Annotated in this window: 50 protein-coding genes; 17 read left to right on the top strand and 33 right to left on the bottom strand. The window is 67.8% G+C overall.

The window, feature by feature from the left end; genetic code table 11:
• Nucleotides 1-660 precede the first annotated feature (660 nt).
• From CY652_RS02730 to nirD, 3 genes are all read left to right on the top strand, one after another.
• Complete coding sequence (locus CY652_RS02730; protein WP_102129155.1) at nucleotides 661-2,055, top strand: MFS transporter; 1,395 nt, start codon at nucleotides 661-663, stop codon at nucleotides 2,053-2,055.
• 525 nt (nucleotides 2,056-2,580) lie between these two features.
• Nucleotides 2,581-5,145, top strand: a complete 2,565-nt coding sequence (gene nirB / locus CY652_RS02725; protein WP_102129154.1) for a nitrite reductase large subunit NirB — start codon at nucleotides 2,581-2,583, stop codon at nucleotides 5,143-5,145.
• A 38-nt stretch (nucleotides 5,146-5,183) separates the two neighbouring features.
• Nucleotides 5,184-5,537, top strand: coding sequence for a nitrite reductase small subunit NirD (nirD, locus tag CY652_RS02720; protein ID WP_102129153.1), 354 nt, complete (start codon nucleotides 5,184-5,186; stop codon nucleotides 5,535-5,537).
• Between the two features lie 87 nt (nucleotides 5,538-5,624).
• Here the strand turns inward: nirD and CY652_RS02715 are convergent, their stop codons facing one another.
• Both CY652_RS02715 and CY652_RS02710 read right to left on the bottom strand, forming a co-directional pair.
• Nucleotides 5,625-6,416 (bottom strand): YqcI/YcgG family protein, encoded by a 792-nt coding sequence (locus CY652_RS02715; protein WP_258002162.1) that lies wholly within the window; start codon nucleotides 6,414-6,416, stop codon nucleotides 5,625-5,627.
• A gap of 136 nt (nucleotides 6,417-6,552) precedes the next feature.
• Nucleotides 6,553-7,482, bottom strand: coding sequence for a sterol desaturase family protein (locus tag CY652_RS02710; protein WP_102129152.1), 930 nt, complete (start codon nucleotides 7,480-7,482; stop codon nucleotides 6,553-6,555).
• A gap of 443 nt (nucleotides 7,483-7,925) precedes the next feature.
• On the opposite strand from CY652_RS02710, the gene CY652_RS02705 reads away from it, so the two are divergent.
• Nucleotides 7,926-9,116 carry a pyridoxal phosphate-dependent aminotransferase gene (locus CY652_RS02705; RefSeq protein WP_102129151.1) on the top strand — a complete coding sequence of 397 codons (1,191 nt, stop codon included), beginning with the start codon at nucleotides 7,926-7,928 and terminating at the stop codon, nucleotides 9,114-9,116.
• A 109-nt stretch (nucleotides 9,117-9,225) separates the two neighbouring features.
• Here CY652_RS02705 and CY652_RS02700 read toward each other — a convergent pair whose 3' ends face one another.
• From CY652_RS02700 to CY652_RS23760, 4 genes are all read right to left on the bottom strand, one after another.
• The gene (locus CY652_RS02700) at nucleotides 9,226-10,269 is read right to left on the bottom strand and encodes an alpha/beta hydrolase (RefSeq protein ID WP_102129150.1); all 1,044 of its coding nucleotides are present in this window, start codon (nucleotides 10,267-10,269) and stop codon (nucleotides 9,226-9,228) included.
• 73 nt (nucleotides 10,270-10,342) lie between these two features.
• Complete coding sequence (locus CY652_RS02695) at nucleotides 10,343-10,768, bottom strand: organic hydroperoxide resistance protein (protein ID WP_102129149.1); 426 nt, start codon at nucleotides 10,766-10,768, stop codon at nucleotides 10,343-10,345.
• A 198-nt stretch (nucleotides 10,769-10,966) separates the two neighbouring features.
• Nucleotides 10,967-11,533 (bottom strand): TetR/AcrR family transcriptional regulator, encoded by a 567-nt coding sequence (locus CY652_RS02690; protein WP_102129148.1) that lies wholly within the window; start codon nucleotides 11,531-11,533, stop codon nucleotides 10,967-10,969.
• A 242-nt stretch (nucleotides 11,534-11,775) separates the two neighbouring features.
• Nucleotides 11,776-12,054, bottom strand: coding sequence for a hypothetical protein (locus CY652_RS23760; RefSeq protein WP_146010007.1), 279 nt, complete (start codon nucleotides 12,052-12,054; stop codon nucleotides 11,776-11,778).
• 107 nt (nucleotides 12,055-12,161) lie between these two features.
• Here CY652_RS23760 and CY652_RS02685 point away from each other — a divergent pair, with 107 nt between their 5' ends.
• The 3 genes from CY652_RS02685 (at nucleotide 12,162) to CY652_RS02675 (ending at nucleotide 15,068) form a co-directional block, all read left to right on the top strand.
• The gene (locus CY652_RS02685) at nucleotides 12,162-13,040 is read left to right on the top strand and encodes a LysR family transcriptional regulator (protein WP_102129147.1); all 879 of its coding nucleotides are present in this window, start codon (nucleotides 12,162-12,164) and stop codon (nucleotides 13,038-13,040) included.
• A gap of 390 nt (nucleotides 13,041-13,430) precedes the next feature.
• Complete coding sequence (locus CY652_RS02680; protein WP_180970380.1) at nucleotides 13,431-13,985, top strand: GNAT family N-acetyltransferase; 555 nt, start codon at nucleotides 13,431-13,433, stop codon at nucleotides 13,983-13,985.
• A gap of 429 nt (nucleotides 13,986-14,414) precedes the next feature.
• Nucleotides 14,415-15,068, top strand: a complete 654-nt coding sequence (locus tag CY652_RS02675; RefSeq protein WP_102129145.1) for a DUF4937 domain-containing protein — start codon at nucleotides 14,415-14,417, stop codon at nucleotides 15,066-15,068.
• A gap of 127 nt (nucleotides 15,069-15,195) precedes the next feature.
• Here the strand turns inward: CY652_RS02675 and CY652_RS02670 are convergent, their stop codons facing one another.
• From CY652_RS02670 to CY652_RS02660, 3 genes are all read right to left on the bottom strand, one after another.
• Nucleotides 15,196-15,411 carry a DUF3820 family protein gene (locus CY652_RS02670; RefSeq protein WP_102129337.1) on the bottom strand — a complete coding sequence of 72 codons (216 nt, stop codon included), beginning with the start codon at nucleotides 15,409-15,411 and terminating at the stop codon, nucleotides 15,196-15,198.
• A gap of 540 nt (nucleotides 15,412-15,951) precedes the next feature.
• Nucleotides 15,952-16,140, bottom strand: coding sequence for a hypothetical protein (locus CY652_RS02665; protein WP_102129144.1), 189 nt, complete (start codon nucleotides 16,138-16,140; stop codon nucleotides 15,952-15,954).
• 141 nt (nucleotides 16,141-16,281) lie between these two features.
• On the bottom strand, nucleotides 16,282-17,436 hold the full coding sequence (locus CY652_RS02660; protein WP_102129143.1) for an iron-containing alcohol dehydrogenase: 1,155 nt from the start codon (nucleotides 17,434-17,436) through the stop codon (nucleotides 16,282-16,284).
• Nucleotides 17,437-17,466: 30 nt separating this feature from the next.
• Between CY652_RS02660 and CY652_RS23755 the strand changes: the two genes are divergently transcribed.
• The 3 genes from CY652_RS23755 (at nucleotide 17,467) to CY652_RS02650 (ending at nucleotide 19,486) form a co-directional block, all read left to right on the top strand.
• Entirely contained in the window at nucleotides 17,467-17,700 is a 234-nt protein-coding gene (locus tag CY652_RS23755; protein ID WP_146010006.1) for a DUF2309 domain-containing protein, read from the top strand.
• A gap of 51 nt (nucleotides 17,701-17,751) precedes the next feature.
• Nucleotides 17,752-18,369, top strand: a complete 618-nt coding sequence (locus tag CY652_RS02655; RefSeq protein ID WP_102129142.1) for a GNAT family N-acetyltransferase — start codon at nucleotides 17,752-17,754, stop codon at nucleotides 18,367-18,369.
• A 106-nt stretch (nucleotides 18,370-18,475) separates the two neighbouring features.
• The gene (locus CY652_RS02650; protein ID WP_102129141.1) at nucleotides 18,476-19,486 is read left to right on the top strand and encodes a zinc-dependent alcohol dehydrogenase family protein; all 1,011 of its coding nucleotides are present in this window, start codon (nucleotides 18,476-18,478) and stop codon (nucleotides 19,484-19,486) included.
• A gap of 64 nt (nucleotides 19,487-19,550) precedes the next feature.
• Here CY652_RS02650 and CY652_RS02645 read toward each other — a convergent pair whose 3' ends face one another.
• Together CY652_RS02645 and CY652_RS02640 are read right to left on the bottom strand one after the other, a co-directional pair.
• Nucleotides 19,551-20,753, bottom strand: a complete 1,203-nt coding sequence (locus CY652_RS02645) for an arabinose transporter (RefSeq protein WP_102129140.1) — start codon at nucleotides 20,751-20,753, stop codon at nucleotides 19,551-19,553.
• A 256-nt stretch (nucleotides 20,754-21,009) separates the two neighbouring features.
• A complete protein-coding gene (locus tag CY652_RS02640) occupies nucleotides 21,010-21,885 on the bottom strand; it encodes a LysR family transcriptional regulator (RefSeq protein ID WP_102129139.1) in 876 nt (291 codons plus the stop codon).
• Nucleotides 21,886-22,064: 179 nt separating this feature from the next.
• Here CY652_RS02640 and CY652_RS02635 point away from each other — a divergent pair, with 179 nt between their 5' ends.
• Nucleotides 22,065-22,499: a VOC family protein gene (locus CY652_RS02635; RefSeq protein WP_102129138.1), complete on the top strand. Its 435-nt coding sequence runs from the start codon at nucleotides 22,065-22,067 to the stop codon at nucleotides 22,497-22,499.
• Between the two features lie 33 nt (nucleotides 22,500-22,532).
• On the opposite strand, the gene CY652_RS02630 is transcribed toward CY652_RS02635, so the two are convergent.
• The 4 genes from CY652_RS02630 to CY652_RS02615 form a co-directional block, all read right to left on the bottom strand.
• A complete protein-coding gene (locus CY652_RS02630; protein WP_180970378.1) occupies nucleotides 22,533-23,597 on the bottom strand; it encodes a LacI family DNA-binding transcriptional regulator in 1,065 nt (354 codons plus the stop codon).
• Between the two features lie 212 nt (nucleotides 23,598-23,809).
• Nucleotides 23,810-24,616, bottom strand: coding sequence for an NAD-dependent epimerase/dehydratase family protein (locus CY652_RS02625; RefSeq protein ID WP_102129136.1), 807 nt, complete (start codon nucleotides 24,614-24,616; stop codon nucleotides 23,810-23,812).
• Nucleotides 24,613-25,416: a GntR family transcriptional regulator gene (locus tag CY652_RS02620; RefSeq protein WP_102129135.1), complete on the bottom strand. Its 804-nt coding sequence runs from the start codon at nucleotides 25,414-25,416 to the stop codon at nucleotides 24,613-24,615. Before CY652_RS02620 ends, CY652_RS02625 begins: the two co-directional genes overlap by 4 nt.
• Before the next feature lie 107 nt (nucleotides 25,417-25,523).
• Nucleotides 25,524-27,272, bottom strand: a complete 1,749-nt coding sequence (locus tag CY652_RS02615) for an IlvD/Edd family dehydratase (RefSeq protein ID WP_102129134.1) — start codon at nucleotides 27,270-27,272, stop codon at nucleotides 25,524-25,526.
• A 112-nt stretch (nucleotides 27,273-27,384) separates the two neighbouring features.
• On the opposite strand from CY652_RS02615, the gene CY652_RS02610 reads away from it, so the two are divergent.
• Nucleotides 27,385-28,380, top strand: a complete 996-nt coding sequence (locus CY652_RS02610; protein ID WP_102129133.1) for a 2-hydroxyacid dehydrogenase — start codon at nucleotides 27,385-27,387, stop codon at nucleotides 28,378-28,380.
• 69 nt (nucleotides 28,381-28,449) lie between these two features.
• Nucleotides 28,450-29,379, top strand: a complete 930-nt coding sequence (locus CY652_RS02605) for a dihydrodipicolinate synthase family protein (protein ID WP_102129336.1) — start codon at nucleotides 28,450-28,452, stop codon at nucleotides 29,377-29,379.
• 137 nt (nucleotides 29,380-29,516) lie between these two features.
• Here CY652_RS02605 and CY652_RS02600 read toward each other — a convergent pair whose 3' ends face one another.
• The 6 genes from CY652_RS02600 to CY652_RS02575 all read right to left on the bottom strand — a co-directional run bounded on the left by CY652_RS02600 (nucleotide 29,517) and on the right by CY652_RS02575 (nucleotide 37,290).
• A complete protein-coding gene (locus tag CY652_RS02600; RefSeq protein WP_146010005.1) occupies nucleotides 29,517-30,341 on the bottom strand; it encodes a hypothetical protein in 825 nt (274 codons plus the stop codon).
• Nucleotides 30,342-30,513: 172 nt separating this feature from the next.
• A complete protein-coding gene (locus CY652_RS23750; protein WP_146010004.1) occupies nucleotides 30,514-31,428 on the bottom strand; it encodes a hypothetical protein in 915 nt (304 codons plus the stop codon).
• A gap of 169 nt (nucleotides 31,429-31,597) precedes the next feature.
• Complete coding sequence (locus CY652_RS02590; RefSeq protein WP_102129130.1) at nucleotides 31,598-32,764, bottom strand: mandelate racemase/muconate lactonizing enzyme family protein; 1,167 nt, start codon at nucleotides 32,762-32,764, stop codon at nucleotides 31,598-31,600.
• A 145-nt stretch (nucleotides 32,765-32,909) separates the two neighbouring features.
• Nucleotides 32,910-34,202 carry an MFS transporter gene (locus CY652_RS02585; protein WP_102129129.1) on the bottom strand — a complete coding sequence of 431 codons (1,293 nt, stop codon included), beginning with the start codon at nucleotides 34,200-34,202 and terminating at the stop codon, nucleotides 32,910-32,912.
• A 105-nt stretch (nucleotides 34,203-34,307) separates the two neighbouring features.
• Nucleotides 34,308-35,618 carry an MFS transporter gene (locus tag CY652_RS02580; protein WP_102129128.1) on the bottom strand — a complete coding sequence of 437 codons (1,311 nt, stop codon included), beginning with the start codon at nucleotides 35,616-35,618 and terminating at the stop codon, nucleotides 34,308-34,310.
• Nucleotides 35,619-35,742: 124 nt separating this feature from the next.
• Complete coding sequence (locus CY652_RS02575; protein ID WP_102129127.1) at nucleotides 35,743-37,290, bottom strand: UxaA family hydrolase; 1,548 nt, start codon at nucleotides 37,288-37,290, stop codon at nucleotides 35,743-35,745.
• A gap of 261 nt (nucleotides 37,291-37,551) precedes the next feature.
• On the opposite strand from CY652_RS02575, the gene CY652_RS02570 reads away from it, so the two are divergent.
• Complete coding sequence (locus tag CY652_RS02570) at nucleotides 37,552-38,490, top strand: SMP-30/gluconolactonase/LRE family protein (RefSeq protein ID WP_102129126.1); 939 nt, start codon at nucleotides 37,552-37,554, stop codon at nucleotides 38,488-38,490.
• A 309-nt stretch (nucleotides 38,491-38,799) separates the two neighbouring features.
• Nucleotides 38,800-39,705: a ketopantoate reductase family protein gene (locus CY652_RS02565; RefSeq protein ID WP_102129125.1), complete on the top strand. Its 906-nt coding sequence runs from the start codon at nucleotides 38,800-38,802 to the stop codon at nucleotides 39,703-39,705.
• 79 nt (nucleotides 39,706-39,784) lie between these two features.
• Here the strand turns inward: CY652_RS02565 and CY652_RS02560 are convergent, their stop codons facing one another.
• Nucleotides 39,785-40,990, bottom strand: coding sequence for an L-dopachrome tautomerase-related protein (locus CY652_RS02560; protein ID WP_102129124.1), 1,206 nt, complete (start codon nucleotides 40,988-40,990; stop codon nucleotides 39,785-39,787).
• A gap of 343 nt (nucleotides 40,991-41,333) precedes the next feature.
• Between CY652_RS02560 and CY652_RS02555 the strand changes: the two genes are divergently transcribed.
• A complete protein-coding gene (locus CY652_RS02555) occupies nucleotides 41,334-42,185 on the top strand; it encodes a VOC family protein (RefSeq protein WP_102129123.1) in 852 nt (283 codons plus the stop codon).
• A 311-nt stretch (nucleotides 42,186-42,496) separates the two neighbouring features.
• Complete coding sequence (locus CY652_RS02550; protein WP_102129122.1) at nucleotides 42,497-43,624, top strand: ATP-binding protein; 1,128 nt, start codon at nucleotides 42,497-42,499, stop codon at nucleotides 43,622-43,624.
• 107 nt (nucleotides 43,625-43,731) lie between these two features.
• Here the strand turns inward: CY652_RS02550 and CY652_RS02545 are convergent, their stop codons facing one another.
• From CY652_RS02545 to CY652_RS02495, 11 genes are all read right to left on the bottom strand, one after another.
• Nucleotides 43,732-44,628, bottom strand: coding sequence for an ABC transporter permease (locus CY652_RS02545; protein WP_102129121.1), 897 nt, complete (start codon nucleotides 44,626-44,628; stop codon nucleotides 43,732-43,734).
• Nucleotides 44,625-45,470: an ABC transporter ATP-binding protein gene (locus CY652_RS02540; protein WP_102129335.1), complete on the bottom strand. Its 846-nt coding sequence runs from the start codon at nucleotides 45,468-45,470 to the stop codon at nucleotides 44,625-44,627. Before CY652_RS02540 ends, CY652_RS02545 begins: the two co-directional genes overlap by 4 nt.
• Before the next feature lie 32 nt (nucleotides 45,471-45,502).
• Nucleotides 45,503-46,555 (bottom strand): ABC transporter substrate-binding protein, encoded by a 1,053-nt coding sequence (locus CY652_RS02535; RefSeq protein ID WP_102129334.1) that lies wholly within the window; start codon nucleotides 46,553-46,555, stop codon nucleotides 45,503-45,505.
• A 73-nt stretch (nucleotides 46,556-46,628) separates the two neighbouring features.
• Nucleotides 46,629-47,516 carry a TauD/TfdA dioxygenase family protein gene (locus tag CY652_RS02530; RefSeq protein ID WP_180970376.1) on the bottom strand — a complete coding sequence of 296 codons (888 nt, stop codon included), beginning with the start codon at nucleotides 47,514-47,516 and terminating at the stop codon, nucleotides 46,629-46,631.
• A gap of 149 nt (nucleotides 47,517-47,665) precedes the next feature.
• Nucleotides 47,666-48,931, bottom strand: coding sequence for an acyl-CoA dehydrogenase family protein (locus tag CY652_RS02525; RefSeq protein ID WP_102129119.1), 1,266 nt, complete (start codon nucleotides 48,929-48,931; stop codon nucleotides 47,666-47,668).
• Nucleotides 48,932-49,101: 170 nt separating this feature from the next.
• Nucleotides 49,102-50,445, bottom strand: coding sequence for an LLM class flavin-dependent oxidoreductase (locus CY652_RS02520; protein ID WP_102129118.1), 1,344 nt, complete (start codon nucleotides 50,443-50,445; stop codon nucleotides 49,102-49,104).
• A 292-nt stretch (nucleotides 50,446-50,737) separates the two neighbouring features.
• Nucleotides 50,738-52,792, bottom strand: coding sequence for a family 2A encapsulin nanocompartment cargo protein cysteine desulfurase (locus CY652_RS02515; protein WP_102129117.1), 2,055 nt, complete (start codon nucleotides 52,790-52,792; stop codon nucleotides 50,738-50,740).
• On the bottom strand, nucleotides 52,767-53,699 hold the full coding sequence (locus tag CY652_RS02510) for a family 2A encapsulin nanocompartment shell protein (RefSeq protein WP_102129116.1): 933 nt from the start codon (nucleotides 53,697-53,699) through the stop codon (nucleotides 52,767-52,769). The genes CY652_RS02515 and CY652_RS02510 overlap by 26 nt, the downstream gene beginning before the upstream one ends.
• Nucleotides 53,700-53,897: 198 nt before the next feature.
• Nucleotides 53,898-54,158 (bottom strand): helix-turn-helix domain-containing protein, encoded by a 261-nt coding sequence (locus CY652_RS02505; protein WP_102129115.1) that lies wholly within the window; start codon nucleotides 54,156-54,158, stop codon nucleotides 53,898-53,900.
• Nucleotides 54,155-55,117 carry a serine O-acetyltransferase EpsC gene (gene epsC, locus CY652_RS02500; RefSeq protein WP_102129114.1) on the bottom strand — a complete coding sequence of 321 codons (963 nt, stop codon included), beginning with the start codon at nucleotides 55,115-55,117 and terminating at the stop codon, nucleotides 54,155-54,157. The genes CY652_RS02505 and epsC overlap by 4 nt, the downstream gene beginning before the upstream one ends.
• Nucleotides 55,118-55,207: 90 nt before the next feature.
• On the bottom strand, nucleotides 55,208-55,675 hold the full coding sequence (locus CY652_RS02495; protein ID WP_102129113.1) for a rhodanese-like domain-containing protein: 468 nt from the start codon (nucleotides 55,673-55,675) through the stop codon (nucleotides 55,208-55,210).
• Nucleotides 55,676-56,505: the final 830 nt, after the last annotated feature.

Genomic DNA, 56,505 nt, shown 5'->3' with positions numbered 1-56,505 from the left:
ACAGGCGGACACCGTTGTCCTTTTCCTTTTGCGCTTCCTGTTCGGCATCGCGTGCGGGCCCCGCTCGGGAAACGCTTCGACGAACCGGCGCCGGCTCCGTTGCCGCGCGTGCTCCTCCGGATCAGCAATATCCGGACCAGCCAACCCGCTGCCGGCCGGGGCCGCGCCGCACGACGACAGTGCTGCGCCGCACCACCGCGGTGCCCGCTGCGCCGGAACGCATCGCGCGGCGGCGAGTGTACTCGCTTCGGGCCGGTTTCGTCGCGCCCGACCATGCGACGACCCGCGCCGCCGCGCCCGCCGCGCGCAGCAAGCATCCGGGATGCGCTCGCCGCTCCCGGGCATTTCGTCGCGAGCCGGATGGCATGGCTATTGCATTGCATCGCGCAAGAGCCAAAGGCGGCTCTTGCATGGTCACTTACCTTTTTGACACCCGCCTGCTTCAAGCGGGTTGTGGGCAACGACGCCCCGAAACGTCACCGGGCGATACCGCGTACAGCGGCATCGCGCGAGCGTTTCGGGGCTTTTTTTTCGCCCGGCCGTGCCGCCGCCCCGCGCCGGAAACGCGGCGGCGGCCGCGGCGCCATGCCGATGCCGCAGAACCGCTGGCCGGGGCGCGCCAGCCGTGTCGATCACCAGCGCCTACCCGTGGGGAAACCGATGAGAAATCTGCTGAACACACTCGCAAGCGGAAACTGGCGCGCGCTGCTCGCCTGCTTCCTCTACTTCGACACGGGTTTCACCGTGTGGGTCATGCTCGGGCCGCTCGCGCCGTTCATCCACAAGGACATTCCGATGTCGCCGGCCGAGCTCGGCTTTCTCGTCGCGGTGCCGGTGCTCGGCGCGGCCATTCTGCGCGTGACGCTCGGCAACCTCTGCCAGGCCGCCGACGGACGCCTCATCGCGCTCTTCGGCGTGGCGCTCTCCGCCGTGCCCTCGGTCGTGCTGCTGCTGTTGCCGGGCACGCCCTCCTACACGCTGCTGCTCGTGCTCGGCGTCTTTCTCGGCGTAGGCGGCGCGAGCTTCGCCGTGGCGCTGCCGATGGCCGGCAGCAACTATCCGCCGGCCGTCCAGGGCCTCGTGCTCGGGCTCGCCGCCGCGGGCAACATCGGCGCCGTGCTCGACGGCTTCATGTTTCCCGGCCTCGCCGCGCATGTCGGCTGGACTCGCGCTGCCGGCGCCGCGCTGCCGCTCCTCGGCATCGCGGCCCTCGCGCTGTTCTTCTTCGCCAAAGACCTCGCGCCGAAGGCCGGCCACGCGGGCAAGGCCTTCGCGAGCTTCTGCGTGACGCTCGTCGGCCTCGTCGCGCTCGTGCTCGCCGTGCACGCGGGCGTGTTCGGCCACGGCCAGACCGGCGTGCTGCTGTTGCCGCTGCTGGGCGCGCTGCTCGCCATCGCGGTCCTGCCGCGCCACTATCGCGCGGTGCTGGCCGAGGTCGACACGTGGGTCGTCATGCTCGTCTACAGCATCACGTTCGGCGGCTTCGTCGGCATGTCCTCGTACGTGACGACGCTGCTCGTCTCGCTCTACCAGATGCCGAAGCTCGAAGCCGGCCTCTTCATGTCGCTGCTCGCGTTCACGGGCGCGATGGTGCGGCCCGTCGGCGGCCTGATCGCCGACAGCATCTCGGGCGTGCGCGCGCTGGTGCTGCTGCTCGCCGGCATCGCCCTCTGCGACTTCGCGTTCGCGCTCGCGACGCCGCCGCTCACGGCCGGCATCGCACTGCTCCTGCTCACCTATCTGCTCTTCGGCCTCGGCAACGGCGCGACGTTCCAGCTCGTGCCGCAGCGCTGGAAGGGCCGCACCGGCCTGATGTCGGGCATCGTCGGCGCGGCGGGCGGCATCGGCGGGTTCTATCTGCCCGTCGTCATGGGCATCGCGCGGCAAAGCACGGGCAGCTACCAGATGGGCTTCGCGACGTTCGGCGGCATCGCGGCCGTCGCATTCGTGCTCGTGGTGGCGCTGCGCGCGCGCTGGCTCGAATGGGCCCTGCCCGCCGTGCAGGAGGCGCTGGCGCCGGCCTCCACCGCCGTGCGGGCCGACGGCAGCGTCTGATCGTCCGGCCGTCGAACGAAGCAACGAGCAACGAAGGCAGGACACAAGCGCGGCGCCCGTCTCTGCCTGGCCGGGCTCATGCGGTCCGTCCTCCGGGACGCGGTCGCACGGGGACGGTGCCGCACCGCACTGACGTTGTGCGCGGATGCCTCGCGGCGCGGCATGCCGCAGCGGCCGCCAGGCGACATACGTTGCAATACGTTGCGACAGGTCGCGGCATCGTCGCTGCCTTGTCGCGACAATGCCGCGGCCTTGTCGCGATGCGCAGGCGCCCCGCCGCACTTCGCGTCGGGCCGTGCCTTCGGGCCGCCGATCCGCCGCGCCGGCGGCGGCCGAAAATGGCACGGCCCTTGCATGACAGAACGCGCGGATCAAGGACGATCCGCATCGAATACGGCAAGCGTCGGCTTGCATCGCAGAGACATCAGGGCAAAGGCGTCCCCCGATCCGGTCTTCGACCGGCTTCGCGGGACGCCTTTTTCATTGCCGCCGGGAACCGTATTACTCACGCACGGAATCGCAGACATGAACGTCATCGTCATCGGCCACGGAATGGTGGGCCACAAGCTGCTCGAATGCCTCGCCGGGCAGGCGGGCTCCGCCCTGGACATCACCGTGCTCGGCGAGGAGCCGCGCCCCGCCTACGACCGCGTGCACCTGTCCGAATTCTTCTCGGGCCGCAGCGCCGAAGATCTTTCGCTCGTCGAGCCCGGGTTCTTCGAGCGCGACGGGCTGCGGCTCAGACTCGGCGCGAAGGTCGTCGCGGTCGATCGCGCGGCGCATACGGTAACGCTCGCGAGCGGCGAAACGCTCGGCTACGACCGGCTCGTGTTCGCGACGGGATCGAGCCCGTTCCTGCCGCCGATCGAAGGCAACGACCGCGCGGACTGCTTCGTGTACCGGACCATCGAGGACCTCGAGGCGATGCAGGCGTGCGGCGCGCGCGCGACGAGCGGCGTGGTGGTGGGCGGCGGCCTGCTCGGGCTCGAATGCGCGAAGGCGCTGCGCGACATGGGGTTGAACACGCACGTCGTCGAGTTCGCGCCGCGCCTGATGGCGGTCCAGATCGACGAAGGCGGCGGCCGCATCCTGCGCAGCCGCATCGAGGAACTGGGCGTGCAGGTCCACACCGGCAAGAGCACGCAGCGCATCGTCGCCGGCGAGCAGCACACCCATCGCATGGCATTCGCCGACGGCACGCACCTCGAGACCGACATGATCGTCTTCTCGGCCGGCATCCGCCCGCGCGACGAGCTCGCGCGCGCCTGCGGCCTCGAAACCGGCCCGCGCGGCGGCATCGCCGTCGACGACGCCTGCGCGACGAGCGACCCCGACGTCTACGCCATCGGCGAATGCGCGTCGTGGAACGGCCAGGTCTTCGGGCTCGTCGCGCCCGGCTACGAGATGGCGCGCGTGGTGGCAAAGCGCCTGCTCGGCGAGGAAGCCGCGTTCGCCGGCGCCGACCTGAGCACGAAGCTCAAGCTGATGGGCGTCGACGTGGGCAGCATCGGCGACGCGCACGGCAAGACGCCGGGCAGCCGCGCCTACCAGTACGTCGACGAGCGCCGGCAGATCTACAAGAAGCTCGTCGTCTCCGAATGCGGCACGAAGGTACTGGGCGCCGTGATGGTCGGCGACGCCCTCGAGTACGGCACGCTCCAGCAGATGATGCTCAACGCCATCGCGCTGCCCGACGCGCCCGAGCACCTGATCCTGCCGCAGGCGGACGGCACCGCAAGAACCGCCCTCGGTCCCGACGCGCTGCCCGACGGCGCGACGATCTGCTCGTGCAACAGCGTCACGAAGGGCGTGCTGTGCGAGGCCGTGCGCGCCGGCGCGACGAGCATCGGCGCGCTCAAGCAGGCCACCTGTGCCGGCACCTCGTGCGGCGGCTGCGTGCCGCTCGTCACGAGCATCATGAAGGCCGAGATGAAGAAGCAGGGGCTCGCGGTAAACAACCACCTCTGCGAGCACTTCCCCTACTCGCGCCAGGAGCTCTACCACCTCGTGCGCGTGGGCGAGATCCGCACGTTCGGCGAACTGCTCGAGCGCCACGGCAAAGGGCTCGGCTGCGACATCTGCAAGCCGGCCGCGGCCAGCGTCCTCGCCTCGTGCTGGAACGAGTTCGTGCTGAAGAAGGAGCACGCAAGCCTGCAGGACTCGAACGACTACTTCCTCGCCAACATCCAGCGCGACGGCACCTACTCGGTGGTACCGCGCATGCCCGGCGGCGAGGTGACGCCCGACGGGCTGATCGCCGTGGGCCAGGTGGCGAAGAAGTACGGGCTCTACACGAAGGTCACGGGCGGGCAGCGCGTGGACCTGTTCGGCGCGCGCGTGGAGCAGTTGCCGCTGATCTGGGAGGAACTGATCGCGGCGGGCTTCGAGTCGGGACACGCCTACGGCAAGGCGCTGCGCACGGTGAAGTCGTGCGTGGGCTCGACGTGGTGCCGCTACGGCGTGGGCGACTCGGTGGGGCTGGCCGTGGCGCTGGAAAACCGCTACAAGGGGCTGCGCGCGCCGCACAAGATCAAGTTCGGCGTGTCGGGCTGCACGCGCGAGTGCGCCGAGGCGCAGGGCAAGGACGTCGGCGTGATCGCGACGGAGAAAGGCTGGAACCTCTACGTCTGCGGCAACGGCGGGATGAAGCCGCGCCACGCGGAACTGCTGGCATCCGATCTCGACGAGGCGACGCTCGTGCGCTACATCGACCGCTTCCTGATGTTCTACGTGCGCACGGCGGACCGTCTGCAGCGCACGAGCGTCTGGCGCGACAACCTGGAAGGCGGGCTCGACTATCTGGCCGACGTGGTGGTGAACGACCGGCTGGGGATCGCGGAAGAACTCGAGGCGCAGATGCGGCACGTGGTCGAGACCTACGCGTGCGAATGGAAGACGGCCGTGACGAATCCCGAGACGCGCCGGCGTTTCCGCCACTTCGTGAACAGCGACGCGCGCGACGACACCGTGACCTTCGTCGAGGAACGCGGCCAGATCCGTCCGGCGACCGTCGAGGAACGCGAGGCGGCGCGCGCCGCGCAGACGCCGGCGGACGCCGCCGCTGCCGCCGAAGAAACCGTCACCGGCTAAGGCCGGCGCATCCAACCATGCTTTCGAGGAAACCCATCATGCCCGGACCCGCCGCAGAGGACCGCTGGACCACCGTCTGCCGCTACGACGACATCGTGCCCGACACGGGCGTCTGCGCGCTCGTCGACGGCCGCCAGGTCGCCGTGTTCCGCCTCGGCGACGACGGCGGCCGCGTGTTCGCCATCGCCAACTTCGACCCGGCCTCGCAGGCCTCGGTGCTCTCGCGCGGCCTCGTCGGCAGCCTCGGCGAGCGCATTGTCGTCGCCTCGCCGATCTACAAGCATCACTACGACCTGCGCACGGGCGAGTGCCTCGAGGAGTCCGGGTACTCGGTCGACGCCTTCGCCGCGCGCGTGGTCGACGGCGACGTCATGGTCCGGCTGAATGCTTGATTGAGCGCGCCTGAACCCGCCCGGGCACCCGCCGCCGTGCCTCGTGCATCCTGTGCCCCGTGCCTCGCGCGCGGGCACGGCGGCAGATCAGCCGTTGCCCGAACCCGGGCGCGGCGCGAACGGACAGACGCCCGTCTCGGGCGTGTTGTCGTCGGACAGGCAATACTGCTTCCATTCGCGATTGTCCGGATCGCCGTAAAAGCCGATGTCGGGATGGACCGGCATGCCGTCGTAGGCGAGCATGCGCGCGTGGATCTGCCGCCTGACGGCCGCGCTGATGGGCTCGCCCGTCTCCGGATCGGTGAACAGCTCGCGCGGCTGGAACAGCAGCACCATGCCGTCGCCGACCACGCGGCTGCGGCGCTGCCGGTAAGTCGGGCTCGTGCCGACGACGAACATCTTGCGGCCGCCGAACGAGAACTCCCAGAGCGGGTCGTCGGGATGGGCCGGCGCCATCGGCGCGCCGTCGGCGTCGTGCAGCGTCTGCAGCGCGTGCCAGAAACGCTTCAGGAATTCCTCGTGCGTCGTCAGCGACGGATCGGGCGCGAAGAACAGCGCGAGACTGAAGCGCACGCGGGCGGCCTCGCGCCCGACCTCGACGAAACGGCGCATCGTCGCGCGCAACGTCTCTTCATCGCCGGCCTCGCAGAACGCGTAGAACATCTCGCCCCGGCGCTCCGCCGTCTGGCCGAAAAAGCAGGGATAGTCGCGCTGCTCGAGCGTGGTCCGGTAAGTACCGTAGGCGTCGAGCCACCAGGCTTGAAGGCAGCCGGAGTCGCGCGCCTCGTCGTTCAGGATGCGCCCCGTCCAGGCATCAGGCGGCGGCAACGGCAGCGATGAGGGGGAATCGGAAGGGGGCGGCGGAACGCGCTGGGTCACGATGGCGGACTCCGGTCTGAATGCGGTTGGACAGGCTTATCGATCGGGCGACCGTACGCGAGACGGGGCGAGCGGACGAACGGGCCGGAAGGAAGAACGGCGGGCGCGGGCATCGGCTTCGTGTGCGGCGGTGCCGTCAGCGCAGGCGTGCGAGCTGGACCATGCGCCGCAGGCCGGCGGCGTGCTGCTGCCACCAGGTGCCCGTCGCGAATATCGGGTCCGCGCCGGGGTCGCCCGTATCGCGCGCGGCGCGCGTGAAGTTCGCCGTGCGGAACAGCATGTCCCACCACGGAAAAACCGTGCCGAAATTGCAGCTCCGGCGCCCCGCCACCTCGGGACAATGATGGGCGCGGTGGAACGGCGGCGCGATCACGAGCCGCTCGCCGAGCCAGCCGTAACCGATGCGCGTGTTCGCATGCGCGAGGCTGCCGACGAGACGGAAACCGAGAATCACGAACGGAAACTGCATCGACGGCATGCCGATGGCGATGGCGACGACGAAGAGCCAGACGTAGGTGATGATGTCCTCGGCCAGATGCGAGCGGTCGTCGGACCAGAACGTCATCTGCACCTCGGCGTGATGTAGCGTGTGCAGGCCGTACCACCAGCCGAACCGGTGCGATAGCAGATGCCGCCAGTAGTCGGCGCAGTCGAGCACGATGAAGCCCGCGAAGAATCCCGCGAGCGGCGAACCGGCGAACCGCGACACGGCCGGGACGAGCGACGGCGCCGGCAGCCCGTGAGCGTGCAGCGCCGTATCGGCAAGCGACCGGAAGAAGTCGTATTCGAAGAACGCGACGAGCGGAAACAGCACGATCCGCACGATGAACGTATAGGTGATGTCGGAAGCCATCGGCTGCCGGACGGGCCACGTCAGGAGCGGCCAGCGCTTTTCGAGCGGCGTGCAGATCAGGTAGCTGATGCCGATCTGCGCGACGCCGCAGGCGGCAAAAAAGAGCCACAGCTTCGCCGCCTGCGGCCACGCGGCCCACCCCGCGGCCTTGAGCAGCAAATCGAACGCGGCAACCCCGGTCGGGCCGCCGGGAAATGTCGCCGGATCGGTCATGACGAACGCACCCCGTCTGCGATGCGCCGGTTCCGCCGATCCCCGGGAACGCCGGCCGGTACACCTGGTTCAGACTCGCGCGCCCGGTCGCGGACCGTCGACGCATCGCCGTGACGACGCCCCTCCGCTCCCTCACGCGGGCTCGCGCAAGGCTTCATCGTAAGGCTGCGGCGTTAACGCTTTGCTGACACAAAACTGGCGCTGCCGCCAGACTGGCCCGCGCGAGCCGGAACGCATCGAAACCGGCGGCTCCAATCGGGAATCCCGCCCGGATTTCCGTCGATTCCCTCCGGCGGCGGACCAGTTTCGCCGTCGGACGCGATACCATTGCCCCCTGCCGCGCGGGACCTTCCTGCAGACATCGCCCTCGCCGACGGCCGGCCGGGGCATGCCGGAGCGTGCGATCCTCCCTGCCCCGGCCGCGCACCACATCATCGCCAATCATGAAATATTCGAACCTGGTCGAACGACTGCAGGGCCGGCGCACGCTGGCCTGGGAAATCCACTATGCGGCCCAGCAGGCGGCCGCCCGCGGCGAGGACGTCATCATCCTGAGCGTCGGCGATCCGGAGTTCTCGACGCCCGAAGTCGTCGTCGAGCGCGCCGTCGCGGCCCTGCGCGAGGGCGACACCCATTACAGCGGCGTGGCGGGCCGCGAGCCGCTGCGCGCGGCCATCGCCGCCGGACACGCGCGCCGCACCGGCCGCGCGGTCGGCATCGAGCACGTGATTCCCTGCGCCGGCGCGCAGAACGGCCTCTTCGCCGCGTCGCTGTGCCTCTGCGAGGCCGGCGACGAGGTGCTCGTGCCCGAGCCCATGTATCTGACCTACGAGGCCGTCGTGCGCGCCTCGGGCGCCACGCTCGTCCCGGTGCCCGTCGACGCGGACAACGGCTTTCACCTCGACTGCGACGCGCTCGAAGCCGCCGTCACGCCGCGCACGAAGGCGATTTTCTTTGCGACGCCCTGCAATCCGACCGGCGTGGTCATGCCGCGCGCGCACCTGGAGCGCATCGCGCAACTCGCGCGCCGGCACGACCTCTGGGTCGTCTCGGACGAGGTCTACGCGGACCTCGTCTTCGAGCGCGAACACGTCGGCATCGCCTCGCTCGACGGCATGGCCGGGCGCACGGTGACGATCGGCAGCCTGTCGAAATCGCATGCGATGGCGGGCTGGCGCATCGGCTGGGTGATCGGGCCCGCCGAGCTGATCGCGCATCTCGGACGCCTCGCGCTCTGCATGCTCTACGGCCTGCCCGGCTTCATCCAGCAGGCCGCGCAGACGGCCTTCGAGCACCAGGCGCGGATTGTCGGGGACATGCGCGCGCTCTACCGGCGGCGGCGCGACCTCGTCCATGCGCGCCTGAGCCGGGTGGACGGGCTGCGCTGCCTGCTGCCCGAAGCCGGCATGTTCGTGATGATCGACATTCGCGGCACCGGGCTCGATACGCACACGTTCATGTGGCAGCTCTTCCGCGCGCAGGGCGTCTCGCTGCTCGACGCGAGCGCGTTCGGCAAGACCGCAGAGGGCTACGTACGGCTCGGGCTCGTGGTCGAGGACGATCGGCTCGCGCAGGCGTGCGAGCGGATCGCGGCATTCGTCGCCGGCCTGAAGGAAGCGCCGCGGACGACCTGAGCCCCGGGCCCCGGCGCGCGGGCAAAACGGAAAGCGCGCGGCAGGGCATCGAGCCCTGCCGCGCGCTTTTTCACGCGCAAAGGCGGAACCGCTTTCGAACGCCCGCCGGTTACTGCGCGAGCCGCGTGCGGATTTCGTTGGCCATCGCCTTCAGCGCGGCCTTCGTCGGCGCGTCCCCGGCCAGCGCGTTGAGCAGGCCGAAGTCGTGGATCGTGCCGTTGAAGCGCGCGGTGGCTGCATCAACGCCGGCCGCGTCGAGCTTGCGTCCATACGCCTCCCCTTCGTCACGCAACACGTCGAACTGCGCAACCTCGATCAGCGCGGGCGGCAGCCCCTTCAGCTCGGAGAGCGGCGCGCGCAGCGGCGAAGCGTAGATCTCGTTGCGTTGCGCCTCGCTCTTCGTATAGGCGTCCCAGAACCATTCCATCATCGGGCGCGTCAGGAAATGGCCTTCCGCATAGGCGCGGTACGAGCCGTCGTTGAAGTTATGGTCCGTGACGGGCCACAGCAGCCCCTGGAAGCGGATGGCCGGACCGCCCTTGTCCTTCGCCATCAGCGCGACCACGGTTGCCATGTTGCCGCCGACGCTGTTGCCCACCACAGCGAGCCGGCTGCCGTCCACGCCGATCTCGTTGCCGTGCTCGGCGACCCACTTCGTCGCCGCGTAGGCCTGGTTGATCGCGACCGGATACTGCGCCTCGGGCGACGGCGTGTAGTCGACGAACACCGCCACCGCGCCTGACTGCACGACGAGGTCGCGCACCAGACGCTCGTGCGTCGGGAAGTCGCCGAGAATCCAGCCGCCGCCGTGGAAGAACATGAACACCGGCAGCGTGCCCGTCACGCCCTGCGGACGCACGATCGTGACCGGCACGGAGAGGCCGTCTTCCTGGATGGTCCGGTTCGACACGTCGATGCCGGACAGGTCGACCTTGACGCTGTTCTGCGCGTCGGTCAGCACCTGGCGGGCCTGCGCCGGCGGCAGCGTGTTGATGGCCGGACCCTTGCCGCTGTTGAGCGCGGCGAGCAGCTTCGAGGTGGTCGCGTCCGGTTGAATCGGCACGCTGACCGCGTCGGCGAACGCCGCGGGCGCGGCGGACAGCGAGGCGGCGACGGCGGCCGCGACGAGTAAAGGCTTGAAGATGGCTTTCATGAGAGATACCCCAATTCGGATTCGGAATCCGGCGGACACGACGAACGTCCCCGCCGGCGTAGGTCCCGTCGGTTCAGACGAGCGTGAGCGTGACGTCGATGTTGTTGCGCGTCGCGTTCGAGTACGGGCACACGATGTGGGCCTTCTCGACGAGCGCCTGGGCGGCTTCGCGCGCCATGCCCGGCAGCGCGATCTTCAGTTCGACCTCGATGCCGAAGCCGTTCGGAATCGCGCCGATGCCGACGCTGCCGTTCACCGACACGTCCTGCGGAATCGCGATCTTGTCGCGCGCCGCGACGAACTTCATCGCGCCGAGGAAGCACGCGCTGTAGCCGGCCGCGAACAACTGCTCGGGGTTGGTGCCCGCGCCGCCGGCACCGCCGAGTTCGCGCGGCGTGGTCAGCTTGAGGTCGAGACCGCCTTCGGGCACGACGGCGCGGCCGTCGCGCCCGCCCGTTGCCGTGGCGTGGGCGCGATAGAGGACTTTTTCGATCGACATGGTGAAATTCCTTCCTGTAAGTTGAACGTCAATCTATCTACTCAAAGATAGAGTCGGTGAGAAAAAAACGCCTGCAAAACAGCACTTGAACGCTTACCGCAACATCGAATTACCAAATCGGCATGAATTTTATCTATCAATAGATAGATAACCCGACAAAATGAATGGGCGGCGAACCGCCCGACCTGCTTCGACACCTTATTTCGCCACTTTCCAGAGCGCCTCGACGTCCTCGAGGCGTGCCTTCGTGTGGAACAACCGGCTCGCGAGCACGCTGCCCTGGAAAGCCGCGAACAACGTGCGCGCCGCGTTCTCGGGCTTGCCGTTGACCGCCAGTGTCCCCTCGCGGCCGCCCTGCTCCAGAATTTTCGCCAGCCAGCTCTCGTTGGCCTTGAAAAACGTCTGCACCGCCTGCCGGATGTTCTCGGGCAGCGACTCGATGTCGGCGGCCAGCATGCCGCAGAGGCAAATCTGGTCGCCGTCGCCGAGCGTCCGGCCGAACAGCTTCGCGTACTTGCCGAGCTTCACGTCGGCCGGCAGTACCGGATCGATCGCGTGGATCGACGCCAACACGCTGCTGCTGTATTCGTTCACCGCTTCGAGCACCAGATCGTCCTTCGACGGGAAGTAGTAGTGGATGCTCGAGGTCTTGACGCCCACCAGACCGGACAGATCCCGGTAACTGAACCCGTTGTAGCCGCGCAGCATCATCAGCGTGATGGCGTGGTCGAGGATCTGTTCGCGAACGGTAGAGGTCGTGTCCATGGGCGAGACTTTATCTACTGGAAGGTAGATTGTCAAGGGTGGGAGGTTAAAATTTTTGGGTGGGCGGCTTTTGTGGTGGGTTCTGGCTTGAGTGGTGCGGTAACCGCTGCCTGGGGACGGGTTGATCCAGGGGTGCTGGTCGGCTATGAAGTGCCATTTGACGTCCCCCCAGGCCTGACAGCCGCCCCGTACGAGCCGAAGCCGCTTCCTTCCGAAACGCATTCTTTGCCTGAGACGGCCCGTTATCGTGAACAGGCATGAACTGCCTGCATCACTGCGTTTTGCTCCGGCGGATTCTGGAAAAACGCCTCCATAAGCGTGTATTCATCGTTCATCCCCCGCTCGAAGCATGCCTGATTCACATCGCCAGATACCGTCCGAACCCACAGGCCTGCGGTTATCACGACGGTTAGCAGAAGCCAGGTAAATATGATTGCATTGACCCAATGCTTCGTTTCCGTATCGCTTTCGATTAACCGACCACCTTCCCCATCCTTGATTCCTTCGCTCTTTTCTTCCATCCCGGCCTCCACTTGACCTGTCTGTCCAATATTCGGGCTGTGGGATGGATATGAAAAGTTGAATATAATGAATCTTGTATTCATATTTTCTGAATGATAGTGGCAGCATGAGAGAGATAAGCCTGGATCGCCTGCGCACGCTGGTAACGATTGCGGATAACGGATCGTTTGCGGAGGCTGCGCGCATCCTGCATCTGGCTCCGCCGACCGTCAGTCTTCACGTTCAGGAACTGGAAGACCGTATTGGTGCTCCATTGCTGTCGCGCAAGCGGGGAAACATCCGGCCTACGTCGGTTGGCGAGGCACTGTTGTTCAGGGCGAGACGCCTTCTGGCTGAAACCGAACAGGCCCTGGACGATCTTCAGCGACAAGTACAAGGCTTGGAGGGCCGCGTACGGCTTGGAGCATCAACCGGAGTGCTGGCGCACCTCCTGCCCCAGGCGCTGGAGGTCCTGGCACGACAACACCCTTCAATCGATGTCCAGGTCGCCGTACTCACTTCTCAGGACACCCTTACTGGCCTGGCAGACGGCGCATTGGATATCGGGCTGGTCGCATTGCCTCAACCGGCAGTCGCTGGCCTTGTTATCAAGCCCTGGCGGCGGGACCCCATCAGGGCTTTCCTGCCAGCAACATGGCAATGCCCGACCTTCGTAACGCCGAAGTGGCTTGCCGGCAGGCCGCTCATTCTCAACGATTCAACCACCCGATTGTCGCGCCTGACCGCTGAATGGTTTGCCAGGGCAGGAGAGCGGCCCGAGGCCCGGATTGAACTCAACTACAACGATGCGATCCGGAGCCTGGTTGCCGCGGGCTATGGCGCCGCCCTTCTTCCACAGGAGAGTGACAGGCCCCCGGCGCAAGAAGCACGAGTGATCACCCGAGCGCTTCGTCCCGCAATGTGGCGGCAGCTCGGCATAGCGCACGTTGCGCAAGTAGATCGCTCAACGCAATACGCTCTGGACGTATTGTGGAGCTTGCGTTAGCTGCCTCGAAATCGATAGCCGATCGCCATTGGAAGCGATCATTCATGGATTGTGGTTTCGAAGGACCCAATTGGGTTGGTCGCAGCCGGCCGCCTTGCGCTCAGGAGTGGCCGACGCCGTGCGGCCAAAAGCAGTCGTTCAAACCATGATGCTGAGTTTGCTGACAAATCCAAAAACATCTGCCACCATATAAACCATGGAACTTAGCAACTTCTCCGCTCACTTTCACCAACGCCGCTCGCAATGTCTCATACGCGGCGGTTTGTTGCGTTCCTAGCACTTTCTCGAGATGTCCCAGTCTCGATTGGGGCAAACAGCAAGCAAGGCGCCGAAAATACGGCGCCTTTTTTATTTCTACTTTGCAGAGAACTGACTGTGCAACCTATCCTGATGGATCTGCCTGAGGCGATTTACACTGAGCGATTGATTATTCGTGCCCCTCGACAAGGTGATGGTCAGCAGGTCTTTCAGGCCACAGTCGAGTCGCTCGAAGCACTTCGAGAATTTCCCGCGCTGTTACCTTGGGCAATGTATGAGCCGTCCATCGAGGCCGCCGAGCTGTTTTGTCGAACGGGGGCCTCCAGCTTCATTGCAAGACGTGATTTTCCACTGTTGTTTCTGCTTCGCGACTCTGAAGTGCTGGTTGGCTGCGGGGGGCTTCATAAGCCAAACTGGACGAACCGAACGTTTGAAATCGGTTGGTGGGGACGGACTCCGTATACCGGGCGCGGGTTGTTTAGCGAAGCCGTCGATGCAGTTTTGAACTTCGCGCTCTCGACCTTCAAGGCATATCGCGTCGAAGCTTTAACCGATGACCTGAACGAAAAAAGCTGGCGACTTTGTGAGCGAATCGGCATGGATCTTGAAGGCGTCCTTCGCCATGAACGAGTCGCGCCAGACGGGACGCTCCGCAACACGCGTATTTACTCGAAACTTCAAGGATGATGCAAGGCTAGATTAGTATCAGCGAGCGCCGGGGCATTCGGACTGGCCCCGACCAGGAGCGGACGATCGATACCGAGGTCCAGATCGCGGAAGATCACTGCAGGTTACTCATATAGCAACGCGATATTGCGGGACACGATGAGCCACGACGAACTCCTTCAAATTTCCCGGCAACTTTCACCGGCCGATATATGTGCGGAACTTCTTGCTCTCAGCATTGTTGAATATAGCTATAATGTTGGGCTCGACGGAAACGACCGGCACCATCATCGATTTCAGAACAGAGGCGGCTATTGATCGCGCTGCGGTCGCAACACTCGTTGATGCACTGCAATCTCGCATTCCGGGTCTATCCATCACGCTCAAATCGTCGTAACGACAGACTGTTATCTCTTCTGAACTGGACCGCTTACAAAAGGGGCGCTGCGTATGCTGATCAAGTTGATCACTTGTGATGTGCCGGTCGGCCTCCGGGTCGAGTTTTCAGAGGCCCAAGGCGCGTGGCAAGCAATTTCTGACACGAGAGGATTTGTCTGTCAGTTTGGTGGGTTCAGTGCAAACCGGGCACATATCCTGAGTCTTTGGGAAAGTCGACAGGCTTATGCTTCTTTCATGAGTTCCTCGCATGACGACGTAGCGGGCAAGAACCAGCAGCATCGTTTCTATAACTCGATTCGCATTGACCTGTTTTCTGAAATTCTGCGTATGCCTGGTACGGACATAGATTCGATTGCCGGCGCACTTTCCCGAGCGATGCATTTACGTATCGCAGATTGTTCAGTTCAAAAAGCTAAGCAACCTCATTTTGTTGAGGTGCAAAAGGATGTGTGGCACCCCGGTATGGTGGCGAGCGGGATGCAGGCCGGATCGTTTGCGCAACACACAACTGATTCCAACCGATTTCTTGTCGCGTCGCTCTGGGCTAGCGAAGAAGCGCATCGAAAATATGTGCAGGACACGTTTCCGAGGCTATACGAGCGGGCTGCCCCACGAGATGACTTGGCGGATATCGCGGGAGAGTTTCTCCAGCTTGAGTACGGTTGGACGCTACGTCCGTCTACTGGGTTGGTTAAAGCTACCTGAACGTCTGCTTCCGAGAAAACTGAAAGACCGCTCAGGGCCTCTTACCGCCGACACCACCGGCGACAAACACCTGATCGATGCGGTCAAAGCTGGCGCGGCGCGCTATGCCGATGGCGCCTTATTGGCACTATCCGCGTTTTCGCAGCGGATCGAGCAAGCCCCTCAGACCGTTATGGTCCATCTCGTGCATCAGCGCGAGCAGGCGGCCGAGTTCGCCCCGCGGAAACCCTTCGCGGGCAAACCAATTAAGGTAATGCCCGGGTAGGTCGGAGATGAGTCGACCTTTGTATTTGCCGAAGGGCATGGTGACGGTGACAAGGCATTCAAGGTCTTGGACTTGCATGGGGATATTATGCAGGGCTTTTCGCTCCCACACTCCGGGCACGGCGCTCCACAGCGTGCTGCCGAAACCGGGACGACTGAAGCTCGTGAAGCCGGCTGCTCATAACGATCTGAAGCCCAATGGATGATGCCTGGGGGCGAGAGGCGATCGGCGCCCTGCTCTCGCGTCGAGCGGCACGCGGTCAAGAGCCGTCAGTCGACGTCATTGAATAGATCGTCAACAATCGGCCAGATATACCAAGGAGATCTGCTTTTTGCCAACCCCACCGGGAAAAAGATATATCGACCGCCGAATGCCCGCTATCGCACTGCGAACCGGGTCATTGGGTCGTGATCATTAGCGCGATTTTCGCGTCGCCGCATATAAACGGGAAACCGCGAAAAAACCGGAGGAATCAGAAGAACGGGAAGAGCGGACCCAGAATAGATCCGCTCAAGCGACGAGTGACATTTCATGCCTTACGAGATGTCCACGCGCGGAGAAAACACGCAGACGCGATTCCCCACACCCAGCCCGTCCCAGCGCCAGGCACGCACAAAATCACGCAAACGTATTAACGATGCTACCCACCATACCATTCGCGCTGACCTGCGAGGACACAGCCGCCTCGGCAGCCACGAGGGCGAGCGCCGCCTGACCGGTCGAAGCAATCGCGTTGGCGAGGCCCTGGCCTCCCCCTTGCAACATCGTCTGCATGGCCGTGCTGGCCGCCAGTTGACCGACATTCATGGAGATTTCCCCGTAGGTTGTAGCGTCGCGGACGATGCTAACACGGCGTCCGGAATCGTTCAGTGACAAACCGGTGACACGCTCCCCTCGCCGGCCGCAGAGCGTTCCGGTGAGGGTTTCGCGGCGCGCGTCCTCCCCGGCTTAAACCGCGAGCTCGTAAACGCGGCGGCTGACGTCGAGCGTCACGTCGCCGTGCTCGCCCAATGCCGTCATGCCGTGCTCCTGCAGCTTCGCGATCAGCGTGTCGATGGACTCGCGGCCGATCTGGTAGTCGCGCAGGCGGGTCGCGACGGTCATCCGTTCGAAGAACGCCCGGGTCGCGTCGATCGCCGCCGTGATGCGCTCGTCCTCGCTGCCCGTCGTGATGTTCCAGACGCGTTCCGCGTACTGCAGCAGCTTCGCGCGCTTCTGGTCCCGGCGCGCGCCCAGCATCGCCGGCAGCACGACGGCGAGCGTCTGCGCGTGGTCGAGCCCGTGCAGCGCCGTCAGCTCGTGACCGAGCATGTGCGTCGCCCAGTCCTGCGGCACGCCCGCGCCGATCAGGCCGTTCAGCGCCAGCGTCGCGGTCCACATCAGGTTGGATCGCACCTCGTAGTTGTGCGGCTCGGCCAGCGCCTTCGGACCGACCTCAGTCAGCGTGAGGAGCAGCCCCTCGGCGAAGCGATCCTGCACGAGCGCGCCGGCCGGATAGGTTAGGTATTGCTCGACGACGTGGACGAAGGCATCGACGACGCCGTTGGCGACCTGCTTCGGCGGCAGCGAATAGGTCGTCGTCGGGTCGAGCACCGAGAAACGCGGATAGGTCGCGTCGCTCGCGAAGAACAGCTTGTCGCCCTTCGCGCGATGGCTGACGACGCTGCCGCTGTTCATCTCCGAGCCCGTGGCGGGCAGCGTCAGCACGCTGCCGAACGGCACCGCATCGACGACGGGGATCTGCTTCGCGAGGATGTCCCAGGGTTCGCCGTTGAACTTCAGCGCCGCCGCGATGAACTTCGTGCCGTCGACGACGGAACCGCCGCCCACCGCGAGCAGGAAGTCGACGTTCTTCTCGCGCGCGAGCGCGCAGGCCTGCATCAGCGTTTCGTAGGTCGGGTTCGGCTCGATCCCGCTGAAGACGAACGACACGCGCTCGCCGAGCGCCGCCTGCACCTGGGCCAGCACGCCGTTGCGCGTGATGCTGCCGCCGCCGGACGTGATCAGGACGCGCGCGTTGCGCGGCACTTCGGCGTCGAGCGCGGCGATCTGGCCTTCGCCGAAAATGATCTTGGTCGGATTGCGGAAAGTGAAGTTTTGCATGGGGGAATCCTTTTGTAGCGGTGTGTAGCAATGAAACGACGGGCCGCCCGAAGAGCGCCGGCGAACCGGACCGTCATTCTGGACCGGATGAAAAATCTCTGCAGCGCCAGCACGCGCATCGCGCCATGCGAGCGCGCCCCGGCACAGGGCGCATTCTGCGACGACCGCGAGCGGCGGCATCTTCCGGCGCAACGGCACGAAAAAAACGGCTTCTGCAAAGAGCGGGACGGCATCGGCAAACCCGCAACGATGGCGCTAGACTGAGCAACCCAATGCACGAAGCGCCGACGGAACATCAACCCGGAACATCGCCCCTTGAACACGACGGTTTTCGATTCGTCGGTCCTTTCGACGGCACGCCTCCAGCTCGAACCCCTCGTCGCGGCCCACACCGCGGCGATGTTCGACGGTCTGCTCGATCCTGCCGGCTACCGTTACATCCCGCAGGAGCCGCCGGCCAGCGTCGAGGCACTCGCGTCCCGATATCGCCAGCTCGAAAGCCGCCGCTCGCCCGACGGCGCCGAGGCCTGGCTGAACTGGGCGCTGCTCGGCCCCGACGGCCGGGCGCACGGCTACGTTCAGGCGACGGTCGGCCTCGAATCGCGGGAGGCCTCGATAGCCTACTTCGTCTTTGCGACAAGCCGGCGTCAGGGCTTTGCGGGCGAAGCGCTGCGCGTGCTCCTGCCGGCGCTCCGGGACGCTTACGGAACCGCCAGGTTCCATGCCGAAATAGATACGCGCAATGTCGCCTCGATCCGGCTGGTCGAATCCCTCGGCTTTTCCGTCGCCCGGTACGTCGAACAGGCCGACGCGTTCAAAGGCTCCGTCAGCGACGAATATCACTACTCGCTCGACGCCCCGGCGCGCGTGCCGTCCGGCGACGAAACACGCCCCGCCGCCGCCGGCAAGCCCCCGACGATGGCGCTAGACTGATCGCCACGTTCCGATTTCCAGCAACACGTTCCCCTCGAACATCGCGGCGAGCGCCCCTGACCGTGGAGCGCCCGCTTTTTTCAACCGGACCACCGGAGTGCACTCGATGAAAGTTTATCGTTTCGACCAGACCGGCAGCATCGACCACCTGACCCCGCACGACGAACCCGTGCCCACGCCTCAGCGCGGCGAGGTGCTGGTGCGCATCCGCGCATCGTCGCTGAACTATCGCGATCTCGCGATGGTGCACGGCAACTACGTCGGCGTGCAGCAGCCCGGCCTTATTCCGCTCAGCGACGCCGCCGGCGAAGTGGCCGAGGTCGGCGAAGGCGTCGACCTGTTCAAGGTCGGCGACCGCGTCATCAACACGTTCCATCCGCGCTGGCTCGGCGGTCCCCCGCCCGCCACGCTCGGCTCGCAGAGCTACGGCTCGCATCTGGACGGCTGGCTCGCCGAATACAAGGTGGTGAGCCAGGAGGCGCTCGTGGCCGCACCGGCGAACCTCTCGTTCGAGGAGGCCGCCACGCTGCCGTGCGCTGCGCTGACGGCCTGGACGGCGCTCGGCGGCTTCTATCCGGTCCGCCCCGGCCACACGGTGCTCACGCTCGGCACGGGCGGCGTCTCGGTCTTCGCCGTGCAGCTCGCGAAAGCGCTCGGCGCGCGCGTGATCTCGACGACTTCGTCGGCGGAAAAAGCCGAACGCCTCAAGGCGCTCGGCGCCGACGCGGTCGTCAACTACGTCGAGGTGCCGAACTGGGGCGACGCGGTCCGCGAGTTGAACGGCGGACGCGGCGTCGAGCGCATCGTCGAGGTCGGCGGCGCGGGCACGCTCGCGCAGTCGGTCCGGGCCATCGCGAACCGCGGCGAGGTGGTAATGATCGGCTTCCTCGACGGCGCCGACGCGGGCGTCGGCTACAACGCGTTTTTCCGCAGCGGCGGGATCTTCTACCGCATCTCGGTCGGCGACCGGGCCGGCCTGCGGGAACTCGTGCGCGTCGTCGACACGACCGGGCTCAAGCCCGTGGTCGACCAGGTGTTCCCGTTCGACCGCGCGCTCGACGCGTGGCGTCACTTCGAGAACCGGGCGTTCCTCGGCAAGGTCGTCATCTCGCACTGAAGGCGAAGGCGCACCCGCCGACGGCACACCGGCTGCCCAGCCACTGCGCCGACGCCTCGCCCGCTCACTCGCGGGCGAGCGCCATCGCCTCCCGGTGCGCGGCGATGGCCATCCAGAGTCCCAGCAGGGCCGCACAGCCGCCGATCAGGAACACGACGGAATAGCTGCCGCGATAGTCGGCGACGAGGCCCACGACCGGGCCCGTCATGCCGTACGCGAGGTCCTGGAACGCCGCGAATCCGCCCACGGCCGTGCCGCGCAGATGCGGCGGCACGCGCTTGACGACGACCGAGCCCATCGCCGGAAACACCATCGAGCAACCGAGCCCCGTCAGGAGCGCGCCGAGGAGCGCCAGCGCCGGGCTCGGCGCGATCCAGAGCAGGCCCTGCCCGCAGGCCTCGATCAGCAGCGAGACGATCGCGACGGGCGTGCCGCCGATGCGGTCCGGCAGATGTCCGCAGGTGAAGCGCACGAACACGAAGCCGGCGCCGAAGCAGGTCAGGCCGAGGCCCGCGTAAGGCCAGCCGCGGCTCGTGAAATAGAGCGAAATGAACGCGCCGAGCCCGGCGAAGCCCACGCCCTGCAGCCCGACGGCCGCACCCGGCCGCCAGATGCGTCCGAGCACGCGCCAGAACGATTCGCGCTGGCCGCCGGGCGAGCGCACCTCGGGAATGGTCCGGATCATCGCGAGCCCGATCACCGGCACGACGGTACAGGCGATCATGAGCCCTGCGAAGCCGACGTCGTGCAACAGCAGCAGGCCGAGCGGGCCGCCGGCCGCGAACGCGCCGTACATGCCCGCGCCGACGAGCGCCATCACCTTGCCTGAGCGGCTCGGCCCCATCAGCGCGACGCCCCACGCGACCGTGCCGACGATGACCTGGCTCTCGCCGAGCCCGAGCAGCAGCCGGCCCGCGATCAGCACGGCATAGCCGGCGGCGGGCGGCCAGCCCCGCCAGGCGGACGCGAGGCAGATGAGGCTCGCGAGGATATAGACGACGAGCCCGCGCAGCATGCAGATCTTGCTGCTCTGGCGGTCGGAGAGATTACCCGCGTAGTTGCGCGTGAGGATCGTCGAGAGGAATGCGATGCCCACCGCGAGGCCGCCGAACGCGTTGCCGTAATGGAGCTCGCGCGTCACGTAGACAGGAATGGCCGGCAGCGACATCGCGACGGCGAGATAGGACAGGAAGAGCGCCGAAGTCAGCCGGACGAGACGGCGGAAGGCCAGGTCTTCGTCGGCGGGCGGAGAAGTTTCTTGAGGCATGACGGGTAGTCCCACGAAAAAGAGGGGCCACGCGCGGAAAACGGCGGGGTGCCGGCACGACCACGCACCCCGGCCGTATCGGTACGGATGGCCGGTAGTGCGTTGGTTGACGTTGAACGCTTACGGCTGGATACCGGCCAGCACCGGATGCGACGCGCAAAGGTAGCAAACCGCCCCTGCCGCGTCAACGCATAGCCCTGAAACTCCGGGGGAAATAAAACGGAAATCACGCGGCAATCACGAAAACCCGGCGTCCTCAGCCGAGCGTGCGCGCCACGTCCTCGAGCGCGTCGGCCAGCACGCGCGCCGGCGATTCGCGCTCGCCCTCGCGCAGCGACACGACGCCGATTTCGCGCGCGAAGCCGGGCGCGTCGAGCGGCAGCGTCCTCACGTCGAAGCGGCCGCGCCGATGCGTATGCGTGAGCGGCACGAGCGCCACGCCGATGCCCGCCTCGACCGCGCCGACGATCGCGTCGATCTCGTCCAGCTCGAGGCTCTCGTTGACGGAGATGCGCCGGCGCCGCAGGAACTGGTCGACGAGCCGCCCGCCGAACGAGGCCCGGTCGTAGCGCACGAACGCCTCGTCGCGCAGCGCCTCGCGCCAGTCGGTATGGCGGCTGCGCGCGGGCAGCGCCAGCACGAACGGCTCCGTGAGCAGCGGTCGCCACGCAAGTTCGGGCGGCAGCGCGAACGGCGGCCGGATCATGACGGCGAGGTCGAGGTCGCCCGCGCTCAGCTCGCCGAGCAGCCCGAGCGAGACGCCCGGCGCCACGCGCGCCCGCGCGCCGGGCATCCGCTCGCGCAGCAGCGCGAGCGCGCGCGTGAGCAGGACCGGCTGGGCCGAGGCGATCGCGCCCACGCGCAGCAGCGGCGCGGCCGTCGGCGCGCCGCCATGGCTGACGAGCGAATCGAACAGCGCGACGATCTCGTGCGCGACGCCGAGCGCCTGCTGCCCGGCCTCGTTGAGCGACGCCGCGCGGCGCGTGCGCTCGAAGAGCGGCATGCCGAGCGCGCCCTCGAGCCGCTGGATCTGCGCGCTCACGGCCGACTGCGTGAGGCCGAGCCGCGCGCCGGCCGCGGCGAACGTGCCGGTCTCGGCAATGGCGATCAGGGTACGCAACTCGCGAATCATGGGCCCGATAATACATCGATAAAATCGATGCTCAGACCATAAATTTTTCGCTTTTGCATCGACAGATCGAATCGTAAAATCGACGCCATCCCGGCCGGCCGGGGCGTGCCGAAGCCACCCGGACGCGCGCGGCACGGCCCGGCGACTATCTCCCCACCCGCTTGCGAAGGACTACCATCATGAGCACCCAAGCCGCATCGATGCCGCCGTTCCACCTCGCGTTTCCCGTCCACAGTCTCGAAACCGCGCGCGCGTTCTACGGCGAACTGCTCGGCTGCCCGGAAGGCCGCAGCTCGCCCGACTGGGTCGACTTCAATTTCTACGGCCACCAGATCGTCGCGCACCTCTCGCCCGACGAGGCCGGCCACCGCAACACGAGCGCCGTCGACGGCGACAACGTGCCGGTCCGCCACTTCGGCGCCGTGCTGTCGATGGAACAGTGGGAGACGCTGGCCGGCCGGCTGCGCGCGGCCGACGTGAAGTTCGTCATCGAGCCGCACATCCGCTTCAAGGGCGAAGTGGGCGAGCAGGCGACGATGTTCTTCCTCGACCCGTCGGGCAACGCCATCGAATTCAAGGCGTTCGCCGACATGGCCTCGCTGTTCGCGAAGTAAGAGAAGCCGCGAAAAACCGGGGCGCCGCGACGGCTACTTGCCCTGCGGCCGCCCCGTCGTGCCGCGCACGATCAGGTCGGTCGGCACGATGTTCTGCGAGCTGATCGGCCGCCCCTCGATGCGCGCGAGCAGGTAGTCGGCGCTGCGCGCGCCGATCTCGTCGGCCGCGAGCCGCATCGTCGTGAGCGGCGGCGTCGTGAAGCTCGAGAACTCGACGTCGTTGATGCCCGCGATCGACAGCTCGCCGGGCACGTCGATCCCCGCCTCGCGCGCCTCCGCCAGCGCGCCGATCGCGAGCAGGTCGGTGCCGCAGATGATGGCGGTCGGCCGCACCGGCCCCTGCATCAGCGCTTTCATCGCCATCTGCCCTTCGATGATCCGGTGCGGCATCTCGATCACGTGCTCGTGGCGCAGTTCGAGCCCGCGCGACTGCAGCGCGGCGCGCACGCCGACGATGCGGTCGGCCGCGCGGTCGCTGTGCTGGGTCATCTGCGTGATCATGGCGAAATGGACGTGGCCGAGGTCGAGCAGGTACTCCGCGAGGCGCCGCCCCACCGCCACGTTGTCGAAGCCGACGTACGGATGCGCGTGGTCCACGGTCCAGCCGTTGACGAACGGAACCTGCTCCTTTTCGAGCAGTTCGTAGAGCGCGGGCGTATGGCTGCGCCCGACCAGCATAAGCCCGGCGATGCCGTCCGCGATCAGCGCGCGGACCTGCCTGAGCTCGTCCTCCTGGTCGTAGTACGAGCACGCGAGCAGCAGCGTGTAGCCCGCCTCGCCGATGCGCTTTTGCAGCGCGAACACGCCGAGCGCGAAGTTCTGGTTTTCGAGCGACGGGATCACGGCGCCGATCGTCTTGGAGCGCTGCGAGGCGAGCGCCCGCGCGGCCGCGTGCGGCGTGTAGCCGAGCGCCTCGGCGATCTCCTTCACGCGGGCCTGCAAGTCCGGCGCGACCGTGCTGTGGCCGTTCAGCACGCGCGAGACCGTCGCCGTCGACACGCCGGCCGCGCGCGCGACGTCCATCACCGAAACGGCGTTCGACTTGCGGCGCGGCGCGCGCTTCTTCCCCTCTCGGGTTGCTTTCCCTTCTGTCGTCAAAGTCCACCCTGCCCCGTCGTCTCGAGGCGCCCGCGCGGCGCCTGCACGGCGCCTACTATAACGCGCCGGCCGGCGCGCGACGCCGCCCTGGCGTCGGGCGAGCCGCATCGGGCCGCATCGAACAGCCGGCGGCAGGCCGGACGACGGAAGGCCGAACCCCTCCGCTCCGTCGCCCGGAGCGGACGGATTTCAGGCGCTTTGCAACGGCGCCGCTAGTCGATCCGCGAGAGCTCGCCCTCGAATTCGACGAGGCAGCCGAAGCCGCCGTGAAAAAGCGCTTCGCGTTCGTCCTCGAGCTGGCCCGTCGCCGCGATCTTCGCCGCGTACTGCTCGGCGTCGTCCTCGGGCGCGTAGCCGAGCCAGCGCACGTTCGCGTTGTCCCAGCGGTTGCGCGCGTTGCCCGACACGCCGTAGGCGATCAGGAAGTGATAGCCGGAGTGGTCGATGCAGCGCCGCACGAGCTGCACCATGTCGCGATGGCTGATCCACGTGAACAGATGGCGCGGCGCGGTCGGCGCGTCGTCGGGCCGGAACGAACCGATGCGCAGGCAGGCCACGGAGAGGCCGTACTTGTCCGCGTAGAGGCGGCCGAGGCCCTCGCCGAACACCTTCGAAACGCCGTAGCGGCTGTCCGGCCGCAAGGCGACGGCGTCGTTGAGCAGGCGGTCGCGCCGGTGGAAGCCGACCGCATGGTTCGAGCTCGCGAACACGACGCGCTTCACGCCCGCCTCGCGCGCCGCCTCGAACACGTTGTAGCAGCCGTCGATGTTCATGTCGCGGATCTTCTGCCAGCTATCCTCGTCGGGAATGCCTGCGAGGTGGACCACCACGTCGATGCCTTCCATCGCCGCACGCACCTCGTCGTAGCGGCGAATGTCGACCGTGACGATCTCCTCGCGCTCGCGCGCGGCGGCCTGCGGCGCGATGTCGGCGAGCCGCAGGTCGTAGCGGCCGTGCAGACCTTGACGCAGCGCGCGGCCGATATGCCCGGCCGCGCCGGTGATCAATACCCGTGTCATTCGGTGTCTCCTGGTGATGCCGGCCTTCGGCCGGCCGCCGCCGCGAGTTCGCGGCGATGATGGGCTTCGAGATAGGCGTCGCGCGACGGCAGCAGATGCTGCCGGCACAGCTCGATGAGCCGGTCGCGCTCGCCGTGCCGCAGCGCCTCGATCATCTGGTGATGCTCGGCGCGCGACTTTTCGAGGTATTGCGGAAAAACGATCGAAACGGAGCGGATCGCGTGGGTACGCCGCTCGTATTCGCGGATCGCGCCCGTGAGCACCTCGTTGCCCGCGAGCGCGAAGAACGCGTGGTGAAACGCCATGTTCACGCGGAACACGCGGCGCAGGTCGCCCGCGTCGGCCGCCGCGTCGTGCTCGGCCTGGATCGCTTCGAGCGCGGCGAGCTTCTCGCTCTCCACGGGAAACGCGATGCGGCTCGCCGCGTCGGTTTCGAGCAGCGCGCGCAGCGCGTAGAGCTCGGCGACCTCGCTCATCGTGAACGACTTGACGAGCGCGCCGACGTGCCGGCGCCGCTCGACGAGCCCGCGCCGCTCCAGCTCGGCCAGCACCTGGCGCGCGACGTGGCGCTTGATCGAGAAGCGGCCGCACAGGTCGTCCTCGACGAGCCGCTCGCGCGGGCTCAACGTGCCGAGCACGATCTGCTCCTCCAGCTCGGCGACGACCTGGCGCGCGGTCTCGTCGGCATGGCGGTCGCGCACGGCCGCCGCGCGGCGCGGCTTGCGAGCCGGCGCGGCGCGCGCCGTGGGCGGCGAAGGCGGATTCGTGGACCGTTCGGTCGTCAGGGTGTCGTCGTTCATGCGCAAACCCGGCAGGCACTCAAACAGAAAGCGCGCAGCATAGCGCGAAAGCCGGCACGAAGCGGCTTGCGTGCCGCAAGCTCATCGCACTCCGAATTGACGCCGACTCACGAACCGCCGCGCGGCACGGTCGCGACGGTATGCGGCGCCTTCAGGAAATCGAAGTCGCAGCCGTCGTCGGCCTGCGTGATGGTCGTAAGGAACAGCTTGCGGTAGCCGCGGGCGTCGGGGTCCGGCACGCGCGGCGGCAGGGCGGCGAGGCGCGCGGCGATCTGCGCATCGTCGACGAGCAGCTCGATCGAGCGGCGCGCCACGCTGAGCCGGATGCGGTCGCCCGTGCGCACGATCGCGAGCGGGCCGCCGATCGCGGACTCGGGCGTGACGTGCAGCACCACCGTGCCGAACGCCGTGCCGCTCATGCGGCCGTCCGAGATGCGCACCATGTCCTTCACGCCCTGGCGCGCGAGCTTGCGCGGAATCGGGATGTAGCCCGCCTCCGGCATGCCCGGCGCGCCGACCGGGCCGATGTTCTTGAGCACGAGCACGTCGTGCGCCTCGACCTCGAGTTCGGGATCGTCGATGCGGCGCGCGAGGTCCTCGGCGTCCTCGAACACGACGGCGCGGCCCTCGTGCTCCATCAGCGCGCTGTTCGCCGCCGACTGCTTGATGATCGCGCCGCCCGGCGCCAGGTTGCCGTGCAGCACCGCGATGCCGCCCTGCGGATAAATCGGCTTCGAGAATGGCCGCACCACTTCCTGCGCAAACGGCGCCGGCGCAGCGTCGAGCTCCTCGCCGAGCGTGCGGCCCGTGACGGTGAGCGCATCCAGATGCAGTTGGTCCTTCAGCTCGCGCATCACGGTGGTCAGGCCGCCCGCGCGGTGCAGGTCCTCCATGTAGTGCTGGCCCGAGGGCTTGAGGTCGACGAGCACCGGCGTCTCGCGCGCCATACGGTCGAGCGAATCGAGGTCGATGCGGATGCCGAGCCGTCCCGCGATGGCCGTCAGGTGGATGATGCCGTTGGTCGAGCCGCCGATCGCGAGCAGCACGCGCAGCGCGTTCTCGACGGCCTTCGGCGTCAGGATTTTCTCGGGCGTGAGCTGCGCGCCGATCATCGCCACGGCCTGCGCGCCGGTGCGCTCGGCCACGCGGATGCGGTCCGCGCTCACGGCGGGCGGCGACGCGCCGCCCGGCAGCATGATGCCGAGCGCCTCGGCGATGCAGGCCATCGTGCTGGCCGTCCCCATCACCGAGCAGGTGCCGACCGTCGCGACGAGCTGGTTGTTGACGGCGTCGATTTCGGCCGCGTCGATCTGCTCGCCGCGAAAGCTCGCCCAGAAGCGGCGGCAGTCCGTGCAGGCGCCGACGCGCTCGCCGCGATGCGAACCCGTCAGCATCGCGCCCGTCACGAGCTGGATGGCCGGCACGCCGGCCGCCGCCGCGCCCATCAACTGCGCGGGCACGGTCTTGTCGCAGCCGCCGATCAGCACGACGGCGTCCATCGGCTGCGCGCGGATCATCTCCTCGGTGTCCATCGACATGAGGTTGCGCAGGTACATGCTGGTCGGATGCGAAAAGCTCTCCGCGATCGAGATGGTCGGGAACTCGACCGGCAGGCCGCCCGCGAGCATCACGCCGCGCTTGATCGCCTCGACGAGCTGCGGCGCGTTGCCGTGGCACGGGTTGTAGGCGCTGCCCGTGTTGGCGATGGCGACGATGGGACGCGAGAGCGCGTCGTCCGTGTAGCCTGCCCCCTTGATGAACGCCTTGCGCAGAAACAGCGAGAAACCTTCGTCGCCGTAGTTGGTCAGCCCCTTGCGCAGTCCCGTGGAGCGGGGTTTGCCGGACTCGTTGGCCATGTAAACGCCTCCTTTACATTATCGATAATATTGACGATGATCCTACGGGTCCCTATAGTAGCTCACAAGTAAGCGCTTTCTCAAACTTTTCTACCCCGATTCCGGAATTCCGATGAAAAAACGTGTTGTCGTCTATCGTGCGCTGCCGCCCGACGTGCTCGGCCTCCTTCAAGCCCAATGCGACGTGATCGTGGCCGACGCGGACACCGACCGCGCCGCGTTCCTCGAAGCGCTCAAGCACGCGCACGGCATGATCGGCAACAAGCTGAAGGTCGGCGCGGCGCTGCTCGAGGGCGCGCCCGAACTCGAAGCTGCTTCCACCATCTCGGCGGGCTACGACGATTTCGAGGTGCCGGCGCTCACCCAGCGCGGCGTCCTGCTCTGCAACACGCCCGACGAGGTGACCGAAACCACGGCCGACCTGACCTTCACGCTCGTGCTGGCCACCGCGCGGCGCATCGCCGAGCTCGACGCCTGGACGCGGCGCGGCGAGTGGAAGCAGTCGGCCGGCGCGGCCCAGTTCGGCGTGGACGTGCACCACAAGACGCTCGGCATCGTCGGGCTCGGGCGCATCGGCGGCGCGGTCGCGAAGCGCGCGGCGCACGGCTTCGGCATGCAGGTGCTCTACTCGAACCGCTCGCGCAACGCGGAGGCCGAACGCGCCTACGGCGCGCAATGGAAACCGCTCGACGAACTGCTCGCGCAGTCCGACTTCGTCGTCGTGCTCGTGCCGCTCTCGCCCGCCACGACCCAACTCATCGGCGCGCGCGAGCTGCAACTCATGAAGCCCTCGGCCGTGCTCGTCAACTGCGCGCGCGGCCAGGTGGTGGACGAGGCCGCGCTGATCGAGGCGCTGCGCGAGAAGCGCATTCGCGGCGCCGGGCTCGACGTGTTCGAGCGCGAGCCGCTGCCCGAGTCGCCGCTCTACGCGCTCGAGAACACCGTGCTCGTGCCGCATATCGGCTCGGCCACCCGCGAGACGCGCGAGGCGATGGCCCGCCGCGCGGCGCTGAACCTGCTCGAAGCGCTGTCGGGCCGCCTGCCGGTGGCCAGCGTGAATCCGCAGGCGCGCGAGGCCGATCCGAAGACAACCAGCCGCGCGGAGTAGGCTAAAGCGCCTGCCCCGCGCATTCGACATACTGCTGGACATACCCAAGAGATAATGGAGGAAACACACATGAATCAGACTAACCGTCCGCGCGGCGTTTATTCGCCCGTCGTCACCCCGTTCGCGCGCGACCTGCGCCCGGACGCCACGCGCTACGTGCGCCACTGCCGCTGGCTCGTCGACCAGGGCGTCGGCCTCGCGGTCTTCGGCACCAATTCCGAAGCCAACTCGATGTCGGTGGACGAGAAGAAGCGTCTGCTCGACACGCTCGTCGACGCCGACATTCCGCGCGAGCGCCTGATGCCCGGCACGGGCTGCTCGGCGATCACCGATTCGATCGAGCTCACGCGCCACGCCGTCTCGCTCGGCTGCAACCACGTGCTGATGCTGCCGCCGTTCTACTACAAGAACGTGAGCGACGAGGGCGTGTTCCGCGCCTACGCGCAGATCATCGAGCAAGTCGGCTCGGATGCGCTGCGCATCTACCTCTATCACATCCCGCAGGTCTCGCAGGTGCCGATCACGCTGCCGCTGATCGGGCGGCTGCTCGATGCCTTTCCCGGCATCGTCGCCGGCATCAAGGACAGCTCGGGCAACTGGGACAACACGAGTGCGATGCTCGAACGTTTCCAGCCGCGCGGCTTCGACGTGTTCGCGGGCAGCGAGAACTTCCTGCTCGCGACGTTGCGCGGCGGCGGGGTGGGCTGCATCACGGCGACGGGCAACGTGAATCCGGCCCAGATCGTCGACCTCTACCGCAACTGGCAGGCCGCCGACGCCGACGCGCGCCAGAAGAAGCTCGACGCGACGCGCGCCGTGTTCGCGCAGTTCCCGATGATTTCCGCGCTCAAGGCCGCCATCGGCCTCTACACGCACGACGAGGACTGGGGAACGGTGCGTCCGCCGCTCGTCGGGCTGAACGCGACGGAGCGCGCGGCGCTCGGCAAGGCTCTCGAGGGCGTCGGGTTCTCGATGCCGGGCATCGAGGTCGCGGCGTGATCGCGACGTAAAACCCGGACGCGAGACGATCCCGGGGACGGGGCGAGGCGGCTGCAAGTAGGTGCAAGCGGATGCGAGCGGCCCCAACCGGGCGCAAAAATGCAATCCGGGCCGCCGCCCGCCTCTATTGCGCGTCTTTAAGCTTCAGGGACCGGGCTGCCGCCCGGCAGTCCGTCATTGCCGCCGTCGCGCGCGAGCAGCGCCTGCCGGCCGGTGGCGTGGGCTTTCTCGAGTTTCAGAAGCGTCTGAAACAGCGCGTAGGACGGCGGGGTTTCGAGCAAGGCCCAAGCCTGCTTCGCCGTCACGAGCCCCAGCCGGACGCTGTTCCAGGCGCTGAGCTCGCCCACCTCGCGCGGGTCGGTCATGCCGGCCTCGCCGGCCGCCGCCTTGACGTCCCGGCCGGCTTCTTCTTCGAGCAGCCCGCGGGCCTTCTCCTGACGCGCCTGACTCTCCTGCGCGGCCTGCTGCTGCGCCGCGTCGTCGGCGGTGGCGTCCGCGGATCTGCCGGCCTCGCGGGCCAGCGCGGAATCGTCCTGAAAACCGAGCAGCGACGACAGGGAACGCGAGCGTACCCGACCCGTCCGCCCGCCCGGCCCCGCGAGACCCGACCGATCCGTGTGGAACGTTTGCGCGACCGGCGGCGTCGAGGCGAGCGGGCCGCGTGCATGAAACGGCTTCGTCGATGCACCCGGGTTCGCCGGCGGAGAAGCGGATCGGGCGCGGCCGACCGTTGCTTTCGCGTCCGGCTGACCTGCCCGCACTGTCGACGGCGCGACGGGCGAACGCGGCCGACCGCGCCCGGGCAGCCCGGACAGCGCACCGCCCGCGTCGGCGCGCGTCGCGGCGGAGGCCTCGTGCTGCGGCGCCTCCTGCGGCCGGGCGTCGTCGCGCACGCTCCCGCCGTCCGACTCCTGCTGCGTCGGAACGGAAGACCCACCGGGAAACTGGACGGATGAAGACATGACATCCCCTCGAGCGTGCGCGGCTTATAGGAGACGTTTTACCTTCAAATAATGTCCCTGTGGTCGTTTTGGCCGTTTCGGGACGAAAAATCATGCCGGACGGATGCCGGTGAAAGCAGGTCGCAAGCAAAAAACGGCCGGGGCATGAGGGCGTCGTGCCCTCGGGCTCGCGTCAATCGTCAGGGTTCGGCCGCGGGCCGGCGCCCTGCGGCGAGTATGGCGGCAGCGGCGGCGAATATGGCGGCGGAGGTGGCAAATAGGCAGGCAGATCCTCCTCGACGTCGCGCAAACCCGACCGCTCCACCTCGAGCGCCAGGAGCGTGTCCCGGAAATCCCTGTCGTTCCTCGACGCTTCGGACAGCGCCCGGATAGCCTGCTCCGCCGTTAGTCTGTCCCGTACGGCGCTCCATGCCTCAAGCCTTCGCCATCCGGAATCCGACAGTCCGAGGACCTGCGCGACCGCCCGTGCACCGTGACCTTGCTCGACCAGCTCGCGGGCCCGTGACTCGAGCTCGTCCCGGGCCGCCGGCGGATCGGAACCGTGCCGCACGCCGTCTTCCGGTATCGGCGCGAACCGGACCGCAAGCGTCCGGTTCGCCGGTCGAGCTTCGCCGGGATGCTGAAGAATGCTGGGCAGCGGCTCCTGATGAGGCGTGCCGGTCAGCCGACCGCTTCTGAGCCGCCGGCTCGGAGACAGAGCGGTCGGGCGCGGGGTAGCCGGCCGGTCGATCGCGCCGGAAGCGGATGTTTCGCCCGACGGGATCGAGGGCGCGGACATGACGTTTCCGTCACGACCGGATGCGCGCGCCTGTTCCTGGCGCTCCCCGCCCGTCTGCCGCACGACGGGGGGCCGCGATTCGTCCGGGCGGATCGCATGCGTCCGCGTCGCCAGTTGAGCCTCGCCGGCCGCCTGGATGCCGGCCAGCTGGAACTGGGCGTTTCTTCTGCGCAGGGTCGGACGGACTGGCAGCGTATCGGATCGACCGGACCGCCTGGACCGACCAGACGGTCCGGCCGCGCCGGCAGATTCGTTGTCGTTTTCGTCGGGAACGGGCATGCCGCCCGGCGAGATCGGTTGAACAGGCATGCCGCCTCCATGACGACCAGAACAGACGATATGAAGAAGCGTTTTACCCGCCGGAGGCCGCCGCTGCCCCGCGAAGCGCGAAAAAACCACGCGCGAAGCGAAGCAGGCCGCCCCGCCTCCCCGGAGCGCTCGCCGTCCGCTATCACGCCAGGGCGCCATCGCGTTATATCTATTGCCAGTCGTCGAGCGCGTACCGCTCGAGCGCGGCCTCGTCGAAGCCGAAGCCGAGCCCCGGCCGCGTCGGCACCGTGAGCATGCCGTCGGCAAATTCGAGCTGCCGGTCGACGAGGCGGCGGAAGTTCAGCACCTGGTCGTCGGGGAAGTACTCGACGTAGCGCGCGTTCGCCGTCGAGGCGACGAGGTGGACGTGCAGGTCGTGGAACCAGTGCGGGCTCATCGTCACGCCCGCCGCCGCGGCCGAGGCCGCGATGCGCCGCCACTCGCTGATGCCGCCGCACACGGCCGCGTCCGATTGCAGGATCATCGCCGCGCGCCGCTCGATGAGCGCCTGGTGGCGCCAGCGGCCCGCCTCGATCTCGCCCGTCGCGACCGTCACCGGCGTGCGCCGCGCGAGCTCCGCGTGGCCGTCGATGTCGTCGGGGCTGAACGGCTCCTCGATCCAGTACGGGGCGTAGCGCTCGTAGCGGCGCATGTATTCGAGCGCGGTCGGCACGTCGGACCATGCGTTGTTGGCGTCGAGCATCAACAGCACGTCGTCGCCGATCGCGGCGCGCGCGGCGGCGATGCGCGCCTCCTCGGCGCGCACGTCGAGCCGGCCCACCTTCATCTTCACGGCGCGAAAGCCCATCGCCACGTAGCCCGCCATCTCCTCGCCGAGCTTCTCGGGCGTCTTGCCCTCGAGGTAGTAGCCGCCGCTCGCGTAGGCCGGCACGCGCTCCGCGCTCGTGCCGCCCAGGTAGCGGCTGAGCGGCAGGCCCGCCGCGCGCGCGTTGCGGTCCCAGAGCGCGTTGTCGACGATCGAGAGCGCGCGCATCACGGAGCCCGCCCTGCCCTGCAGCAGCGACTCCTGGTACATCCCGTGCCAGAGCCCCTCGACGTCGAGCGAGGGCTGGCCCACGAGCAGCGGCGCGAACAGCTCGCGCACCGCGTGCGTGACGAGCGAGCCCGCGCGGCTGCCGCCGTAGCAGAAGCCGATGCCCTCGACGCCGTCCGCCGTGCGCACGCGCACGAGCGCGTAGTCGCGCGCGTGCACGAGCCGCGTCGAGAACGCGGTGGCGTGGTCGAGCGGCACGCGCACCGTGCGCGCCTCTACCGATACGATCTGCGTGGCGCTGCGCCACGCCTGCTGCAAATGTTCCGCACTGGTCTGGTTCATGGCTCAATCTGAAAGAAAAAGGTTCGTCGGATGCCGGCATGACGGCGCGGCCGGAAGCGGCCCGCGCGTCGTAGCGCACGCCGCCGCCCTGCCGCACCGCGCCGCCGGCCCTCGATGCGCGCCCGGTGCGCGCATACCCAGATGCTCAATGCGCCGAATGCGCGGCCACGCGCGCGGCCGGCTGCGGCTTCGCGTGCACGAACAGGAGCATCGCGAGCACGCCGGCGAAATCGATCAGCGCGCCGCAGAGAAACGCGCTGTGATAGCCGCCGAAATACTGGATCAGGATGCCCGTCAGCGCCGGGCCCACGATGCCGGACAGGTTGCTCAGGAAATGGATGAACCCGCCGACGCTGCCCTGGCGCGAGAGCGGCAGGATTTCGTGCTGAATCGCCCAGATCGACTGGCATGAGCCCGTGAGCAGCAGCAGCGCCGCGGCGATGAGCGCCACGGCGGCCGTGAGCGAGCCGGCCGAGGTGATGCTGAGCACGGCGACGCCCGAGAGCGCGAGCGGAATCAGCGCGACGAGCTTGCGCGCCTTGACCGGGTCGTCCATGCGCCGGAAGACGATGTCGCCGACGATGCCGCCGCCGAAATAGCCGATGGCGCCGCAGATCCACGGAATCGAGGTGACGAGGCTCATCTGGCGCAGGCTCAGGTGCATCTCGTTGGTCAGGTAGCTCGGCAGCCACGAAATGAACACGTACTGCGTGTAGTTGACGGCGAACATCCCCGCGCCGAGCGCGAGCGTGCTCGGCCGGCGCAGATAGGTGCCGAGCGTCGTGCCGTCGTTCTCGGCGTTGCGGGCCTCGGCCACGGCGCGGCTCTCGTCGATGAGACGCGACTCGGAGACGTCGACGCGACGGTTCTCCGCCGGCTTGTCGGTGACGAAGTAGCGCCAGCAGGCCAGCCACACGAAGCCGAGCACGCCGATCGCGACGAACGAGACGCGCCAGCCGAAGCCGACCGCGATGAGCCCCACGATCGGCCCCGCGACGGCGTTGCCGAGCGTCTGGCCCGAGAACGTGAAGCCGATCATCGTCGCCGTCTCGTGGCGCGGAAACCAGTTCGAGATCGTGCGGTTCGTGTTCGAGCTCATCGGCCCTTCGCCGATGCCGAAGAACACGCGGCACACGAGCAGCGACACGAAGCCCGTCGCCGTGGCCGTGAGCCCGCAGAACAGCGACCAGATGGCCATGGCCCACGAGAACACGCGCAGCGTGCCCCAGCGGTCGGCCATGAAGCCGCCGAGAAACGAGAAGATCGCGTAGCCCACGAAAAACACGCTGAACACGACGCCGAGCTGCGACGGCGAGAGCGAGAGCGTCTTGCCGACGATCGGCGCGACGATGCCGAGCGCCGCGCGGTCCATGTAGTTGAGCGCGCCCGCGAGGAACAGCAGCAGCGCCACCACGTAACGATATTTACCGGTATTCATTTGTCTCCAGCCATGAGTCGGGTTGTACGGCGCGCCCGCTTTCCCGCGGGCGCGCTCCGGTCGGCGACGGACGTGCCGTCGCCGCTCTTTTTCTTGTTTGTCGATTTATTTGTTGACGAGCTTCGCCGGCATCTGCGTGAGGATCAGCAGCGCCGAGACGAGCAGCGAGCCCGCAATCAGATAGAGGCTCGAATCGAGCGAATGCGTGAGCGTCTTCAGCCAGCCGACGACGGCCGGGCTCACGAAGCCCGCCAGGTTGCCGGTGGAGTTGACGAGCGCGATGCCGGCGGCAGCGCCCGTGCCGCCGAGAATCGCGGTCGGCAGCGCCCAGAACATCGGCAGCGCGGTGATGACGCCTGAGGCGGCCATCGTCAGGCCGGCGAGCGCGATCCACGTGTTGCCGCCCGCGAACACGCAGAGCACGAAGCCGCTCGCGGCGACGAGCTGCGGAACCACGACGTGCCAGCGGCGCTCGCGCGTGCGGTCGGCGTGCCGGCCCGTCCAGAGCATCGCGACGAGCGCGACCAGGTACGGCACCACGGTCAGCAGGCCGATGGTGAACGGATCGGTAATGCCCGAGCTGCGGATGATGGTCGGCTGCCAGAAACCCACCGCGTACGAGCCCATGACGATGCCGAACAGGATCGCGCAGCACAGCCACACCTTCAGCGAGGCGAAGGTGCCGCGCACCGTCGCGTGCGTCTTGGTACGCGCCTCGGCGTCGATTTCGGACTGGACGAACGCGCGCTCGTCCTCGGTGAGCCAGCGCGCGTCCTTCACGCGGTCGTCGAGGAACAGGAAGATGACGAGCCCGACCACGAGCGCCGGCACCGCCTCGATGATGAACAGCCACTGCCAGCCCGCGAACCCCGAATGGCCCGCGAGACGCGACATCACGAAACCCGAGAGCGGCCCGCCGAAGATGCCCGATACCGGGTTGCCCGCCATCAGGAAGGCGACCATCTTGCCGCGCCGCTGCGCCGGGAACCAGTAGGTCAGATAGAGCACGAGGCCCGGGAAAAAGCCCGCCTCGGCCACGCCGAGCATGAAGCGCAGTACGTAGAACATCATCGGCGAGCTGACCCACGCGGTGGCCGCCGAGAGAATGGCCCACGTCACCATGATCCGGGCGATCCAGCGGCGCGCGCCGAAGCGGTGCAGCAGCAGGTTGCTCGGCACTTCGAAGAAGAAATAGCCGACGAAGAAGATGCCCGCGCCGAAGCCGTACATGGCGTCGCTGAAATGCAGGTCGCCCAGCATCTGCAGCTTCGCGAAGCCGACGTTCACGCGGTCCAGATAGGCCACGACGTAGCCGACGAAGAGGAGCGGCATGAACCGCCAGGTGATCCGCGCGTAGAGGGCGTCGCTCGATGTCGCGAGCCCGCGCGGCGCTACCGCCGTACCGTTGCTGCTCAAGTTGTGTCTCCGGTAGTTGTTCTATGAGGCCCGCCGCCGGGCGGGCGCGTCGCCTGTCGCGCGACCGGCGCCCGCCCGGGTTCGCTAACGGGGCGTCGATCGAAGCGCATATCGCATGCCGCGCTCAGCTCATGATGCCGATCTGCCAGGGCACGAACTCGTGGTCGCCAAGCCCGAGCAGCTCGCTCTTCGTGCGCTCGCCCGAGGCGGTGCGCAGCAGCGCCTCGAAAATCTTGCGGCCCATGCTTTCGATCGACTCGTTGCCGTCGAGAATGCCGCCGCAGTTCAGGTCCATGTCCTCGGTCAGGCGCTCGTACATGGGCGTGTTGGTCGCGAGCTTGAGCGACGGCACGGGCTTCGCGCCGAACATCGAGCCGCGCCCCGTCGTGAACGCGATCAGGTTCGCGCCGCCCGCGATCTGGCCCGTGGCCGAGACCGGGTCGAAGCCCGGCGTGTCCATGAACACGAAGCCGTGCTCGGTGACGGGCTCGGCGTAGCGGTACACGGCCATCAGGGGACCCGTGCCGCCCTTCATCGACGAACCGATCGACTTTTCGAAGATGTTGGCGAGGCCGCCCATCTGGTTGCCGGGGCTCACCTGGCCATTGATCTGCACGTCGCGGCCCGTCGAGTACTGATCCTTCCACCAGCGAATCCGCTCGACGAGCTGCTCGCCCACGGCGCGGCTCGCCGCGCGGCGCGTGAGCGTGTGCTCGACGCCGTAGATTTCGGGCGTCTCCGAGAGAATGCCGGTGCCGCCGTGGCGCGCGAGCAGGTCCATCGCGGCGCCGAGCGCCGGGTTGGCCGTAATCGACGAGAAGCCGTCCGAGCCGCCGCATTGCAGGCCCACCTTCAGGTGGCTCGCCGGCACCGTCGTGCGGCGCACGCGGTTGGCCTTCGGCAGCATCGCCTTGACCGCGTCGATGCCGGCCTCGATCGTGCGGCGCGTGCCGCCCGTCTCCTGCATGACGAACGTATGAAGCCGCGAGCCCGCGTGCAGGCCCTCCTGCTCCATGAGCCCCTTGAGCTGGTTGCGCTCGCAGCCGAGCCCGACGACGAGCGCCGCCGCGAGATTCGGGTGGCGCGCGTAGCCGCCCATCGTGCGCCGCAACAGCTCCATCGGTTCGCCGCTCATCTCCATGCCGCAGCCGATCGAGTGGCTGAACGCCACGACGCCGTCCACGTTCGGATAGTCGGCGAGCCGCTCGGGCGTGAAGTATTCGGCGATCTTGTGCACGACCGTCGCGGAGCAGTTGACCGTGGAAAGCACGCCGATGTAGTTGCGCGTCGCGACGCTGCCGTCCTCACGCACGATGCCCTCGAAAGTGGCCTGCTCGTGCGGCGGCAGGTATTCGGTCGGGCGATAGTCGGCGCCGAACGCGTAGTCGCGGTCGAATTCGCGGAATTCGAGGTTGTGGCCGTGGACCATCGTGCCCGGCTCGATGTCGACGGCCGCGAAGCCGATCACGACGTTGTACTTGCGCACGGGCTCGCCCTTGCGGATGCGCCGCGCGGCGATCTTGTAGCCGGCCGCCACTTGGCTGCGGCTCACGAAATCCTCGGAAGGCACCGGCGTGCCGATCGACACGTCGACGCGCGCGACCACCACGTTATCGTCGGGATGAAGCCGGATGACCGGCCCAGCGATGGTTTTACCTGACAACTCGATCATGAAGTGCGGACCTCGGGGACGTCGCGGCGACCTGCGCATCCGGGCTTTCCACTAATGGAGAATCCGGGTTGCGTCGCCATCGTTTAATGAGTAATCGCTTTCTTTCTGGCCCGCAAAATGCTTTGCCGCTGTCTCCTGCCGGCCGAATCTTCAGGCACTTTAGGCCAGGCCGGCTTTTTTTTCAAGAGAAAGCGCTTACTCAAACGCGAATCAATCTGCGCTACACTACGCCGCGCGCCGACAACGAAAACGGAGACCCTCATGTGGCAACAGGCTGAGCGCTATCCCGACCCCCGCGTCATCTCCCTCGATCCGTCGTTCGATTCCTACCGCGTGGCCTTCTCCGCGGTCGAACGCCTCGCCACCGGCTGCCGCTGGGCCGAGGGGCCGGTCTGGTTCGGCGACGGCCGCTACCTGATCTGGAGCGACATCCCGAACAACCGGATGCTGAAGTGGGAGGAGGAAACCGGCGCCGTGAGCGTGTTCCGCCAGCCGTCGAACTTCGCCAACGGCAACACGCGCGACCGCCAGGGGCGCCTCGTCACCTGCGAGCACGGCCGGCGCGTCACGCGCACCGAGTACGACGGCAGCCTTACCGTGCTGATGGACGCATTCGAAGGCCGCCGCCTGAATTCGCCCAACGACGTCGTGGTCAAGTCCGACGGCTCGATCTGGTTCACCGATCCGCCGATGGGCATCGCGGGCCACTACGAGGGCATCAAGGCCGAGCAGGAACTGCCCCACTCCGTCTACCGGATCGACGGCGCGACCGGCGAGGCGTCCGTCGTCACGCGCGAGCTGAAAGGCCCGAACGGCCTGTGCTTCTCGCCCGACGAGAAGCTGCTTTACATCATCGAGTCGCGCGGCGTGCCGAACCGGCTGATCCACGTCTACGAAGTCGGCGCCGACGGGCGCACGCTCGGCCCCGGGCGCGTGTTCCTCGACGCGGGCGCGGGCACGATCGACGGCATGCGCGCCGACGTCGACGGCAACCTCTGGTGCGGCTGGGGAATGGGCAGCGACGCGCTCGACGGCGTGATGGTCGTTTCTCCTGCGGGCAAGATCATCGGCCGCATCGCCCTGCCCGAGCGTTGCGCGAACCTCTGCTTCGGCGGCCGCGCGCGCAACCGGCTGTTCATGGCGGCGTCGCAGTCCATCTATTCGGTGTTCGTCAACACGCAGGGCGCGATCGGCGGCTGACGGCGCGGACGGACGTCTGCCGGCGAACGTTCCGGCGCCGGATGCGGCGACATGCGGATACGGCGCGGTCCTGCCGATGCCATCCGTTCGCGCCCCCTGAAAAACGCGCGGATCTCGCAGGCGCGGTTCCGCGCCGCCCTGCCCGGTCGCACTCCGACCCTCGCCGCTCCCGCTCCCGCCGCACGCCCCGCAGCCGACCGCTCCGCCTCGTGCTATTTTTGCCGGACTCGCGCGACGCGCGGGCCGGCCCCGCCAGTCCGCGCGTCGCGCTTTCGCGAATCGTCGAAAAAAACCGGAATCCATAGACCTATGAAAGTCGCCGTAATGGGCGCGGGCGCGGTGGGCTGCTACTACGGCGGCATGCTGGCGCGCGCCGGACACGATGTCGTACTGATCGGCCGTCCGCAGCACGTGGAAGCGATCGCGGGCCACGGCCTGCGCCTCGAGGCACAGAGCTTCGACGAGCAGGTCCCGCTCTCGGCCAGCACGGAGCCGGCCGCCGTCGAGGGCGCGCAACTCGTGCTGTTCTGCGTGAAATCGACCGACACGGAAAGCGCGGGCGCGTCGATCAAGCCCCATCTCGAGCACGACGCCCTCGTGCTCACGCTCCAGAACGGCGTCGACAACGCCGTGCGGCTGCGCACCGTGATCGCGACGGAGGTGGCCGCCGCCGTGGTCTACGTCGCGACCGAGATGGCGGGCCCCGGCCACGTCCGGCACCACGGGCGCGGCGAACTCGTCATCGAGCCCTCGGACGCGAGCGGGACAATCGCGGCCGCGCTCGTCGCGGCCGGCGTGCCGACCGAAATTTCGCCGAACGTCCGCGGCGCGCTCTGGGCCAAGCTGATCCTGAACTGCGCCTACAACGCGCTCTCGGCCATCGCGCGTCTGCCTTACGGCCGGCTCGTGCAGGGCGAAGGCGTCGGCGCCGCGATGAACGACGTCGTAGCGGAATGCCTCGCCGTCGCGAAGGCGGACGGCGTGAGCGTGCCCGGCGACGTCGATGCGGCCGTGCGGCGGATCGCCGAAACGATGCAGGGCCAGTACTCGTCCACCGCGCAGGACCTGATGCGCGGCAAGCGCACCGAGATCGATCACCTGAACGGCTATGTCGCCCGCCGCGGCGAGGCGCTCGGCGTGCCCACGCCGGCGAACCGGATGCTGCACACGATCGTCAGGCTGCTCGAGGACAACGCGCCGCGCGCGGCCGGTTGAGCGCCGCCCCGCGCGGGCCGGAACGCGCGACGTCCGCGCCGGCCCGCGCGGCGATCGCCGCGAGCCGGCGCCTGCCGGATCACCCCGGATAGGTTCCCGCCGGCTGCGGCGGCAGCCTCAGCCGGAAGATCGTGAACTTCCCCCGGCGCGGATAGCCGTCGGAGAAGTTCAGCTCGTGCAGGTGCGAATCCGCGAAGTACAGATAGTCGTTCTGCATCGCGAAGCCGTCGGCCCACGAGATGCGCGGATCGGCCGTCAGCGTCGCCTGGTGCAGGGCCGGCTTGCCGTCGCGCTCCACGAGCGTCAGCGCCACCACCGAGCGGTGCTCGAGGTCGCCGCCGTAAAGCACGCCGTTGCCGTCCATCAGCAGGCCGCCCGTGAGCGCGTAGTCGCCGAGATATTGCTTGCGCTGCGCGAGCGCGTCGGGCGAAAGCGACGTGTCGATGAGCGCCGCCGTCGGAATGCGCCAGTAATGGTGGTCCGTCAGCGGCCGATAATAGAACCAGTCGCGCTGCGGCGAAATCGCGATCCCGTCGGTCTGGATCACCGCCACGCTGCCGTTGAGAAAGCGCGCGACGCGATCGCCGAACATCAGGTGCTGGTTCGGGTCGGCCACGCTCGAACGGTCGCCCGCGAGCAGCAGGCGCGAATCGCCCGAGGCCAGTTGCGTGACCGCGATGCCGCCGAGCTTGCCCGCGTTGCTCAGATAGGCATAGCCGTGCTTCAGGTCCACGCGGATGTCGTTGAGCGAGTCTTGCGGCGTCACGGTGTTTTCATACGTGTACTGGCGCAGCACCTGGCGCGTGAGCAGATCGAACTGGACGAGCTTGGGCGGCTGCCGGCGCTGGTCCACCGAGGGCAGCGACGAATCGAGCGCCCACAGGTGATCGTTCTCGTCGACCCAGAGCGCCTGCACCGAAATCCACTGCCGCTCGCCGCTTTCATCCGGCTTGTAGACGTTCCAGTCCGCGTCGGGAAACGGCGTGAGCGCACCCGTGTCGGGATCGACCTCGACCACGCTGTAGCGCGAGCGCACGACCGCCGCCGGCGCGGTCGCGAAGACGCGGCCCGTTTGCGACACGCCGATGCCGACGAGGCGAAAGTCGTCGTTGAACGTGGCCACGACTTCCAGACGCGGATGCTGCCCGCCCGACGCACTGCCGTCCTGCGAAGCGGCGGCCGCCAGCGCTGCCGGCATGCCGCCGCCGAACGCGCTCGCAAGACCCGCGCCGAGCGAAGCGACGACCCGGCGGCGCATGGCCTGCCGGGAATACCCGTTTTTCATACCGTCTCCTTTCCTTTCGTTCGTATTGGGGGAGAGAGGGCTGCGGCCAGCACGGAACCTGCAACGACTCGCCGCAGTCCCCGTCGAACGGGCGGCCCGCGCCGCCCGCCAGCAGTCTGGCACATCGGCCGGGAATTTGGTTCCGCCGGCCCGACACCGAAAGCCGTTCGAAAAACCTTCATGCCGTGCGGGCAAGCTACATGCGGCGACGTCTCGCGCCTTCCCGAAGCCGCGCGGCGAGCGGACCGCGAACCGCCTGCAATAGAAGTCACAATTCGTTGCTGGTATCCGCGCGAACGAAGTCGCATACTCGACCCTCTCTACCCGCACGGAGCTTTTCCCGATGCCTCTTACGCTCGATCACATTGCGATTCGCGTGCAGGATTTGCGACAGGCCGTGGCCGATTTCAGCGAACTGGGCTTCACCGTGCAGCTCGGCGGCACGTACTCGGACGGCATCCTGCACAATGCGCTGATCGGCTTCGCCGACGGCAGTTATTTCGAATTGATCGCGCCGCTCAAGGACGTGCCGCAGCATCGCTGGGCCTCGCGCGACCCGGACACGCACGAGCGCGAGGGGCTCACGGATTACGCGCTGCTCTCGCGCGCGCTCGGCGCGACGATCGACGCCGCGCACGGACGCGGCCTGCGCTATGAGGGGCCGATTCCGGGAGGCCGCATCCGGCCCGACGGCACCCGGCTCGAATGGCAGATCGGCAAGCCGTTGACGCGCGACCTGCCCTCGCTCTGCGCCGACCTGACGCCGCGCTTTCTGCGCCTCGCGGAGGGCGAGGTGCGCATGCATCCGAACGGCGTGAGCAGCATCGCGAGCGTCGCGCTCGCGGTTCGCGACCTGAACGCGAGCGTGCAGCGCTACCGCGCCCTGCTCGGCCATGCGCTCGATGCGCGGCGCGCCGGCCTGCCCGGCGAGGGCGTCGAGCTGGCGCTGTTCCCGGTCGGCCACACAATTGTCATGCTGCTCTCGCCCACGGTCTCGCCGCACACGACGATGCACGCGGCGCACGCACACGACGCGTCCTCGCGTCCGGCCTTCGCCGAGCGGCTGCGCACGCATCTGGAAAGCCGCGGAGAAGGCCTGTTCGGCGTGTCGCTGCGCACGAAGCATGCTTCGCAGATCCGCGTGCTGCCCCTCTCGCTCACGCATCACGCGCCGGTCGAACTCGTCGGCCTGTAAACCGCAAACGGGGCGCTCCGTCCCGGTCCCGTGCGTTCCCGTCCGGCGCTTGCGTCCGGCACATTGCGCGCGGCGACGTCCTTGCGAGAGGCATCGCCGTCGGGAAAGAAACGGAATTCGGAATGTGCGGTCGATGCGTCGCCGGGCTGGCGGCCGGCCATCCTTCGACGCCTGAAACACCGGATCGACCTGCCTCGCACGCGGATGCGGAATGGACCGGGCAATCCAGTCGCCGCGATTTCAGGGATTTGTATTAAGCGCAGCGCAAAAGTATCATGAAGTATCAACGGTTTTGATACTTCTCAGATACGATGACACCTCGTGATACTTCCGGCACGGACCCGTGGCACTACGCCCGGCCAGAGCTTGCCGAATCCTGCCTCGAGGCGTTCGACCTGAAGCTGTCGTCGGCCCGGGGGCTGTTCGCCCGTCGCCGGATGGGCAAGACCGAATTCCTCCAGCAGGACCTGCTACCGGCGGCGCGCGAGCACGGCTACGTCGTCGCCTACACCAACCTTTGGGACAATCGCGCGGCGCCCGACGCGGCCCTCGTGTCGTCGCTGGTGGAGGCGCTCGCGCCGCAGGGCGTGAAAGCGCTGCTGGCCAGTCTCGGCAAGCCGGTACGCAAGGTCAGGGTCGGGGCCGGCGCGGGCATCCCCGGCGGCGTGAGCGGCCTGTTCGAGGCGGAGCTCGGCACGGCCGGGGAGAAGGCCCGTGCGCTGCCGGAGGTGCTCAGGCAGCTCGACCGCCAGAAAAAACCGCTGCTGCTGGTGATCGACGAGGCCCAGGTGCTCGCGCGCGCCGAGCACAGCGATTTCGCCCATGCGCTGCGCGCGGCGCTCGATATCCGCAAGGACCGCATCAAGGTCATTTTCGCGGGCAGCTCGGAGACGACGCTGCGCGAGATGTTCGCCCGCGCGAGCGAGCCGTTCTACAACTGGGCCGCGCTCGAACCGTTCCCGCTGCTCGGCGACGATTTCGTCTCCTTTACCGTCCGGCACATGAACAGCCTCGTCCGGAATCGCCTGACGCTGGAACAGGGCAAGCGCGCATTCGAGGCCTTGCACCGCACGCCCGAATTTTTCAAGCGATTCATCGAGCGGTACATCCTCTATCAGACTCAGGGACCGGACGCCGCGCTCGAACACACCCGGGCCTCGGTCTTCTCGGACGAACATTTCCTCAAGCAGTGGCAGGCGCTGAACCCGGCGGACCGGGCCGTCATCCTCGTCCTCGCGCGCGGAGAGGCCGACCTGCACGGCGCCGCCAGCCTTCGGCAGCTTTCGCTGGCGCTCGGCAAGCCGGCCACCAAGAACACCGTATCGCACGCGCTGCGGCGGCTGGTGGCCGATAACTCGGTCACGCGCCTGACGTTCGGCGAATATCGCATCGAGGACGAGGCATTCGCCGAGTGGCTTCGGCGCAAGACGCCGCGCTAAAACCGCCTATCCGGACTCGGACCGCCACGGCGCGGCCCCGAAGAAGCTCGCGGCCTGTCCGGACAACCGCCAGCCGTAGTAAGCGCCGAATACCCGAAAAAAAACGGCTACTTCTGCACGCCCCAGCGCTTCACCGTCACGCGTTCGAGCGTGTCGAACACGAGGTGCTCGACGGCAAGTCCGATCAGGATGACCATCGCGAGACCGGCGAACACGCGGTCCGTGTAGAGCTCGTTGCGGTTCTGGAAGATGTACCAGCCGAGCCCGCCGCCGCCCGAGTTCGCGCCGAACACGAGTTCGGCCGCGATCAGCGTGCGCCAGGCGAAGGCCCAGCTCACGCGCAGGCCCGAGACGATCGACGGCAGCGCGGCCGGCACGAGGATCAGCAGCACGTGGCGCAGGCCCTTGAGCCCGTAGTTGCGGCCCGTCATGCGCAGCGTGTCGGGCACGGACTGGAAGCCCGCGTAGGTGTTGAGCGCGAGCGGCCAGAGCACCGAATGCACGAGCACGAACAGCAGGCTGCCGTTGCCGAGGCCGAACCAGAGCAGCGCGAGCGGCAGCAGCGCGATCGAGGGCAACGGGTTGAACATCGACGTGAGCATCGTCAGCAGGTCGCGGCCGAGGCGCGTCGACACCGCGAGCGAGGTCAGCACGAACGCGGCCACGACGCCGAGCACGTAGCCCTGGATCAGCACCGACAGCGACAGGCCCGTGCGCAGCAGCAGCTCGCCACTCAGGATGCCGTTGACGAACGCCTCGACGGTCGCCGTGAAGGTCGGCAGCAGCAGGTCGTTCGACACGGCGCGCGCGCCGAGTTCCCACAACCCGATCAGCACGAGCGCGATCAGGCTCTTGCGCAGCCACGTCTGCGAGGCGAGGCGCGTCGCCAGCGGCTCGCGCGCCGGCGCCTCGTGCGGCGCGGCCGGCCGCAGTTCGACTTCGTATTCGGGACGGACGGGCGGCAGCAGCGCGGCGGCGCCGTCCTCGCGGGCAAAAGACTTCATGAGCGTGCCACCTCTTCCTGGCCGAACAGCAGCCGATGGATCTTCGAAACGGCCTGTTGCAGGTCGTGCTGACCGACGCTGTCCTGGTTGTATTGATGGCTGTTCAACTCGGCGCGCACGCGGCCCGGATGCGGCGAGAGCAGCAGGATGCGGTTGCCGACGATGAGCGCCTCCTCGATCGAATGCGTGACGAAGAGCAGCGTCAGGTGCGCGTCCTCCCAGAGCCGCAGCAGCTCTTCCTGCATCTTGCGGCGCGTGAGCGCGTCGAGCGCGGCGAACGGCTCGTCCATTAGCAGGATGCGTGGCTCGCAGGCCAGCGCCCGCGCGATCGCGACGCGCTGCTTCATCCCGCCCGAAAGCGTGAGCGGCCAAGCGCGGGCGAAATCGGCGAGACCGACCTTTTCGAGGTAGTACGCGGCGCGCTCGTTCGCCTCGGCACGCGTGAGCTTCTTCGCAACGCGTAGCGGAAACGCCACGTTCTGCAGCACCGACTTCCAGGGCGCGAGCTGGTCGAACTCCTGGAACACGACGATGCGGTCCGGTCCCGGCCCGTGGACGACGCGCCCGTCCAGCTCGATGCTGCCCGCCGACGGCTTGATGAAACCCGCGATCGCCTTGAGCAGCGTGGACTTACCGCAGCCCGACGGTCCGAGCAGCACGAAGCGGTCGCCGCCGTAGACGTCGAAGCTCACCTGCTGCGTCGCCTGGACGACGCGCTCGCGCGTGCGGTATTCGAGCGTGAGGTCGCTCACGCGCAGCAGCCGGCTACTGTGCGCGGGCTGTCCGGGCGTCTCGGGCTGTCCCGCCGCCCCGGAAAACAATGTAGATGGATTCGCGGCCATCGCGGCCTCCCTTTCATGCGCCGGCACGGGGTTCAACTGCCCTGCGCCAGGTCCGGATCGTCGAAGAAATAGTCCTTCCACGATCGCGGCTCGTTACGGATTGCCCCGACCCGGTACATGAACTGGGCCATCGGGAACGTGTTGCGCGGCGTGATGCTGAACCGCACCTCGGGATTGCTCAGGATCTTCACGAGCAGGGCCCGGTCGATCTTCGAATCGTTGACGCGCAGATAGATGTCCGCCGCCTCGTCGGGATGCGCGCTCACGAAGCGCGCCGCGTCCGCGAGCGCGGCCACGAACGCGTGGTAGGTCTTCGGGTTCGCGTCCCGGAACTGCTGCGTGGCGTAGAGCACGGTCGACGAGGTCGGGCCGCCCAGCACGTCGTACGAACTCAGCACGACGTGCGCCTTCGGGTTGGCCGCCAGTTCCTGCTCCGAGAACGGCGCGTCGCCGAAGTGGGCCGTGATCTCCGTGCCGCCCGCGATGATCGCGGCGGCCGCGTCCGGGTGCGGAATCGCCTGGGTCAGCGGATCGAGCCGGTCGAACGCGCGGTCGCCCCACCGTTTCGCCGCCGCCATCTCCAGAATGCGCGACTGCACCGACACCGTGACCGCCGGCACCGCGATGCGGTCGCGGTCGGTGAAATCGGCGATGGTGCGCACACGCGGGTCGTTGCTGACGAGGTAGTCCGGCAGCGTGCCGAGCGCGGCGACGCCCTTCACGTTCTGCCGACCATGTGTGCGGTCCCAGATCGTGAGCAGCGGCCCGACGCCGGCGCCCGCGATGTCGACCGCGCCCGAGAGCAGCGCGTCGTTGACGGCCGCGCCGCCCGACAGCCGCAGCCAGTCGACCTTGATGTCGAGCCCTTCGCGTTTGCCTTCCTGCTCGATCAGATGCTGGTCGCGCGCGACGTCCAGCAGCAGATAGACCACCCCGTACTGGTCGGCGATACGCAGCGTGCCTTCGGCATGGGCCTCGACCGGCGCGCCGGCAAGGCCAGCGCCGCATGCGAGCGCCATGGCGAAAACCGCCGCGCGACGCGCCCGCGCGAGCCGGCCCGCGCGGGCAAAACGGAGAACGGACATCAGGATCTGCTCCAGGAAAAAGGTCGCGACGTCCGCGCCGGCATCGTCGGACGGGGACACCGCGGCGCCGCGCTCAGAACGGCGCGTCGCCTTCGATCGTCGTGCGGTAGAGCTTGCGGCGCAGATGGTCTGGCGTGCCGGCCGCGAGATGCATCAGCGAGCGATTGTCCCAGAACACCATGTCGTGCGGCGACCAGACGTGCCGGTACAGATGCCCGGGGCGCACGCTGTGCTCGAACAGTTCCTTGAGCAGCGCGTCGCTCTCGTCCTGCGGCAGGTCGAGGATGCGCGTCGTGAAATGCTCGCTGACGAAGAGCGCCTTCTTCCCGGTCTCCGGATGCGTGCGCACGACGGGATGCACGACGGGCTTCACCTGGTCGATCTGCTCCTGCGTGAGGTTCGGCCGCCAGGGGCTGCGCTTTTGCAGCTCGCCGTACTTCGCGAGGTAGGTGTGCTCGGCGCGCCGGCCTTCCACCGCGCGGCGCAGCGCCTCGGGCAGCGTGTCCCAGGCCAGGTGCATGTTCGCGAAGACGGTGTCGCCGCCCTCGGCGGGCAGTTCCTGCGCGTGCAGCATCGAGCCGAGGCTCGGCGTTTCCTTGTACGAGAGGTCCGAGTGCCAGAAATGGCCTGCGTCGCCGAGGCCGATCGGCTTGCCGTTCTCGACGACGTTCGAGACGATCAGGATTTCCGGATGGCCCGGCAACTGGAACTGGTGCAGCACGTGGATCTGCAGCGGGCCGAAGCGGCGGCTGAACGCGATCTGCTGGGCCGGCGTGATGTGCTGGTCGCGAAAGACCAGGACGTGGTAATCGAGGTGCGCGCGGTGGATGCGGGCGAAGTCCCCGTCGTCCAGTTCGCGGGTCAGGTCGAGGCCCAGCACCTCGGCGCCGAGCGGCGCGTCGAGCGGACGGATCTCGAAAGCTTGCGGCTCGGCCGCGCGGGTAGCGTAGGCAGTGTTCACGGGCGGTACGTTTTTCCTGTGACGAAGCGCGCTCGCCCGTATCGAATACGGCGAACGGCAAAGACAGGAACCATAGCGCCCCGCAATGCAGCAATCAAGGAACGAAAAGTGTGATGCTTATCCCTTTTTCGATATAAATGACGCGCCCTCTAGAACACGCGCGCCTCTTCGAGGTGGGTCGTCGTGCCGTTCAGGTGGTAGTCGCCGAGCACCCGCGCCTTGTGCAGGAGCGGGTTGTGGCTGAAGATCGTGCGCAGGTTGCGCCAGTGGCGATCGAGGTTCAGCGCGCGCGAGGTGGCCGACGCCCCGCCCGCCTCGAACATCCGTTCGGCGGCCTCGAGCGCCAGTTTGCCGACGACGAGCTGCGTCTTCGCCGTGGCGAGCGCGCCGTCCAGCACCCGCTCCTCCGCCTCCGGCGCGCCTTCGGCGATGGCCGCCGCCGAGCGGTCCAGCACGCGCGCGTTCTCGGCGACGAGCGCGTCGACGGCATGCGTGCGGGCCGACAGCTCGCCGATCACGAGCTGGATGAAGGGGTCGTCGCGCGCCGTCGCGGCCGGGCTGTGCGCCGCCGGCCGGCCGCGTTCGCGGACGTGCGCCTGCGCATCGGCGAACAGGTTGCGCACGATTCCGGCCGCCGTGGCAACGAGAATGAGCTGGCGCAGCGCCGACGCGTGGCGCGTCTGCAGGGTCTGCGTGCCGACCGGGCGCGGCGCGATCTCGTCGGCGCGCACCTCGACGTTCTCGAGTTCGAGCCCGCCGCTGGCCGTGAGCCGCTGGCCCATGCCGTCCCAGTCGTCGAGAATCCGCACGCCGGGCCGGTCGACGGGCAGCACGATCGTGACGGGATTGCCCGCCTCGTCGAGCACTGCGATGCTCGCGTAGTCGGCGTAGGCCGTGCCCGTGGCGTAATACTTCTTGCCGCTGATGCGGTAGTGCTCGCCGTCGCGCGCGAGCTGCGTCGTCACCGTGCTCGTGCGTTCGGTGCCGAGCTCGGTCAGCGCGCCGCCGTAAAGCGCGCCGTCGAGCACGCGGCGAATCTGCAGCGCGCTATGCGGGGTAAGCGGCGTGAGCGACCAGAGTTCCGTCGCGTTGAAGTGCGAGCGCAGCGCGTGCCCGACGTTCGAATCGGCCGCCGCGAGCGTCGCGATCAGCTCGACCAGGTTTTCGATCGAGCCGCCGAGGCCGCCGAGCGCGCGCGGAATCCGCAGCGCGCCGAGACCCGAGCGGCGAATCCAGCCGAACGCCTCGAACGGCAGGCGGCGTTCGCGTTCGCGCGCCGCCGCGCCTTCGGCGATGCGCGCGGCGAGCGCCTGCAATCCTGCGAGCGGCGACGGATCCCGACGCGCGTCCGCCGTCCGGCCGTCGGGAGCGTTCGCTGCAGGCGGCGCGAGCCGGTCGTCGATGGCGGTCTTCATGGCGGATTCTTCGCTGTCGTGGCGTTCGTCGGAAACGGGGCGTTGTCTTTGCGGCGACCGCCGCGGACGGCAGCGGGCTACGGCGAAACGGACCGCACACGATACGGCGAAGCCGTTCGCCCGACAAACGATAAATAGCGATTTGGAAATCCGCGCAGTGCAATAAGCGCTCAGCCGCGCGGCGCGGCCGGCCCGAAAAAGCGGTTCTCCGGACGCGGCAGCCCGAAGTGCTCGCGCAGCGTCGCGCCCTCGTATTCGCGCCGGAAAATGCCGCGCCGCTGCAGCTCGGGCACGACCTTGTCGGCGAAATCGTCGAGCCCGCCCGGCAGGTACGGAAACATCACGTTGAAGCCGTCCGCACCCTCCTCGACGAGCCACTGCTCCATCTGGTCGGCGATCGTCGCGGGCGTGCCGACCATTTCGAGCCCCGAGTAGCCGCCGACGCGCTGCGCGAGCTGGCGCACCGTCAGGCCTTCCTCGCGCGCGAGGTCGACGACGCGCTCGCGCGAACTGCGGCTCGCGTTGGTTTCCGGAATTTCGGGCAGCGGCGCGTCGAGGTCGAAGGACGAGACGTCGTGCCCGAGCGCGATGGAAAGCGAGGCGACGCCGCTGTCCGGATGCACGAAGGTGTCGAGCAGCGCGCGCTTGTGCTGCGCCTCGTCGAGCGAGTCGCCGACCACGACGAACGCGCCGGGCAAAATCTTCAGATGCTCGCGCCGCCGGCCGAGCGGCTCGAGCCGCGCCTTCACGTCGGCATAGAAGCGCTTGCCGTCGGCGAGCGTGCGCGGCGCCGTGAACACCGCGTCGGCGGTTTCGGCGGCGACCTGCTTGCCGGCCTCCGACGAGCCCGCCTGCACGATGAGCGGCCAGCCCTGCACGGGCCGAGCGATGTTCAGCGGGCCGCGCACGCGCAGGTGCTCGCCGCGATGGTCGAGCACGTGCAGCCGCTCGGGGTCCACGTAGAGGCCGCTCTCGACGTCGCGCACAAAGGCATCGTCGGCCCAGCTATCCCAGAGGCCCGTGACGACGTCGAAGAACTCGCGCGCGCGCCGGTAGCGCTCGTCGTGCTCCACGTGCTCGTCGAGCCCGAAGTTGAGCGCGGCGTCGGGGTTCGAGGTCGTCACGACGTTCCAGCCGGCCCGGCCGCCGCTCAGGTGATCGAGCGAGGCGAAGCGGCGCGCGATGTGATACGGCGCGTCGAACGTCGTCGAGGCCGTCGCGACGAGACCGAGCCGCTCGGTGACGGCCGACAGCGCCGAGAGCAGCGTGAACGGCTCGAACGACGTCACCGTGTGGCTGCGCTTGAGCGCGGCGAGCGGCATGTTCAGCACCGCGAGATGGTCGGCCATGAAGAACGCGTCGAAGCGGGCGCGCTCGAGCGTCTGCGCGAAACGCTTCAGATGGCCGAAGTTGAAGTTCGCGTCGGGGTACGCGCCCGGATAGCGCCAGGCGCCCGTGTGCAGGCTGACGGGCCGCATGAAGGCCGCGAGATGGAGTCGGGGGGAACGGGTCATGGTCGTGTCGTCTCGAACGCAGGGCGGGCTCGCCTGGGAGGCGCGGGCAAACGCCGAAGCCAGTACGTTACGCCAGCGCGCGAAAATTTGCCGGGCGCCCCGAAAACGGGAACGAGGTCGCAACGCGGGCGGACACGAAGACGCGCGAACCGGAAGACGGGAACGACGGAGCGGCTCCGCCTTCCGCCGCCCCGTCTAAACAGACCTATGTTCGCCAGACAACACCCGGCACCCGCCGCGCCCGACAACCGGCGCGGCGGACTTCCCGGAAAGAACGGGCCCCGACGCGCGCCTAGCGCCGGGCGGCAAGCCGGCGCACGACCGACACCATGAGGTCGACTTCCTCGCAGGTGTTGTAGAACGCGAGCGACGGCCGCACGGTCGCTTCGAGACCGAAGCGGCGCAGGATCGGCTGCGCGCAGTGATGCCCCGCGCGCACCGCGATGCCCTCCTCGTTGAGCGCCTGGCCGACCTCTTCGGTCGTATAGCCCTTCAGCACGAACGACAGCACGCTCGCCTTCTCGCGCGCCGTGCCGACGAGCCGCACGCCCGGTACCGGCGCCAGCACGCTGGTCGCGTAGGCCAGCAGATCGTGCTCGTAGCGCGCGATGTTCTCGATGCCGATGCGCGTCACGTAATCGAGCGCCGCGCCGAGGCCCACCGCATCGGCGATGTTGCCGGTGCCCGCCTCGAAGCGGTTGGGCGGCGGCTGGAACACCGTGCGCTCGAACGTGACGTCCGCGATCATGTTGCCGCCGCCCTGCCAGGGCGGCATGTCGTCGAGGATCGCGCGCTTGCCGTACACCACGCCGATGCCGGTCGGGCCGAAAATCTTGTGGCCCGAAAACACGAAGAAGTCGGCGTCGAGCGCCTGCACGTCCACGCGCATGTGCGAAACCGACTGCGCGCCGTCCACGAGCGCCTTCGCGCCGGCACGGTGCGCAAGCTCCACGATCTCCTTCACGGGCACGACCGTGCCGAGCGCATTCGAGACCTGCGTGACCGATACGATCTTCGTGCGGTCGGACAGCAGCCTGCGGTACTCGTCGAGCAGCACCTGCCCCGAGTCGTCGACCGGAATCACGCGCAGCTTCGCGCCCGTCAGCGCAGCCAACTGCTGCCACGGCACGATGTTCGCGTGATGCTCCAGATGCGAGACGACGATCTCGTCGCCTTCGCCGACGTTGCGCACGCCCCAGGTCTTCGCGATCAGGTTGATCGCCTCGGTCGTGCCGCGCACGAACACGATCTCGTCCGTCGACGCCGCGCCGATGAAGCGTCGCACGGTGTCGCGCGCGCCTTCGTAGGCGTCGGTGGCGCGCGCCGCGAGCGCATGCGCCGCGCGGTGGATGTTCGAGTTCTCGTGCGCGTAGAAGTACGCGAGCCGGTCGATCACCGCCTGCGGCTTGTGCGTGGTCGCCGCGTTGTCGAACCAGACCAGCGGCTTGCCGTTCACGCGCTCCTGCAGGATCGGAAAGTCGCGGCGAATCGCGTTGACGTCGAACGGCGGATGCGCCGACGGCGCGAGCGCGCCGCCCGTCTGCCGGTGCTGGGCCGGCGCGGCGAGCCGCGCGTCGTCGAGCACGTAGAGCGAGCCGTCGCGCGCGCCCGAACGGGCGCCCGCATCCGGCGCATGGCGATGCAGCGACAGCAGATCGCGCAGATCCTCTGCGGCGGGCAGGCCGAACGCTCGCGGGTCGCCCGCGCCGCCGGCCGGTACGGCGAGGTCCGGCGTCGCGCCCTGCCCCGGCCAGCCGCGCTCCGCGTCGGCGAGGAAGTAATACGGCGAGGCCGGCGCGGACGATGCCCCGGCCGCGGCATGACCCGCCGATGCGTCTGGCGGCTGTCCGGCGCCCAGTGCCTCGGGCACGCCGAGCGCCGCGCCGCCCGCGCGCGGTTCGAGCGCCGGCGCGATCGTCACGGCGTTTTCGGGCAGGCCGTTCTGGGCCGTCGCGTGCGGCACGAGTCCCGGCGCGCGGTTGCCGAGCGAGAGCACGTGAGTCGGCGCGGACGGCAGCAGATTCGCGCCGGGCGCCCGGCCCTGCGGCAGCGCGGCGCCGGGCACGCCCGTGCCCGTTCCGCCGGGTCCCGCGAACGGCGAACCGGGCGGCGCCGGATTGCTTGCCGATGACAGCAAGGGCGCTTCGGCCGGCAAGGCCGAGGCCGCGCCGCCGCTGCCCGCGGAAGCGGCGGCGGCCGGCGTCGAACCCGGAAATGCGGCAAAGAACCCGTTCGCGAGGCGCGCGAGCGCCGCGGGATCGGGCAGACCGGGCGGCACGCCGCCCGCCGGCACCTCGGGCAATGCGCCCGCGCCCGACGGATTAGCGGTAGGTGTCTGCATAGTCATGGTACTTGCCGATCTCCACGTCATCGAGCACCGCGAGCGCGTCCGGCGAATGGACCGCGAGCGAGCAGTACAGCGAGATCAGGTACGACGCGATCGCCTGGTTGTTGATGCCCATGAAGCGCACCGACAGCCCCGGTCCCTGCTCGCCGGCCACGCCCGGCTGGTAGAGGCCGACCACGCCCTGGCGCTTGTCGCCGACGCGCAGCAGCAGGATCTTCGTCTTGCCGTCGGCCACCGGCACCTTGTCCGAGGGGATCAGCGGAATGCCGCGCCACGTGATGAACTGCGAGCCGAACAGGCTGACCGTCGGCGGCGGCACGCCGCGACGCGTGCATTCGCGGCCGAACGCGGCAATGGCGAGCGGATGCGTGAGGAAGAACGCGGGTTCCTTCCAGACCTTCGAAAGCAACTCGTCCAGGTCGTCGGGCGTCGGCGCACCGGTCAGCGGGAACAGGCGCTGGTCATCGTCGACGTTCGCAAGCAGTCCGTAGTCCGGATTGTTGATGAGCTGGCTTTCCTGCAGCTCCTTGATGGTCTCGATCGTGAGACGCAGTTGTTCCTTGATCTGGTCGTGCGGGCTGCTGTAGAGGTCCGAGATCCGCGTATGCACGTCGAGCACCGTGCTCACCGCGTTCAGGAAGTATTCGCGAGGCTGTTCCTCGTAAGGCACGAAGGTCGTCGGCAGCGTGGCCTCGTCCTCGCGCGCGGTGCAGGCCGCGCGCACCGCTTCCGGGTCCTTCACGCGATTGAGGCGGTAAATGCCGGCTTCGACCGGCACCCATTGCAGCAGATGCGTGAGCCAACGCGGCGTGATGGTGGAAAGCTGGGGGACCGTCTTGGTGGCATTGGCTAGTTGCCGTGCTGCGTTATCGCCGAGCGCCGTCTGGCCGCTCCCAATCGTCGACATGAACGACTCCTTTCGTATAGAAGAAAAACAGAAATACTTATGAGGAATTCAGCTTTGACGATTATCTGGACCGAAATAGCGGGGCTCAACATGCTATAGCCACCACGGCGGCCATCCCGTCGGCAGGCCCCGTCGCGAGCGAAATGCGGGCGCTGCGAAGCGCGAACTGTCAATCGGGACGAACGCGAATCGACGCCATCAGGGGACGACAGCGGAATGGGACGGACCGGCGGCGGACGGCGGCGCGACGGCCGCCTCGAGCAGCGCCGCGGCGGACACGCCGAACGCCTCGGCCAACTTGCCGAGCGTGACGAGCGACGCGATCGCGGTGCCGCGTTCGATCTCGCCGACGTACGAGCGATTCAGCCCCGCGTACTCGGCAAGCTGCTCCTGCGACCATGCGTGCGCTTCGCGCAACTGCCGCACGGCAACGCCGAAATTCCGGACCAGCGCGCTCATGACGACACGGTCCCGGCGACGGCGGCCGGCGCCGCCGGGTCCGGGCCGGCCGCCGCGTGCGAGGCCTCGCTGCGCGACACCGCCTGGGTGACGTGGCTGCCCGGCGCGACGTCCTGCGTGACCCAGACGTTGCCGCCGATCACGGCGCCGCGCCCGATCGTGACGCGTCCGAGTATCGTGGCGCCCGCGTAGACGACCACGTCGTCCTCGACGATGGGATGCCGCGCGAGGCCCTTTTCGAGGTGGCCTTCGGCGTCGCGCGGAAAGCGTTTCGCCCCGAGCGTCACGGCCTGATAGAGACGCACGCGCTCGCCGATCACCGTGGTCTCGCCGATCACGACGCCGGTGCCGTGGTCGACGAAGAACGAGCCGCCGATCCGCGCGCCCGGATGAATGTCGATGCCGGTCTTTTCGTGCGCGAGCTCGGAGACGATGCGCGCGAGCAGCGGCAATTCGAGCCGGTAGAGTTCGTGGGCGAGCCGGTGGTGGATCATCGCGAGCACGCCCGGATAGCAGAGCAGCACCTCGTCCACGCTGCCGGCCGCGGGGTCGCCGTGGAAGGCCGCGAGCACGTCGCTGTCGAGCAGTTCGCGAATGCCGGGCAGCCGCGCGGCGAACGCCCTCACGAGCGCGACGGCGCGCTCGTCGGATTCGGCGTGGCTGCGCCCGCCATGCCGCGCCTTGTAGCGCAACTCGAGACTGGCCTGCGCGAGCAGGTCGTGCAGCGCGGCGTCGAGCGCATGGCCGACGTAGAAGTTTTCGGTTTCCTGGCGCAGGTCCGGCGGCCCGAGCCGCATCGGAAACAGCACGCCCTTGAGCGTGCCGACGATGCCGGCCAGCGCCTCGCGCGCGGGCAGCTCGCGCCCGCCCGGTTCCGGCGAGCGCCGGTGCGTCTCGCGCCAGCGCTGGCGCACGGTCTGCAGCGCGTGAACAATGTCGTCGACTTCGAATACCGCCACGGCAGACTCCCCTCGATCCATCGGCAGTGGACTTTTCCCGAAACCGGCCTGCAAGACCTGTCGGGCCTGTATGGCCTGCGGTCCCGGCCGTCAGTCCTGCACCCACGGCAAGCCGTGGAAGCGCCAGCCGTTGCGCTCGCCGCGCCGCTGCGCGTCGTCGAGTTCGCCCTCGAATCCTTCCAGCACGTTGTACACCTGCGTGAATCCGGCCTTCGCCGCGGCCTCGGCGGCCAGTGCAGAGCGGTTGCCGCTGCGGCACAGCAGCAGCACGACGGCGTCCTTGCCCGTCTTCGCCTCGAGCTCGCGCACGAAGCGCGGGTTGCGCGTCAGGCTCGTGCCGGTCGCCCAGGCCACGTGCAGCGTGTCCGGCACGTAGCCGACGAACTTGCGCTCCTCGCCGCTGCGCACGTCCACGAGCAGCGCCTCGCCCGCCGAGAACAGCGTCCAGGCCTCGCGCGGCGTCACGCCGCCGGCATAAGACAACCCGCGCGCCTGCGCTGCTTCGCGGGCGGCCGCGAGAACCGGATGCGTCACCCGTTCTTCCGCTTCGACACTCATGATCTCTCCTTTCGTTACCGCGGCGCGCGGACGGCGGCCGATGCCCGGTCCGTTGCGCGCTGCCGTCTATAGCCATCGAAACGGACTATGAAAGAGTGCCGGTCAAAACGTAACCAATTAAATTTCATTTCCTAAGCACGCGGCCTGCGCAGCCGCGCCGGACGGCCTTGCGCCGGGCATCGACGGCGGGCGGGTGGCTCGAAGGAACCAGGGAGGAGGGAAAAAAAAGAGCCGTATTCCGCGGTGGATTGGTCATTGCGCGGTGCGGCAATGATTGCTGAATATGGGGGCTTCGTGTGTTGCGGAACGGCCGTGAACGGCCCTTCGACATCGCCCTCCAGATCACCGGCAATCGTCGTTCAACGAGAACTTCACGTCTCTACCCGGATATTGATCTTGTCGACCAGGGCGGTACGCAAGAATTCAGGTCCATGTTTTTCGAGGAGATCTGACATTACGTCTCCCGTTTATGGCCGAGATGAACGGCGATGCGCCTGAACTACTTGCCTGGAATCGAAACCGACGCCTGCCTCATTCTCCCTGAATCGTCCCGGTACCAAACCACTAGCTGTGTTCGTTCAAACCTGAGTCGTTCAACGTCGGGCTGCGTGAAAGACGTAGCCAGATGCAATGTCGCCACGGGTTTCGAGCCATCAAACAGACGGTAAACCTTGAGCGGGTTGGAGTCGACGCTTACAACCAACCTCCGCCTGGCATCGATAGAATCTTCGTCAACAAGTGAGTGCCCATCAACCTTGTCTGGCGGGCTGAAAAACAGGTCGTTGCGACAACCCGACCCGCAAGGAAAGCTCATCATTGCAATGTCCGAG

Origin of the sequence: Burkholderia sp. WAC0059 (genome assembly GCF_002870125.1) — a bacterium.
Taxonomy (GTDB): Bacteria; Pseudomonadota; Gammaproteobacteria; order Burkholderiales; family Burkholderiaceae; genus Paraburkholderia.
This window is presented reverse-complemented; position numbering and strand designations above follow the sequence as displayed.

Excerpts from the sequence above, each read along its gene's own strand:
- CY652_RS02730 (WP_102129155.1), top strand. The coding sequence starts at position 661 with ATGAGAAATCTGCTGAACACACTCGCAAGCGGAAACTGGCGCGCGCTG.
- nirB (WP_102129154.1), top strand. The coding sequence starts at position 2,581 with ATGAACGTCATCGTCATCGGCCACGGAATGGTGGGCCACAAGCTGCTC.
- nirD (WP_102129153.1), top strand. The coding sequence starts at position 5,184 with ATGCCCGGACCCGCCGCAGAGGACCGCTGGACCACCGTCTGCCGCTAC.
- CY652_RS02710 (WP_102129152.1), bottom strand. The coding sequence starts at position 7,482 with ATGACCGATCCGGCGACATTTCCCGGCGGCCCGACCGGGGTTGCCGCG.
- CY652_RS02705 (WP_102129151.1), top strand. The coding sequence starts at position 7,926 with ATGAAATATTCGAACCTGGTCGAACGACTGCAGGGCCGGCGCACGCTG.
- CY652_RS02700 (WP_102129150.1), bottom strand. The coding sequence starts at position 10,269 with ATGAAAGCCATCTTCAAGCCTTTACTCGTCGCGGCCGCCGTCGCCGCC.
- CY652_RS02695 (WP_102129149.1), bottom strand. The coding sequence starts at position 10,768 with ATGTCGATCGAAAAAGTCCTCTATCGCGCCCACGCCACGGCAACGGGC.
- CY652_RS02690 (WP_102129148.1), bottom strand. The coding sequence starts at position 11,533 with ATGGACACGACCTCTACCGTTCGCGAACAGATCCTCGACCACGCCATC.
- CY652_RS23760 (WP_146010007.1), bottom strand. The coding sequence starts at position 12,054 with ATGGAAGAAAAGAGCGAAGGAATCAAGGATGGGGAAGGTGGTCGGTTA.
- CY652_RS02685 (WP_102129147.1), top strand. The coding sequence starts at position 12,162 with ATGAGAGAGATAAGCCTGGATCGCCTGCGCACGCTGGTAACGATTGCG.
- CY652_RS02680 (WP_180970380.1), top strand. The coding sequence starts at position 13,431 with ATGGATCTGCCTGAGGCGATTTACACTGAGCGATTGATTATTCGTGCC.
- CY652_RS02675 (WP_102129145.1), top strand. The coding sequence starts at position 14,415 with ATGCTGATCAAGTTGATCACTTGTGATGTGCCGGTCGGCCTCCGGGTC.
- CY652_RS02670 (WP_102129337.1), bottom strand. The coding sequence starts at position 15,411 with ATGCAAGTCCAAGACCTTGAATGCCTTGTCACCGTCACCATGCCCTTC.
- CY652_RS02665 (WP_102129144.1), bottom strand. The coding sequence starts at position 16,140 with ATGAATGTCGGTCAACTGGCGGCCAGCACGGCCATGCAGACGATGTTG.
- CY652_RS02660 (WP_102129143.1), bottom strand. The coding sequence starts at position 17,436 with ATGCAAAACTTCACTTTCCGCAATCCGACCAAGATCATTTTCGGCGAA.
- CY652_RS23755 (WP_146010006.1), top strand. The coding sequence starts at position 17,467 with ATGAAACGACGGGCCGCCCGAAGAGCGCCGGCGAACCGGACCGTCATT.
- CY652_RS02650 (WP_102129141.1), top strand. The coding sequence starts at position 18,476 with ATGAAAGTTTATCGTTTCGACCAGACCGGCAGCATCGACCACCTGACC.
- CY652_RS02645 (WP_102129140.1), bottom strand. The coding sequence starts at position 20,753 with ATGCCTCAAGAAACTTCTCCGCCCGCCGACGAAGACCTGGCCTTCCGC.
- CY652_RS02640 (WP_102129139.1), bottom strand. The coding sequence starts at position 21,885 with ATGATTCGCGAGTTGCGTACCCTGATCGCCATTGCCGAGACCGGCACG.
- CY652_RS02635 (WP_102129138.1), top strand. The coding sequence starts at position 22,065 with ATGAGCACCCAAGCCGCATCGATGCCGCCGTTCCACCTCGCGTTTCCC.
- CY652_RS02625 (WP_102129136.1), bottom strand. The coding sequence starts at position 24,616 with ATGACACGGGTATTGATCACCGGCGCGGCCGGGCATATCGGCCGCGCG.
- CY652_RS02620 (WP_102129135.1), bottom strand. The coding sequence starts at position 25,416 with ATGAACGACGACACCCTGACGACCGAACGGTCCACGAATCCGCCTTCG.
- CY652_RS02615 (WP_102129134.1), bottom strand. The coding sequence starts at position 27,272 with ATGGCCAACGAGTCCGGCAAACCCCGCTCCACGGGACTGCGCAAGGGG.
- CY652_RS02610 (WP_102129133.1), top strand. The coding sequence starts at position 27,385 with ATGAAAAAACGTGTTGTCGTCTATCGTGCGCTGCCGCCCGACGTGCTC.
- CY652_RS02605 (WP_102129336.1), top strand. The coding sequence starts at position 28,450 with ATGAATCAGACTAACCGTCCGCGCGGCGTTTATTCGCCCGTCGTCACC.
- CY652_RS02600 (WP_146010005.1), bottom strand. The coding sequence starts at position 30,341 with ATGTCTTCATCCGTCCAGTTTCCCGGTGGGTCTTCCGTTCCGACGCAG.
- CY652_RS23750 (WP_146010004.1), bottom strand. The coding sequence starts at position 31,428 with ATGCCTGTTCAACCGATCTCGCCGGGCGGCATGCCCGTTCCCGACGAA.
- CY652_RS02590 (WP_102129130.1), bottom strand. The coding sequence starts at position 32,764 with ATGAACCAGACCAGTGCGGAACATTTGCAGCAGGCGTGGCGCAGCGCC.
- CY652_RS02585 (WP_102129129.1), bottom strand. The coding sequence starts at position 34,202 with ATGAATACCGGTAAATATCGTTACGTGGTGGCGCTGCTGCTGTTCCTC.
- CY652_RS02575 (WP_102129127.1), bottom strand. The coding sequence starts at position 37,290 with ATGATCGAGTTGTCAGGTAAAACCATCGCTGGGCCGGTCATCCGGCTT.
- CY652_RS02570 (WP_102129126.1), top strand. The coding sequence starts at position 37,552 with ATGTGGCAACAGGCTGAGCGCTATCCCGACCCCCGCGTCATCTCCCTC.
- CY652_RS02565 (WP_102129125.1), top strand. The coding sequence starts at position 38,800 with ATGAAAGTCGCCGTAATGGGCGCGGGCGCGGTGGGCTGCTACTACGGC.
- CY652_RS02560 (WP_102129124.1), bottom strand. The coding sequence starts at position 40,990 with ATGAAAAACGGGTATTCCCGGCAGGCCATGCGCCGCCGGGTCGTCGCT.
- CY652_RS02555 (WP_102129123.1), top strand. The coding sequence starts at position 41,334 with ATGCCTCTTACGCTCGATCACATTGCGATTCGCGTGCAGGATTTGCGA.
- CY652_RS02550 (WP_102129122.1), top strand. The coding sequence starts at position 42,497 with ATGACACCTCGTGATACTTCCGGCACGGACCCGTGGCACTACGCCCGG.
- CY652_RS02545 (WP_102129121.1), bottom strand. The coding sequence starts at position 44,628 with ATGAAGTCTTTTGCCCGCGAGGACGGCGCCGCCGCGCTGCTGCCGCCC.
- CY652_RS02540 (WP_102129335.1), bottom strand. The coding sequence starts at position 45,470 with ATGGCCGCGAATCCATCTACATTGTTTTCCGGGGCGGCGGGACAGCCC.
- CY652_RS02535 (WP_102129334.1), bottom strand. The coding sequence starts at position 46,555 with ATGTCCGTTCTCCGTTTTGCCCGCGCGGGCCGGCTCGCGCGGGCGCGT.
- CY652_RS02525 (WP_102129119.1), bottom strand. The coding sequence starts at position 48,931 with ATGAAGACCGCCATCGACGACCGGCTCGCGCCGCCTGCAGCGAACGCT.
- CY652_RS02520 (WP_102129118.1), bottom strand. The coding sequence starts at position 50,445 with ATGACCCGTTCCCCCCGACTCCATCTCGCGGCCTTCATGCGGCCCGTC.
- CY652_RS02515 (WP_102129117.1), bottom strand. The coding sequence starts at position 52,792 with ATGACTATGCAGACACCTACCGCTAATCCGTCGGGCGCGGGCGCATTG.
- CY652_RS02510 (WP_102129116.1), bottom strand. The coding sequence starts at position 53,699 with ATGTCGACGATTGGGAGCGGCCAGACGGCGCTCGGCGATAACGCAGCA.
- CY652_RS02505 (WP_102129115.1), bottom strand. The coding sequence starts at position 54,158 with ATGAGCGCGCTGGTCCGGAATTTCGGCGTTGCCGTGCGGCAGTTGCGC.
- CY652_RS02495 (WP_102129113.1), bottom strand. The coding sequence starts at position 55,675 with ATGAGTGTCGAAGCGGAAGAACGGGTGACGCATCCGGTTCTCGCGGCC.